The following is a 55,868-nucleotide window of genomic DNA, read 5'->3' as shown; positions in this document are numbered from 1 at the left end:
GCGACCGTTACCAATGTCGAGGACATAATCGGCTTGAACATTTCAATAGTCGCTTCACGGACCAAGGCGCGCCCAGTTAACTTCTCTTCTTTTAGATGCAGGCGTCGATAAATATTTTCCACGACTACTATTGAGTCATCGATCACCCGGCCGATCGCGACAGTTACCGCGCCGAGCGTCATGATATTCAAGGTGATATCCATCCAGTTTAAAATCAACAATGCCATGAGAATCGAAACTGGTATTGAAATGATAGAGATAATCGTCGATTTAAAATCACGCAAGAATAATAGGATGATTAGAACTGCAATCAACCCGCCAAATACGGCCTTTTCTACCATCGTATTCACAGATTCCTGAATTGGTTTTCCTTGGTCAAGGGTTACATCGATAGTAAGCCCATCATATTTGGCCTTTTCATCTTTTATTAGTTTCTTTACCTTATTAACAACTTCAACAGTATTAGCCTGCTGAGCTTTGACAATTTGAATAGCAATCGCGTCTTTACCGTTTGTTCGGGAAATCGATTGCACCTTACCGATTGTTTTAACCTCAGCAATATCGCCAAGTTTCACAACCGGTGATGGATTAGCAGCTGATGGTGTAACAGGAATTAGCATATTATTTAGTTCATCCACAGTCATGAACTTTCCATCAATCGCAACAGCCTGCTCCCCTTCTTTAAACTGGTAAAGTCCTAAGGAAACGGCCATGTTGCTTGCTTGAATCATTTGCTTTACTTTATCTTCTGTTAAACCTAACTCAGCCATTTTAGCCTTATTGTAGGTAAGGTCAACTTCATCAATATGCTGACCGGTAATGGTTGCAGATGCTACACCATCAAGTTTCTCGATTTTAGGAACCAAGCTTTCCTCAACGGTTGATGTAAGCTCAACAATATCCTCTTTTGAACTGCTGACACTTAGCGCAACGACAGGCATCATATTCATGCTGATCGCAGTTGTCGTTGGTTTCTGCGCCCCTTCCGGCAATTTCAAAGAATCCAATGCCGATTTTAATTCGCGCTTTGCCTCATCCATATCGATACCATATTCGTATTCCACCTGGATGCTCGCCATATTTGAATAGGAATTGGAATAAACGGCTTTAACGTGATCAAGGCCCTCCGCCGCTTTTTCAATTGGCATGGAGATGTCCTTCATGACCCGTTCTGGGGTGGCACCAGGATAAACGTCCGTTACCATTAAGTACGGAATGGAAATATCGGGAATCATCTCGGTTTTCATTCGTATACCTGAATAAATACCAGATACCGTAATGATGATAGTCAATAACCAAACTGCTAATTTATTTCTCAAGACAAAATTGACTAACCCTTTCACTATTACACCTGCCCTAAATTGACTTAATGAACTCAATTCCTTATAATAATGACCAATCAGTCATTTGTCAATGAAAGACCATAGGAGCGAGGTCAATAGATGATCAAGAAACAATTAATTATGGAAAAAGCGCTGGAGCTTTTTGCGGAGCAAGGGTTTGAGGCCACTTCGGTACAGCAAGTTACTGAGCATTGCGGTATATCTAAAGGAGCTTTTTATCTGTCTTTTAAGTCAAAGGACGAATTGATTATTGCTTTAATCGACCAGTTTATGATGCAGGTTGTTACCGACATTGACCGCATAGTCAGAGATACTAACGATGAGCAGCTTTTATACGAATTTTATTATTCAATTTATCAGTCTTTTCACAAGCATTCTGACTTTGCCAAGGTACTCATGAAGGAGCAGTCGCAAACACTGAATAAAGAGCTCATTCAAAAAATGAGATCTTATGACAAATTATTAGAGGACACTATCCTTTCGATGATTGAACGTTTATACGGGGGCAGAGTCCAAGAGATAAAATATGACTTAATGTATTCGATAAAAAGCTTTATGAATATGTATTCTCATTTATTTGTTTTCTACAGCATTCCAGTAGATTTGAAGTTACTGGCTGACTCCCTTGTGGAAAAAACAAATTTGCTGGCTAACAACGCCACCGTGCCATTTGTTTCTATGGAGCTTCACCACATGATGGAGCCCATGAATGAAGAAATAACGAAGGAACAAATCCTAGACACTCTTGAACAAAAAATCGCAGAAATAGAAGAGCCAATTGAGAAAGAATCGTTGATTCTGTTAAAGCAGCAGTTAGGAGAACAATCTTTTAGTCATGCAATAGTGAAGGGATTAATTGAAAATATTCGAAATCATCCTCATTGTAAATGGGTTTCTTACTTACTTCGCCGATATTACAAATTATAAACTTAATAAATAAAAGCCGAGAACATCTCTCGGCTTTAGATTTCTGGGATTAAGTCAATTGTACAATCTGACCGGTTTTAATGGATTCATAACAAGCCTGTATTGCCCTTGTGTTATTGATTGAATTTTCTGCGGTGTAGGATGGTTCACCATCCTCTAAAATGACGTTTGAAATATGTTCGACCTCTAATTTATAAATATCGCCGGTAATTTTTTCTTCTCTTTTAACGAATTCCTTCTGAATAATGACTTGGCCTTCCCCGCCTTGATGGTCTGGGCGGAATGCTCGTGGGACTTGAATTTTCCCTTCCGTTCCGATAATTTCATACTCAGCTCTAAATGTCATATCAAAGCTGCAATCAAAATAACCAGTCATTCCATTTTCTAGTTTCATGTAGACAAATGCTGAAGTATCGACCTGATGATCCGGGTCGATGTTGGCATGAACATGGACTTCGACAGGTTCTGTTTGCAATACATTGCGAATCGCATGGACACAGTAGCAGCCCACATCATAAATACTTCCGCCGCCTTTTTGCTTATCCATTTTGATATTCCCTTCCCGCTGGGCAAGTAAAAATGAAAAGCTAGCACGCATGTATTTCACTTCACCGATTTCACCTGAGGCAATAATTTCCCGGACCCGTTCATGCTGCGGATGAAACTGATACATAAAGGCTTCCATAAATTTCACATTTTTCTCCCGGCAAAACTCCGCCATTTCCCTTGTTTCATCAGGAGTTATCGACGCTGGTTTTTCGCAAAGAACATGCTTGCCATGCTTTGCCGCTTCCATCGTCCATTGTTTATGTAAATGATTAGGCAGTGGAATATAAACAGCATCGATCTCGGGGTCTTGAAGAAGTTCCTCGTAGCTGCCGTAGCTTTTTGGAATGTTAAACTTCGCCGCTACTTCCTCCGCTTTTCCACTGCCACTGGCGATAGCCGCCACTTCCGCATTTTGCGCTCGGCCAAATGCAGGGATTAACTCTCTTTGGGCAATTTTTGCAGTACTTAAAATACCCCAACGAACCTTTTTCATTTGATATCATCCCTTTAAAAAAATATTAAACTGCAGTTTATTAGAGAAAGGATGCCAAATAATCAGGCATCCTTGTCTATTCATAGCATTTGTCCAAGATACTTAACCATAGTCACTTGGTATCGTTTACATTTATACTATTATCCTAGCATATCCATTTTCAGTAAATCAATAATTAATTTATTAAACAAACAAATATTTGGAACTTACTATAATAAAAAAACGCCAAGAGCAGAATTACTCTAAGCGTTTTTTCTCCATATTTTCTCCATTGCTATTGTATACTTCTTTTAGCGCAATACTCTAGATGCACTTGAGAATTTAGACGGGTCGTAAGATGCAATCTTCACCACATCACCTGTTTGCGGCGCATGGATATACTGGCCGCCTCCAATATAAATACCGACATGATAAGCAGGGTTACCCCTAAATACTAAATCACCTGGCTGCACTTGGCTTGGTGAGATTCTCGTTCCAACCCCCTGCTGGGAACTGGACACTCGCGGAAGATTGATCCCTACTGCATTTCTGAACACGTACGATGTGAATCCAGAACAATCAAATCCGCTTGGTGTTGAACCGCCCCAAACGTAAGGAACGCCTAAGAATTGTTTTGCATAAGAAATAACCTTATTTGCCGCATCGGGATCAGATGGACTGGCAGCGGCAACCGTTGGCGCTGACGCTGGGTTTGAAGCAGTTTTGACGGAAGACTGCTGCACCTGTGGCTGTTGCTGCTGAGCCAAGCGTGCTTGACGCTCTGCCTCTTCCCTTGCTGCTATTTGAGCCTGACGCTCTGCCTCTTGTTGAGCAGCGAATTGGTCCTGTTGGTCTTGTAATTGGGTTTGGGCTGCCGCCAATGCCTGCCCAACTGCAGCTTTATCTTCTTCAATCTGTTTCTGTTCAGCAGCTAATGCTACCTGGCTCTTTTTTAAGTTAGCTAACTCATTTTGCAGTTTATCTTCTGCATCTGTTAATGCTTGCTGTTTTTCCTTTAACCCGTTCAGTTTGTCCGTGTCATTTTGAATAATTTGCGAAATCGCTGAAAAGCGTGTTAAAAACTCAGATAGATTATTAGATGAAAGCAAGACCTCTGCGTATGCGGCGACGGAGATTTTACCCTCTGCCTGAATGCTTTTTAACCGCTCGGAGTAAGCCTGTTTGTAAGCTTCCAAGTCATTTTTTGCTTTTTCAATTTCAACCTTGGATTTTTCGATTTCCCCTTGTTGAATTTGAATTTGGTCGTTCAATTTTTGACTATTCTCTATCGCTAAGTTAATTCGGTTATCTAACTGTTGAACTTGTGTTTCAAGGTCATCGACATGCCCTTGAGTCGCATTAATTTGGCTTTGTGTGACATTTCCTGGTTCTGCAAAAGCAGGTGTTGCTTGTATCAAAGATGCGAGGACGACAGCCGATACTGTATATGTAAATAGTTTTCTTATCATCACAAATCTCCTCTAGCTTCCTATTATTATTTCAATTTCTTAATCTATTATTAGTTTATATTCCCATTAGACTAAAAACAATGAAACTGTCGGATTTGTAATGTAATTGTAATTTTATGTAGAAAAATATGACAAAAAATTCGACACCATGACATAAAAAAGGACCTGTCCGCTCGCACCTTTAATGCGGGTAGTAGACAGGCCCTTTAAAATTTAATTTTTCGTTATCTGTTTATTACTATCACTATAAATTATTTCAACCAGAGGAAAAGGTGAGGAACGATCCCTCACCTTCTATGTTATACAATAAGTCTGATTAATTCATCTTTCTTTTCGACACTAAAGTCTTTAGTTGGAATTACATCTAAATATTGACCGGAATTGGTAATGACTACAGGAGTTTTAACATCGTAGCCTGCTGCTTTAATTTTTTTAATGTTAAATGAAATCACCAAGTCACCCTTCTTCACAGAATCCCATTGTTTTACATGCGGTGTGAAAAATTGGCCCTTCAGATTAATGGTATCTACCCCAACATAAATTAAGATTTCAGCCCCATCTTCTGATGTAATTCCAATAGCGTGATCAGTTGGAAAAAGAGTGGTAACCATACCATTCACCGGGGAAACCACCTCACCCTTGGATGGTTCAATCGCAATCCCTTTTCCTACCATTTCAGTTGAAAACAACGGATCTTCCAATTTGCTTAAAGGAATAATTTCTCCGCTTAACGGACTTAAAATGATTTCTCTCTTTACATCCGCTAAGCCAAATTCTTTAACAGTTTTAGAAGCTACCGCGTTATTCTTTCCTTCATAGCCAATCACTAATGTAAGAACCAGTGCAAGTATTAACGCCACAATAGTCCCAATTAAATAGAGTCCAATTGGTGTAAAGACAGGAATAGACAAGAAACTTGGGAGAGCAAAGGCAGTCCCTTTTACACCAAATGCCCCATTAATCGCTCCACCAATTGCTCCTGCAATTGCCACAATCACCATCGTTCGTTTGTAACGCACTAGAATGCCGTATGTAATGATTTCAGTTGTACCAGCTAAGGCACTAGGAATAAGCCCTGATCCGGCTAGTGTTTTCAAGTCCCGATCCCTAGTTTTTAAGAGAACCCCAAGACCCATCCCGATTTGCGCAAATGGAGCTGCTGCTACCATTGGGCTAATCGGGTCACCGCCGGTTGCCAAATTCGCAATCATGATTGGAACAACTGCCCAGTGAAGACCTAATATGGTCAAGAATGACCATGCAGCCCCCAGCACTGCTCCTGTCAAAATGCCGCTTTTTGCACTTAAAAATTTGATCACAAATGCTAAGCCCCCTCCCACATATGTACCAAAAGGGCCAAAAACAAGTACGGTTAAGGGAACAATAATTGCTAATGAAATAAGAGGATTCAAAAACATTTGTAAGTCTTTATATATTACTTTTTTCAAAAACTTATCTAATACTGCGTATATGGAAACAGCAATTAATATTGGAAAAACGGTTGAGGAATAGTTTGCTAATATAACCGGAATCCCTAAGAAATCTACGTTTTGAGCTTTTGATGCAACTAAATCCGTATAATGGGGTTCCAAAAGTGCAGCACCGATTGCACCGCCGACATAGCCATTAGCTCCAAGCTTTGTTGCTAATGTAATGCCGAGAAAAACTGGGAAGAAGTAAAAAATAGCATGTCCAGCTGCAGAAAGAATGGCAAAGGTTCCGCTTTTAGGAGATATCCACCCTAATGTCATTAGAATCGATAATAAAGCTGAAATTAGTCCAGATCCAGCAAGAACCCCTAGAATAGGCGCAAAACTTCCACTGATTACTCCTAATATTTTATTCATGACCGTTTCTTGTTTTTCTTCAGCAACATCTCTCGAAGTATTAATCGCGTTCACATTTATGATCTCCTTGACTGATATTTACGTTATCAATTGTTTCTATAGTAAGAACCTTACAGCAGCTACTTCTTATAATTACTCTTTCTAATAAAATCATCCTTAACATTGCCTATAAAAAATGAAACCATTCGTAAAAAACACTTTTACGAATGGTTTCTAAAAAAATTTAGCTTTTGCTAGTTGCGGACAATTGCTGTTGATTTCACCGCAATTTGAGACTGTGCCTTAACTTCGCTTGGTTTGTTGACAAAGAAAGAACAGATTAACGTAACAACTGAAATTCCTGTAACAAAGTAGAAGGCATATTTTACACCAGCCGCTAAAATTTCTGCCTGCGAGGCTTCGGGAACATCACTGGCAAAGACAGTTTGACCAGCAGTAAGCAAAGTAATGGCAATCGCTGTACCTGATGCACCAGCAACTTGGTTCAATGTATTCATGGCAGCTGACCCATCTGCATAAAACTCACGCGGCAATGCATTAAGTCCATTTGTTTGTGATGGAATTGTTACCATCGTTAACCCAAAGAATAAAACCATAAATGCCATGACAATTTGCCATGCAGGTGTTGCGGCCGAAATGGCGACTGCGAAAATAATATTACCAATCAATACAATAATGGATCCCACCAATGCTAATTTGCGTGGTCCAATTTTATCAAACAGCGTTCCAACAATCGGTGACAGAATAACATTGACAGCATTACCTGGCAGTAATAATAAACCAGCCACCGCAGCACTAAATAATAAAGATCCCTTTAAATACATTGGCAATAAAATAGAGGTCGATAAAATGACTAAAATACTTAAGAACATCATCGCTGTTCCTAATGTGAACATCGGATAGTTGAATACCCCTAAATTAATCATCGGCTTATCCATTGTATTTTGACGAATTCCAAATAATACAAGGGCGATAATCCCCACCAGTAAAGGTGCCCATACTATAGGAGCAGTAAACGGTGCGCCTGCCATAGAAGCCAGACCATAAATTAATCCGCCAAAACCGATTGTGGATAAAACTATGGATAACGCATCGATTTTAGGTTTGGTAATTTCCCCTACATTTTCAACTTTCGCTACAGCAGCAAGTGTCAGTAGTACATAAAAAGCAGCGCTAATCCAGAAAATATAATGCCAGCCTAAAGTGCTGATAACGACCCCTGAAAGTGTTGGTCCTAAAGCTGGACCTAATGTAATCACTAGACCCATAATTCCCATGACTTACCGATTTTAGGTAACAATCCAGGAACTAATTTTGCTATCAAAGTCAGCCGATTAATTTCAATCATTCCAATCAGCTTGTATTCCAATCCCGCTGCACACCCCCACATACTAACGGACCAGCTAACTATATCAAAAAATTTTTTCTAACGTCAACCAAGTTGACAAAATTTTTTTTAAATGGTATTATGTTATTATCAACTTAGTTGACATCAATTTGAATTGGAGTGATCAAATGTTTAGTATTGGAGATATGGTCATCTATTCCGTACATGGCATATGCAAAATTGATGATATTTGTGAAAAAACAGTATCTGGTAAAACAAGCCTGTATTATGTATTACATCCTACGGAAGGCAATAATCAATTAACAATAAGTACTCCAGTTCATAATAGTAAAGTAGTTATGCATGAACTTCCTGATAGTGAGGAAGCAAATGAAATAATTGAGTCCTTTAAATATCCTGGGGTAAAATGGAATGACAAACCTAACATCCGTCACCAGTTATATTCGAATATTGTAAATTCAGGTGATCGAAAAGAAATTGCCAAATTGGTAAATACGCTTATGAGGCAAAAAATTGATGTCGAATTACGCGGAAGAAAGCTTTATGAACAAGACCGTAAACTTTTGGACACAATACAAAGTATCCTATTTAAAGAATTAGCTATTTCTCTTGAAACGACTTCTGGAGAAATAAATGAAATGATCATTGATTTAATAACTGAAAATAATTAGTTATTTTCAACGAAAGAGAAACCTCCTTTTGTATTAACAAGAGGAGGTTTCTCTTTCGACTAGCAATGATTATTCTATTCCCCAATCTAACTTTAATAGCTCCTTAAGGATTTGTAGTTGCTCAGCACCTATTTTTTCTGCAATTTTATTCTCAAACTGTTCTTTAAGAGCCGCGTTTTTTTCGTAGCATTCTTCCCCTAAGGCTGTTAACTGGATGCACTTCTCTTTTCTGTTGTTTTCTGCATTGCTGATTTCCACTAATCCCTTTGCAGCAAGGTTTTTCATAAATTTATGGATCGCCTGACGGGAAATGTCTACGTTTTTTGTAACATACGAGATGGTAGGCCTCTTTTTATAAATCCTGGCCATGATATACCACTCAGAATTTGAAATATATATATCACTTTGATCATTCCATGCTTTCTCCGAAATTCTTCTGACCAAAGTATGACGCTCGCTTAATAAATCTATAAGATCTAAATTTTGTAATTCAGAGGCGGAACTCAAACGACTCACTCCAATCATCATCTTCGCCACTTACTATACAAAATTCCGTTATTAAATGTCAACTTGCTTGACATATTTTGATTGCAACCTATTTTTCATTCACATCCGGCTGATGAATCCCAAAAATTCTCTTATAAGTTTTAACCTAATGCCACATCTAGAATCATCATCAACACGAAACCAACCATTAAACTCATGGAAGCCAAATCTTTATTGCCATTTTCTTGCGAACCTGGAATCACTTCTTCCGTCACCACAAAGATCATGGCCCCAGCCGCAAAACTCAATGCATAGGGTAATAACGTTTCAATAAATGCGACAGCAAATGCACCGATGAGAGCAGCTATCGGTTCAACCATACCCGAAAATTGACCGTATAAGAAGCTCTTTCTACGGGACATTCCTTCTCTTCTTAATGGCATAGAAACCGCAACGCCTTCAGGAAAGTTTTGAATACCGATACCAAGGGCCAGCGTCAAAGCTCCGGCTAAAGACGCTTCGGTTCCTCCATTTGCAAGTGCACCGAATGCGATCCCGACTGCCAGCCCCTCTGGGATATTATGTAATGTGATAGCGAGTACCAACAATGTACTTCTTTTTCTCCCTTTCGGATGATATCCTTCCGCTTTACCAATCGGCGCATTCGGATGAAGATGGGGTAAAATCTTATCGATGCCCCATAAAAAAATGCCTCCTATTAAAAATCCAAAGGCTGCCGGAAACCAAGTCCCTATAGGATTATTTCCCGACATTTCGATGGCCGGAGCCAGCAATGACCAATAGCTGGCCGCAATCATGACACCGCCCGCAAATCCTAACATACTATCCATTAACCTCTGGTTGATTGTTTTCGTGGCAAAAACCAGGGCGGCTCCAATTGCAGTCATTCCCCAAGTAAATAGAGTAGCTATGAATGCTTGAGTTATAGGGTTAAATTCTTGAAAAAACTCTACCATAATAATGAACCCCTTTATAAAACGAAATTGTGTTATCGGAATATCCCCAATCATTATTTCTAGATTGTTGTAATTTAGCTAATAATATCCGGAAAAATCAGAGCGTTTTTAAACCGTTGCCATCCTACAAAAAACCATTGAGCATATAAATGTTTTTTACCGAGGTATGGTAAACTTAAAAAAGTGACGAAGTATGAAATATTTAAGAGGTGGCAGCAGTGAAAACAGTCGTAGTGATTGGCGGCGGTATTACGGGACTATCAGCCATGTATGAATTGCAAAAATGGAAGAAGACAAACGGATCAGACCTGAGGCTGGTACTGGCTGAAGCGTCCCAGCAGCTTGGCGGGAAAATCCGAACCGTCAACCAAAATGGATTCGTAATGGAAGCGGGGGCAGACTCTATTGTCTCCCGGAAAATGGAGACAATGCCTTTAATTGAAGAACTAGGTTTAGAAAAGGAAGTTGTTTACAATGCAACAGGTAGTTCCTATATATACATTGATGGAGAATTAAAGCCCATTCCGGATGATGCAGTTTTCGGTATTCCTGCAAGCATTGAATCGCTGGCAAAAAGCACACTCGTTTCTGTCGAAGGAAAAGTGGCGGCACTGAAGGATTTTTATACAAAAAATGAAACGTTCACCAAGAATGACTCCATCGGTTCTTTTCTGGAGCATTTTCTTGGAAGTGAATTGGTTGAAAAACAAATTGCCCCTGTCCTATCAGGTGTCTATTCCGGTAAACTTAGTGACTTAACTATCGCCTCCACCCTTCCCTATTTAATCGATTATAAAGAAAAATACGGAAGTATTATAAAAGGCCTTGAAGCCAATAAGCAGAAATTTAAAGGCGGAGAAAGAAAGTTTCTTTCTTTTCAAAATGGCTTAGGCTCGCTTATCGATGCGTTTGAGGAAAAGCTTAATGAAGCGGAAATTTTACTAAATACAAATGTCACGAAAATAGAACAAGAAGGCAGTTACTACAAAGTGGTTCTAAACAATCAGGAAATCATCGAAGCGGATTACATTATCCTTTGTATTCCGCATACGGCTGCTGAATCCTTAATCACTGACCCGGACCTGTCACAAGATTTCGCTGGGTTGAAAAACAGTTCATTGATTAGTGTGTATGTCGGCTTTGACGTGCCTGACAGTGTCCTACCTGCTGATGGAACAGGGTTTATCGCCGCGAATACAGATGAGTTGTCCTGCAACGCCTGCACTTGGACAAGTCGGAAATGGGAGCATACATCAAAATCAGGGAACCTGCTTGTCAGATTGTTTTATAAAAGCAGCCACCCTTCCTTCGCTACATTAAAGGAAATGGACCAAGAAGAACTACTCAATGTTGCGCTTGGCGATATTAACAAAGCTCTTGGCATTACCGCCAAGCCTGCTGACAGTGAAATCACCAAATGGACCGAGCAGATGCCAAATTATTTGATTACCCATCCTAAAAGTGTCAAAGCACTCGAGAGAAAAATGGCAGCCGCTTACCCGGGGGTTATCCTTGCCGGTTGTTCTTACTATGGCGTAGGAATCCCTGATTGCATAGAAAACGGTATAGATTCAGCAAGAAAAATTGTTCTGACGTTCTAACATTTAGAGGATAGCTGCTTTTATTCAGCTATCCTCTTTTTAAATTAAACATTATCAAACAGGTAATTCAACTATAAACGTAGTCCCTTCATTTTCTTTACTTCTTACATCAATGTGACCACCATGCAGGTCGATAATTGTCTTAACAATGGATAAACCGAGCCCTGTCCCCTCAATGGTTCGAGTTCGTGCCTTGTCTGCCCGATAAAAGCGGTCAAAGATCCTTTCTAATTCCAAATTATTCATCCCTATTCCTGTATCCTCAAAAGTCACGTAAACGGATTTTCCTCTTTTTTCAATGGAAATATCAATAGTCCCATTTGGTCTATTATATTTCATAGCATTGGACAGAAGGTTACCCCAGACCGTATTCAGCATTGAGGGGTCGCCGACAATCTCGATATCCGGCAGGGAATAGCTTAGCATAATCTCTTTTTCATTTATTGCCCATTGGTGATTTCGCACCAATTCCTTGATTTGCGCGCCAACATTAAATGGATTTTCCCTTAAAATATCCTCATTTCGATCTAGCGAGGCGAGGAGCAATAATTGCTTTGTTAAGGTGGAAAGCCTGCTAATTTCACCATTAATGATGGATAAATATTGTTCTCTTTCTTCTTTACTTAACGATTGATTTTCTAATAGGTTCGTATATCCTTTAATATTGGAAAGCGGCGACTGGATATCATGTGAAATATTCGAGATAAATTCCTTTCTCATGTCTTCCATTTGTGCTAATTTTCTCGCCATCCGCGAAAAACTCTCGGAAAGTTCCCCTAACTCATCATGGCGGGTACTATCCAATTCCACATTAAAATCGCCGTTTGCCAGTGATTTTGTCGCTTTGGTCAGGTTAGAAATTGGCTTCACTAAATATTTTGTATTAATTAGGACCATCACAATGGTCAAAGTAATGGCCAGTACAAGGATCCAACCAAATAAAATGTGCATCTCGTTGAAAAGGAACTTAATATCCGGCCTAATAAAAAGAGCATAGGTTTTTCCTTTATGTTGCAATGGAACACCGATCGTATTCTTTAGTTCATCAGCAAAAAAGCCTGTAACAAATGTTTCCTGTGGAAAATGAAGCATCCCGTGAAAAATATCTCCCTTTAATACATCCCGTTGAATGGAAAGGGGAAGACTTTTATCCCGAAACGGATCACCAAAAAAGGTTCGGTTTCCATCCTTATCTACAAGGTAAATTTGATAACCGACTTTAGTGATGCTTTTTAGATACTCTGTCAGGCTAATTTCAGGATGCCCCTCAGCAAAGGCAGCAATATCTAATGCCACCTTTGTGTTTTTATCGTCATTATAAGGCTTCAATTTTTGTTGGTAATAGATATTGGAGACGACAAAAGCTAAGATAAAGCTTATCAACATCATTCCAATCGTAATTACGATAAATTTCACATAAAGTGTTTTCATTAATGTTGGACCTCCAATAGATATCCGATACCACGGATTGTTTTTATTTGGAAGTCATTCGTCAGCTTAGAAAACCGTTCTCGCAATCTTTTTATATGAACATCTACGGTTCGCGCATCCCCTTCATAATCCAAGCCCCAGATTTGTTCAATTAGGTTTTCTCTGGAAAAAACTTGCTTAGGATTAGATGCGAGATAATATAAAAGTTCAAATTCCTTTAAAGGCAAGAGTAATGTTCGGTTGCCACTCTGAACTTCATAGCTCTTTTTGTTGATTGTTGTACTGCCAACTCTGAGGATCGAATCATCTATTTGATGATCATATCGCCTTAACAACGCTTTAATACGGTATGTTAACTCCCTGGGTTCAAAGGGCTTAACGAGATAATCATCTGTTCCGGCTTTAAATCCCAGCTCTTTATCTTCGATTTGATTTTTTGCCGTCAAAAGAATAACTGGAATGTCGTAATCTCTACGAATCTCTTTTGTTAATTCATAGCCATCCATAAATGGCATCATTACATCCACTACTGCTAAATCACAAGCATCCTTTTTCAGCATCTCCAATGCTTCCATTCCGTTCTTCGCCTGGAATACCGTATAGCCTTGTTCCGTTAAGTGTATATTTAATAGCTTTAATATATTGATATCATCGTCAACAATTAAAATATTTGGCATTCATGGTTCTCCTATTTTTCTCTATCTATGAAATTTAAACTGCACTTGGTAAAATCTGTCCATCACTCATTTTAATAATACGGTCAGCAAATGACAGCATTTCCTCATCATGAGTCACCATTAAGGTTGTTATGTTAAGCGTTTTTGTTAAATTGCTGATTAACGTCATCACATCTTTAGACCTTTTTGAATCTAAACTGGCAGTGGGTTCATCTGCAAAAAGGACTTTTGGTTTATGGATTATGGCTCGGGCAATGGCAACCCGCTGTCTTTCCCCACCGGATAAAGAAGCTGGGTAGGCATTTTTCCGATGATCCATTTCAACTAATTTTAAGATCTTAGCAATTTCCTTTTTTTGCTCACGTTTCTTTAGTTTAGATTCCGATACATTCAGCATTAGAAACAACTGTTCTTCTACGGTCAGAAAGGGTACCAGATGGGCAAATTGAAACACGAACCCGAAATGATTAGCTCGGATTTTTCGCACCTGCTCTGAACTCATCGTAGTTATATTTTGCCCTTCAAATATTACTTGCCCGTCTGATGCCGGCTGGAGTCCTGCCGCTATCGTAAGGAGTGTGCTTTTACCGGAGCCTGACGCACCCACTAAGGCGGTTACCTCACCTTCTTTTAAAGAAAGGTTAATTCCCTTCAGGATTTCCTCATTAATTTCACCGCTTGAAAAAGTTTTCCGTACTTCATCAATTGTAAATATAGTCATATTATATCTCTCCTTGTTGAATCGCCTGCAATGGCTCGACTTTTTTTATTTGTATACCAGATAGTGTAGCCCCAATAAAGCCAATCAATAGGAAAATGATGGACAATTGTACGGTTGTTTCAAGGGTTAGATGAAAAGGCAATCCTTTAGGTGCCGCCATATTAAATATTTGGCTTAGAGCAGCAGATAAACTAAGCGAAATGGCTGTTATAAAAATCATTTGAGTCCACATCATTTTAAACAACGCACTCGTTTTGACACCAATGGCTTTAAGAATACCGTACAATCCGATTTTTTGAACGTTCATCATGTAGAAAAAGATGGCAAATAACATGCCGCTAATGACTACCAAAAACCAGATGATCATATTAAGTGACATCTGTTCCGCTTTATAACTCGAAATCGTGCTCAGAAACTGATTGTTAGAAAAAGCTTGTAAGCCTGCGAATTGTGCTCCATCCCCTCCAGGTATAAAGATCAATTGCATATCGTTAACCCGGTACATTTCCTTGTAGTCCTCCATATTAATAAAGGCAACTGGTGCATGGCTGAATTTTTGGTTGTCCACAAAGCCTTTAACAACAAACTTGCCATTATACTGATTGTTTGTAAAAGTTTCACCTATTTTAAAACCATCTTCTTTCATCGACTTGTCCAGGATGATTTCTCCCTTTTTCACATTTTTAAACAGCCTTGAATCAGTCGATGTAACAAAGGCAATGCTTCGCTGCTTCCCATCACTGTCATTCAAAAATCCCATTTGAATAGAAATAGCTGCAGCGTTTTTTTGCTTGTTTAAAACTTTTTCTTGGATTCTGTGATTTATTCTTGAAAGGTTGTAGTTCTTATCTGCATCTTTGGTCATATAAAATGTTCCATCGGGCAGATTTTTAATTAATGCTGCATTATCTTGTGATAATCCATTGGCCAAACCAGATATAATAAACGTGAGTAAACTGACGAGAAAAACGATCGAACCTAGTATCAAATACCGTGCTTTATTTTTCTTCATTTCTTTCCATGCAATGTTCATGTTCATACCTCCCAATTCCTTAATGACATCCTTAGTTTATAATCGCTGTGTGAACAGACGATGAACAGGAGGTTACATTAAATAAAAACTCGCCGATTGGCGAGTCCGTTAGGACGGTTCATGAGGCGTAGTTGAATTTATACTTTCCTGGTAAATAAAAAAAGAAACAATTTCTAATCGCTAGTTTAGAAATTGTTTCTTTTCTTTAGATTGCCATTCCTTTATAGTAACCCGACCATTTTCAGGCCGTGGAAAATTCCATTGTCATCAACGGATTTGGTTACATATTTTGCGGCTTTTTTTACCTTTTCTTCTGCATTCCCCATTGCCACACTATTCTCTACGGTTGTGAGCATTTCCATATCATTCAGTGCATCGCCAAAGGCATATTGCCGTTCCGGAGGAATTCCTAGTTTTTCAGCGATCCTTTCAATTCCTTTTGCTTTTGACCCTCCCTTTGGAAGAACATCAACAGCGAGAGGATGCCATCTTATAAAATCAAAGTCATTGAAATCCCGTTCGTATTGCTTTTCTTCACCTTCCGTACAAAACAGGAGCGTTTGAAACAAGTCTCGCCCTTTGTAATAGTGCGGGTCGTGCGTAGGAGTTCGATTAATTTTTAATGTTCCAATGCTTTCATTAATGTAGGCATGGTCCGGCACATTTGCTTTCATATCCTCATGGTCCATGAAGACAACGGGATGATTATTTATAAGCGCCGTTTCAGTTAGTTTTTCCAACGAAGTCGTATTCAATGGATTGGTATATAGCACTTCCCCATTTAACACAACATATTGTCCGTTATAGCTGACAAATGTTTCAATATCCAATTCTTCTCGCAAATCTTCAAACATAAAAGGAGCACGTCCAGTGGCGATTGCAACGACATGTCCCAGTCCCTTTAGTTTGAAAACTGCCTCCTTAGTGCTTGCGGGCAGTTCTTTTTTTGAGTCAAGCAACGTCCCGTCTATATCAAAAAATATCACGCTTTGTTTCACATTCTGTCCCACTTTCAAAGTATAATATTAAAAAGTTCGTTTCTTTGTAACATTCCCAAATATTTGTATTCACAACCGTTTGCTTCAATTCATTTATAAGTCTAAATTATGAAACCCGTTTCATGTCAAATAAAAAGAAAAAGGGCTATAAGCCCATTTGTAGCCTTCATCTTCATCCAGATTTATAATTTCTATTTTGTGTTCGCGATAATTTTCTTAAAGGCTTCTGTTAAGACGATTGCATCCATACTATAGGCAACGGAATCGAATCCCATTTCAAAATCTTTCTGAATATCCGGTTCAGTTCCAGCAAAGATAAAGGCAAATTTACCTGCTTTTTTGCAGGCATCAAGGATTTTTTTAATAGCCTCCTTTACCTCGGCTGCTCCAAATTGTCCTGGCTTACCCAAGGCAGTTGACAGATCAAACGGCCCTACAAAGATCCCGTCTACACCATTAAGGCCTACGATTTCATCAATACTTTCCAAGCAGCCAAGAGTTTCACATTGTGGGATGATTAAGGTTTCGTTGTTGCTGACTTCGAAATAATGGCCCAATCCTTGTGAAGCATAGTCTGTATACCAGAATGAGCTGCCGCTGGTTGGAGCAATGCCGCGTTCACCGATTGGAAAATATTTTCCGTATTTTATGATGTCTTTTACATCTTTAACAGATTGTACGTTAGGAATGATTAAGCCCATTGCACCTACATCCAGCATCTTTAGAATAGAGTTTCGATGTCCGTCTTTAACCCGAACAAGCGGAGTAATACCGGCCAATTTAGCTGCACGTATGTACGTTTGAACACTTTCCACATCGAATGGTCCGTGTTCTGAATCGACGACCACATAATCAAGTCCTGCATATCCTAAACACTCAACAGCAGCAGCACTTCCCATTACATGAAAAGTGCCCAAAGTTTTTTCACCTTTCAGCATCTTTTCTTTTATCTTGTTTTTCATGATATTTCCTCCTATACATATATACATAATTTTCAAAAACTGCTGGGATTCTTCTCCCAGCAGTTTTTTTATTGTGTATAATCTTTCCAATCCAACTATAGTGTCGTCGATTCCAATCGAAATCCTTCCACGACCACCTCTTCATCAACTTCGAGCAATAAACATCGTTTTCCTTCGAAGGTGATATATTTGACATTTTTCAAGTCTTTCGGGTTGATGGTTACCTCAGCAACCTTAGTGCTGATTTTTATAGTTTTTGGAACTAAACTGCTCGCTTTGAATTCATGTTTTTCGTCCGCTACGACACTTTTGAAAGCATGTTCCACTTTGGCCGTATCGATATTTTCGACACCGCTGACTGTTAAGATCCGTTCGATGTCCCGATAGTCTAATGTAGGAATTTCACTTTCCTCGTTTTCTATATTCTCTTGTACTACCCTATCGATTTCCTCGTAAACATTTGAAATAACGGCGGAATCTACTTCGTCTCCTATTACTTCTTTTAAGACCTGATCAAAACTGTCCTTATCTTCCTGAGCCGTAATGATGTCTTCACAATTGAGAACCTCTTCAATAAATGTGAAATCAGGTTGATTTGCTTTCCCAGCACAGTAAAGAATATGGTTCACATCTGCTGCATTGTCATTAAAAGCAGGGAACAGAAAACCCGATAATGGGGAGTCTAAATTAATAATAGGATCCACAAAGTTATAGGATTTGAATTCTTTCTCGATATAATCAAACATTAATGCCTTTTTCGGTTGATCGGTTTTATTGAGGCTGCAAAGGATAATTCCGCTGGAATAAACCTCATCATCCCCGCCTTCTTCGGACTCCTGGTTCCGCTTCTTCGTCTGTTTTCGGTATTCCGCCCGAATAAATGTTACAACTGTATCAAATTCATAAGCCCCACGCGCAAACATTTTTGTGACAATTTCCAGCATGTATTCTTGCCAGTCTTCCGAGTCCGCCTGCAATCCTTCGTAGAGGAATGATTGTGTGCTGTCTTCCACATCACGCGTGAACTTCAGCTCAAACAATTTGGCATCAAGTTGGCCTGTCAAAACTTTTTTAAAGTTTCTCAAAAACAATTCCTGCGTTTCCTGTTCTAACATTTGAAATGGCTGGCTGACTTGGTGATAAATCTCTCCTGATTCTTTTTGAACGTAAACATTGAAGATTTCACGAATGTTCATTCGATAATTGTCCAATTTAAATTCCTTGCGGATATTAGCGATGTCTTTTTTATTCATTTGTCTCATCTCCCATCCCTGATTATACTGTCTAAAAAAATATCCGGAAACCTCTAAGCTAGCTATGCTTGTACAATTTGGTTTGATTCGTATACATGGATTCCTGAAATGCCTTTTTGCGCAATACGAAGCATTGCACCTGCTACTGTTTCCGCATGTACAGGCTTGTACTTTTTCAGTTTTCCTAAGAAGAGCGGTGACAGTATACTAGAAAGGACTGCCGAAATGCGTTCTCCGAATCGAAACTCCTCCCGGTTACCAAGTAAAAGCGATGGCCGGAAAATATGTAATGCGGAAAGACCAAGTTCACGCAATTCCTTCTCAACCTCTCCCTTCACGCGAATGTAAAATGTCCGGGATGAAGGATTTGCTCCCATTGATGTAATAATGAGGAACTGCTTCGCCCCCTGGGCTTTTGCCATTCGGCCAAGTGCCAGCGGATATTCATAGTCTACCAAGCGGAAAGCCTTTTGACTGCCTGCTTTTTTAATCGTCGTTCCAAGAGTGCAAAACACATCCGCTCCCGCCAAATCTACATCGGATTGCTCCAATCGGTCGAAATCGACGATCTTCTCCTGCAGCTTTGGATGGGCAATCTCTGTTGGCCGCCGGACAATAAGCGTAACAGCTGTATATGCCGGATTGTTTAATAAAAGCTTTACGAGCTCCTTTCCTACCAAGCCGGTCGCCCCAGCAACAACTGCTTTTCGATTCATCTTATTATTCCTCCCAATTTCCCGCTAAAAATCCTTTAAACAAGCTTTTTGTCAATATCTGATGTGTCGACGTGTTCGCCAAACCAATCTTTAAGTTTTTCTTTTGCTTTATTTTTTATGTCCTCATCAATGTACATAGCAACTTGCAATAGCGCGACTCCTAACGCTCCTAAGTCATCCGTGTACCCGACACCAACCGCAACATCAGGAATTAAATCTAATGGCAGGATGAAATATCCCAAAGCGCCTATAATGATCGTTTTTGCTTTAGCCGGTACTTCCGGCTTTTGAAGTGTATAGTATAAGAGCAAAACTGCATATACAACGGATGAACCCGCCTTTTTGGCAAATTTCTTTAATTTATCCCAGAACTTATCATCGGAATAATTTTGACCAGAGACTTCCATTTGCTTTTTGACATCTTCTTCGTTATTAGCCACTTTCCACAATCCCTTCATTTGTTCATATCATTATTTTACCTCAATTTATTATCATTAAGTAAAAAAGGAACCTCGTCCAATCGAACGAAAGGTTCCTTTCTAAATGTATTTAACATCTTTTTATTTTAATAAACATCGCGCAGGTAACGTCCTTGCTTTTGCAGCTCCTTCAGATATGCCTCGGCTGCCTCACGGTCAAACGCACCTTCTTTTTCTATCACAGTAATTAGCGCATCATTGACGTCTTTAGCCATATGTTCCTTATCTCCACAAACGAAGAAGTAAGCGCCTTTTTCCAGCCAATCAAATAATTCTTTGCCATGTTCAAGCATTTTATGCTGTACATAAACTTTTTGATCTGAATCACGGGAGAAGGCAGTATCAAGCTTTGTCAGGACCCCATCTTTTTGATAGGTTTCCAACTCTGCTTGGTATAGGAAATCTGATGCTGCATGCTGGTCCCCAAAGAATAACCATGTGCGGCCAGCTGCTTTATTAACGGCACGTTCCTGAATAAAAGAGCGGAATGGTGCAATACCTGTCCCCGGACCAACCATAATAATATCTGTATCACCGGACTCCGGCAAATGGAAGTGTTTATTTGCCTGAACAAAGACCGGCAAGGTATCTCCCTCTTGAACACGTTCTGCACATAAAACAGAGCAAACCCCTTTTCGCTCACGCCCATGTGATGTGTAGCGAACAGCCCCAATAGTTAGATGAACTTCCTCCGGATTAGCAGCAATACTGCTTGCAATAGAATAGAGGCGCGGTGTCATTTTTCTTAATAAAGAAACGATATCCTGTGCAGATGCTTTCCATGGGCCAAAATCACGTAACATATCGAGCAGGTCTCGCCCATAGCAATATTCCTTTAACTGAGCAGCATTTTCAACCAAAATAAGCTTTTGCAGATCTTCGTTTTCAGTGAATGTTGCTGCCTGTTGTAAAATCTTCTTCGATAGCAGTGTAAGTTCAAAGTAGCTTGTCAGCGCTTCCTTAAGTGACAGTGTCTCACCCTGCTTGCCAACCGTTACTTCCGCTTCTTCGTCCCAGGCCATTTCCTCAAGAAGGGCAGCCACAAGTTCCGGGTCATTTGCAGGGACAACGCCAAGTGCATCACCAGGATTGTAAGATAGGCCTGAACCTTTTAATGATAACTCAATATGCCTTGTTTCTTTACTAGAGCCTGACCCATTTAAATTAATATTTTTTAGAACCTTCGCCTGAAAAGGATTAGTCCTTGAAAATGGCTGGTTGTCACTTTTGGTATTTTTAGTATTTTCTAGAATAAGTTGCATTTCCCATTACCTCCAAAAGTAATATATATTTAAGATAACATATCACTATCATATCAGATGTGTGGTTTAACACACACTGGTAAATAATTTTAAAATTATTGAAAAAATTCTTTTGACCTTCCATTTTAGAAGGAGAATTTTCAAAAGATGATCTATATCCTCATTATCAGCAAAACAGCCTATTTTCAGTAGGTTATTTTAAAAAAGAGGAACCTCAAAAGTATTTCTACTTTTAGGTTCCCCCTCTATAAAATGATCCTGCTATTTTAGTTTATAGCACCTTACTTAAGAAAGCCTTTGTTCTCTCATGCTGTGGGTTGCCGAATAACTGATTCGGTTCATTTTCTTCGACAATATACCCGCCATCCATGAAAATGACACGGTCTCCAACTTCTCGGGCAAATCCCATTTCATGCGTCACAACCACCATCGTCATACCTTCTTTGGCAAGCTGTTTCATAACTTCTAATACATCCCCGACCATTTCCGGGTCAAGTGCAGAAGTCGGTTCGTCAAAAAGCATGATTTTTGGATTCATGGCCAGTGCCCTTGCGATGGCAACCCGCTGTTTTTGTCCGCCGGACAGTTCTCCCGGATAGCTGCCTGCTTTCTCTTTAAGTCCTACCTTATCAAGTAACTCAAGAGCCTTTTTTTCAGCTTCCGCTTTATCTTTAGAAAGAATTTTAATCGGCCCTAACGTGATATTTTCTAAAACAGTTTTATGAGGGAACAGATTAAATTGCTGGAAGACCATTCCGACTTCCTGCCTGACTTTATTGATATTAATTTTCGGGTCAGTGATATTATGTCCGTTAATCACTACTTCGCCGCCAGAGATTTCCTCCAGGCGGTTTAAGCAGCGAAGGAATGTACTCTTTCCCGATCCAGAAGGACCGATTACACAGATAACTTCTTTCTCTTGAACCTCAGCATTAATATCTTTTAATACCTCTAGGTTCCCGAATGATTTTCTTAAGTTTTTTACAGTAATAATGCTCATCGCATCTCGATCCTCCTTTCTATAAAGTTAGCAAGTATGGTTAATAGATAAATAATGATAAAATAAATGACACCTACAGTCAGCCAAATTTTAAAGGCTTCAAAGGTTGCAGCAGCCTGTATTTGACCCTGTTGTGTTAAGTCAGCAATACCAATAACCGATAACAGAGAAGTATCCTTTAAACTAATAATGGATTGGTTTGTAATAGTAGGGAGCATCCTTCTAAACGCCTGAGGCAGGATAATGAAACGCATCGTTTGTGTAGACGTAAAACCAATCGACCTAGCTGCCTCTGTTTGCCCCTTATCAATTGATTGAATACCCGCTCTAATTATCTCTGCAAAATATGCCCCAGCATTGATCGCAACAGTAATAATACCCGCTGTCGTATTGTTTAGGGAAACCAAATGCAGTGAATTTACTCCAAAATAAATAAAAAATAACTGCACGATAAATGGAGTTCCACGAATTGCATCGACATATACCTTCGCAATCCAATTCAAGATTTTAAAAGGAGCAAGACGTAACAAGGCCATTAATAAACCAATTAAAAACCCTAGAATAATAGCAATAACAAATATATAAAGTGTGACTTCAAGTCCTTTTAATAATATTGGTAATGCTGCCGTAATAATATCCACTCTTTTTCATCCCCTTTCTAGAAGAAAAAGCGCGCTGTAAGCGCGCCCTATATTTGATATTTATTTTTTGCCAAGGTATGTTTCTACAATTTTATCGTAGGTTCCGTCTTTTTTGAGTTCTTCAAGGCCTTTATTAATCTTCTTTAATACATCCTGGTTTTGTCCTTTTAGAACAGCAATTCCATATTGGTCGCCATTTAAGCGATCGCCAACGATTTTCAAACCAAGGTCTTTTTGGGCAATAGCATAAGAAATTACAGGATAGTCTTCGATAAGCGCATCTGCATTTCCATTAGAAACTTCCTGGAACATTGCCGGGCTATCGTTGAATTGAACGACTTTAATTTCTAGTTTCGATGCATTATCTTCTGCATATTTGGCACCTGTTGTTCCTTTTTTAACGGCAACAGTTTTCCCTTTAAGATCATTAACTGATTTAATAGTTGAATTGTCTTTTTTAACAACAACTGTTAATCCTGCATCAAAATACGGTGTTGAAAAATCTACTACCTTTTTTCTTTCATCTGTAATACTCATTCCGGCAATGGCTACATCAAGCTGATTAGCTTGCATAGCTGGAATAATTCCACCAAAATCCATTGGATTAAGCTCAATTTTAATACCCTGATTTTTCGCGATTGCATTAATCAAATCGATATCGATACCCTTATAATCATTTCCCTCTTTATATTCAAATGGAGGGTAAGTGGTATCTACTCCAACCTTATATACCTTTTCATCTTTCGCTTTCTCTCCGGATGTTGATGTTTCCTTGCTTCCGCATGCTGCGATAAAGATCGTAAGGATTAAAAATAAACTAAATAAACCAATCTTTTTCATTCAATGTACCCCTTTTTAGATTATTTTTAATAGATAAAACATTAATACTTTATTAATATATCATACCTAAAAATCATATAAAACTATTAGTTTTTGGTAAATTGAATATTTTTAAAGTATTCAACTATTTTTTATTTTACCAATTTTCAGACTTTATTATTTACATATAATAAAAATAGTTTTGTTTTTAGATTTTTTGAAAACGTCACAATATATCCAAATCATTCTATAGGAAGCACATAACAAATGTTGAATTTTAAAAGTAAGAGAAAGTGGGGTGAATTTAATGCCGTGGTTGATAAAGAAAATTCGGAATTGGATTTGGTATCGGCACGGAAAAGTTAGATATCGTATTTGGCTTGACGAAGATAGATACATTATCTCTGCAACGAATGGGGAAATAACCGTTCATGATTGTTATGGCGGTACCCATGAAACAGCTAAAAACTTAGCGCTATTTAAGCTTCATCAAGCATTAAGCGATAAAGAAAAAAAACAAAAATGGATTACCAAAGGGAATGGATATGAATTATTTCGGATTAAATAAAAGACAAAGCCGCTCCATTTGGAACGGCTATTTTCATCGAATCAACTAATCATTTAATCCCTTTCCAGCGAGAATTTTCTCCATATATTTTTCAATCCTTGACACCCGGGTTTTGGATTGTTTGGGTGCTGAAAAGTGAAGAATGTATGCTCTTTGCCGCCCCGGCGTCAATGCATCAAAAGCAGTTTTCAAGGCAGGGATATCCTCAAATTTATTTTGAAGCTCTTCAGGAATTGGCTCTGGATTCTTTTTAGTATTCACTTTCAAACCAGCTTTTTCCGCTTCAACGGCTTCATAAATATACTCTTTTAAGACTGGTTCGAGCTCAACTATTTGCTTAACATTGGTGAACTTTACCAGGCGTCCTGCTTGCGTATTTTCCCCTGGCTTTTCTAGAATCCGATGGGCATCTTTTAACAGGGCACCTTTGAAAAAATTAAGCGAACAGTATTCTTTAAAAGCACTTATTATCAGTACATTACTTTTCTGAAATGTGTAGCAAGGAACTCCCCATTTCAATTCTTCTGTCAACCCGCAGTCAAGAACAATCATTCTTAATTCCTCTAATTCCTCCGGCCAATTGTTGACTTTACAGTCGGGAGTAGCCCCCAGCGGACAACGCATACAACCATCAATTAAATATTTATCAACCTTAGGATTCATTTTACTATTTGCCATCAGGAACACCTTCTCTTTCAGCCATTCCATCAAGATTCTTTGGCCCAAAATTATCAAGCAATGCACGCACTTCATCTGTTGATTTCGTGTTCATTAATTGATTTCTTAATTCACCAGCTCCAGGGAATCCTTTGACATAAATTTTGAAAAAGCGATGAAGCCCTGTGATTGAACGCGGCAGTACTTCCGCATATCGATCTTGAAGATCAAGCTGCAGTCTTAAAAGATCAAGGTATTCTTTACTGCTATGCTCTTTTGGCTCTTTTTCAAAAGCAAAAGGATTTTTAAAAATACCCCGCCCAATCATAACGCCATCAATACCATATTGTTCAGCAAGTTGCAGCCCAGTTTGACGGTCAGGAATGTCTCCATTGATTGTTAGTAGCGTATTCGGTGCAATACGGTCACGTAATTTTTTGATTTCCGGAATTAGTTCCCAATGCGCATCTACTTGGCTCATTTCCTTTCGTGTACGTAAATGAATAGAAAGGTTCGCAATATCCTGTTTTAAAATATGCGTTAGCCACTCCTCCCACTCCTGAACCTCCTGATAGCCAAGTCGTGTTTTCACGCTGACAGGCAGTCCGCCCGCTTTTGCTGCTTGAATAAGTTCTGCCGCAACGTCTGGACGCAGAATAAGGCCACTGCCTTTCCCTCTCGATGCCACATTCGGTACAGGGCAGCCCATATTAATATCGATGCCTTTAAATCCTAGCTCTGCCATGCCAATACTCATTTGGCGGAAATATTCGGGATTATCCCCCCAAATATGTGCCACCATTGGCTGTTCATCTTCTGTAAAAGTCAAACGGCCACGCACACTTTTCATGCCCTCTGGATGACAATAGCTATCCGAGTTTGTAAACTCTGTGAAAAATACATCCGGTCGACCCGCTTCACTTACTACGTGACGAAAAACAACATCTGTCACATCTTCCATTGGTGCAAGTATAAAAAATGGTCGTGGTAAATCACGCCAAAAATTATCTATCAATTTAAACTCAAATCCTCTCATTATGGATATAACTTTACGCACTCGGCCAAAAAATATAAAGCCAAATGTTCCACTTCTTTTACACTTATATCATGCTTTATAACTTATTATCAAACACAAAATGTTCCTTTCAGGCGATGGTTGAATTTCCGAAATAAGAAATAAACCCAGTCCTAAGACTGGGCAAGTTTTAAAATTACATTACGTACAAAAAATAACTTCAAGATAGAAAATCCGGTCTAAATCTAGTATGATATCCACATGCATATGTAACATTAGATAAGGGGTAAAAAAATGAGCGTATTAAACGTACAAAATTTAAGTCACGGTTTCGGTGATCGTGCGATTTTTAATAATGTGTCTTTTCGCCTTTTAAAAGGAGAGCACGTTGGGCTAGTTGGGGCAAATGGTGAGGGTAAGTCTACTTTCATGAATATTGTTACGGGGAAGTTGCAGCCCGACGAGGGGAAAGTTGAGTGGTCACGAAAAGTTCGTGTTGGTTATTTAGACCAGCATGCTGTGCTTCAAAAAGGTACTACGATGCGTGAAGCTTTGAGTGCTGCTTTTCAATATCTTTTTGATGCTGAATCAGAGATCAATGAGCTTTATGCAAAAATGGGTGATGAAGGTGCTGATATCGATGCATTACTTGCAGAAGTTGGAGAGCTGCAAGAAACTTTAGATAGTAATGATTTCTATCGAATTAATGCAAAAGTTGAGGAAGTTGCTCGTGGTCTAGGATTAGATGAAGTTGGACTCGATCGAGATGTAGATGATCTTAGCGGCGGGCAACGTACGAAAGTTTTGCTAGCTAAGCTTTTGCTGGAAAAGCCTGAAATCCTATTACTAGACGAGCCTACAAACTATTTGGATGAACAGCATATCGAATGGTTGAAGCGCTACCTGCAGGAATATGAGAATGCGTTTATCTTGATTTCACATGATATTCCATTCTTGAACAATGTTGTTAACTTGATCTATCACATGGAAAACCAAGAGTTGAACCGCTATGTTGGTGACTATGATAACTTCTTAAAAATATATGAAATGAAGAAGCAACAGCTAGAGTCCGCTTACAAGCGTCAACAACAAGAAATTGCTGATTTGAAAGATTTCGTTGCTCGTAACAAGGCAAGTGTTGCGACTCGTAATATGGCGATGTCTCGTCAGAAGAAGCTCGACAAAATGGAAGTTATTGAATTAGGGAAAGAGAAGCCGAAACCAGAGTTTAACTTCAAAGAAGCTCGTGCAGCTAGTCGTTATATTTTTACGGCTGAAGATCTTGTTATTGGTTACAATGAACCACTTTCTCGACCTCTAAATTTAAAAATGGAACGCGGACAAAAAATTGCATTCGTAGGTGCCAACGGTATTGGTAAGTCTACTCTTTTAAAAAGTATTCTTGGGTTGATTAATCCCATTTCGGGTAAAGTGGAACGTGGTGAGTATCAACACATTGGTTACTTCGAGCAGGAAGTTAAACAGTCTAACTACAACACTTGTATTGAAGAGATTTGGAGCGAGTTCCCAAGTATGAATCAGGCTGAAGTCCGAGCTGCTCTTGCAAAATGTGGATTAACGACAAAACATATTGAAAGTAAAGTCGAAGTCCTTTCTGGTGGCGAAAAAGCCAAAGTTCGCTTGTGTAAAATTATTAACACAGAAACGAATTTATTAATCCTAGACGAACCTACCAATCACTTAGATGTGGACGCAAAAGAAGAATTGAAGCGTGCTTTAAAGGCATATCGCGGAAGTATCTTGATGGTATCCCACGAACCTGATTTCTATCGTGAAATTGCGACCGATATTTGGAATTGTGAGGATTGGACTACGAAAGTGTTTTAAAAAAGATGAAGGGGTACCCAATGAATAAAATTCACTCGAGTACCCCTTTTGTTATTAAGTAACCTGCAAAAGTAAAAGAAGCGGAGATTTTCCGGTTAAATGCAAAATGGAGCTCGTTTCGGGGTAAATAAGCGGAGGTTTTCCGTCTAAGCAAAGCAATATCCCTTATTTTCACATTTTTCAAGCCAATAGGCGGAATCTCTCCGCCTATTTATTCTATTTTCATTAGTAATTACAAATTAAGCGGAATTTTTCCGTCTATTTATCAGATTGAAAATTAATGGTGGCTAAAGAATATCATTCAATTCATCAAGAGCTGTTTTCGATTCAAATAATTAAATTTACTTCATATAACGATACTCCATCAACCCCTTCAAAGCAGAGACTTCCTCTAATAATTCCTCCCCTACATTTGTTTCCAGCACCAATTTTCTTTCTACCACTTTGTCCACTATTCTTTTCATTGATAAAACATCCATGCCATTTTGCAAGAGATTTTCTTTGCAATTAAAATGTTTATGAGCAACCAATTTCATACCGAATGAATTATATAATAAAGTATACCCAGCAATCCCTGTAGTCGATTGATAGGCCTTTGAGAAGCCACCGTCAATAACAATCATTTTTCCATTTGCTTTAATTGGGTTTTCCCCTTTAATTTCCTTAACAGGCGTATGCCCATTTATGATATGACCATGATCGGGATTTAGATTAAATTCTGCTAAAATTTTGCGGCAGATTTCTTCCTTTTCCCGTAAATAGTAATATGGATTCTTTTTCTCTTTATGAGTTTCTTTATCTTTAATAAAATACCTTTCAAAGGTTGTCATTTCCCTCTTGCCAAAGAGTGATGAATATTCGCCTGTCCATAAATACCAGACCATATCTGTAGAAAGATCATCGGTTTCTTCAGGGTGTGCAAAAGCGTATCGTAAATGATGTTCAAAGACATCCAATAACTCCCGACCGTCATACGTTGTATTTTCAATCATCATTTTTTCCATATTTCCTTTATCATCTAAAGGGATACAGCCATGTATCAATAAGTTACCATTATATTTCAAATATAGGCTGCCTTTCTTCATAAGGAAGTTCATATGTCTGGCCAACTTTTCCGAATGTTGAAGACAAAATAATAATTTATCTATTACCTTCTGTTCTTCCTCTAACAATTGACTTGGGTTTTCTGGATTAATAGTTGCAAAGCAAGTATATTCCAGTGGATATGTCTTTCCATGAATCACTATTTCGTTTTTATCATAATCAATTTTCTCAAGTAATAGCCTTCCTGACATATTAAAGAATGGTCGTCTCTTAATGATAGGAATTTCAAGTTTGAACTGAATCATGGCAATTGCTTGATGAATTTTTGTGATTTGTAATTCTTCATCCTCTGATAGATCTTTTCCAGAAGTTTTTTTCGGTCTAAAAGCCAGATTATCCTTGTAGTATTTCTCAGCTAAATTTAGAAGTGGTATTAGATTGATTCCATACACATCTTCAATAATATCTAAATTATCATACCGAGCACAGATACGGAGAATATTAGCTAGACAAACCTTGGAACCAGCATACGCACCTAGCCATAATACATCATGATTTCCCCACTGAATATCAACAGAATGATAATTAATGAGTGTTTCCATAATTTGGTCAGGCTCAGGTCCACGATCATATATATCCCCCACTACATGAAGATGGTCCACAACCAACCTCTGCATGCAATATGCAAGACCAATAATAAGCTTATCAGCCTGATTAAGAGTAATAATTTGCTGAACAATTTTGGTGTAATAAGGTTCCTTATTTGTGGATTCTTCTTCCGTTTTGTATAATAACTCTTCTATAATATAAACAAACTGTTCAGGCAATGCTTTACGTAATTTCGAGCGTGTATATTTAGAAGAGGCAAAAGAAATGAGTTTAATCATATGATTAATTGTTTCAGCATACCACCCGTTTAATTCCTGTTTATTGTCGAAGCTATTCTTAATTAACTGTAATTTTTCTTCGGGATAATAAACCAATATCGTCAATTCATTGATACCTTTCTCAGATAATATATCCTTAAAAAGTTCTTCGATTTTCTCTTTTATTCTCCCAGATCCATTTCTCAATACATGCTGAAAAGATTGGAATTCCCCATGTAAGTCACTGACAAAATGTTCTGTTCCCTTTGGTAGATTAAGAATAGCTTCCAAATTAATAATTTCTGTAACCACTTTTTCTTCGGTATCATATTTTTCGTCTAGCAAATCTAAGTATCTTTTATCCAAATGATGTATCCCCCTTATATAAGGTCCTTTTGTTGATATCCCTTTATTTCTGTTTAGTTTGTCCTTAAGAGTACGGCTCTAGAACATCAGCTTGAATTTTTAGGGAAAGGCATTGCCCAATTCCTCAATCCCTTAATCAGTTTTTTATCTACTTTCATTTCCTCTCCCACCTGACCTCCGCCTTTTTCTCACTCTTCCCCACTTTCTCCCAAATAATAATTATTCCAGCTTTTTTCACGCTTTTTCTCAATTTGTGTATAAACTGTGCATGAATTCTGAATAAAAATTACATTCCATAGTAGTGATAAGGTTTAAGGGACAATAGGAGTTAAGTTTGAATGATTCGCATTTCTTCCTACACCCTCAACTCCTACTCTGCTCCTGCTTTTCTCCTCTTTTTCGGGCATAAAAAGAACGAAGGTCTGCTGAAATCTCTCAGAAAACCTTCGTTTTGGGAATAATGCTATTTTGGTAAGCTAAAAGACGTTCTAAACTTAAACGAGTTAACGCCGACAATCCTTCATACATTGGTTGAGAAGATTACTTGTAATCAAGATGGAACTGTCCATATTCAATACATCTTTGTTAATCCTCAACAAGAAATGTAAGAGGCAACACCCAGAAGGGGTTAGTTGCCTTTCTTTAAAATGAGTTGCGAGATACATTCGACGTGCGCCGTCTGCGGGAACATGTCCACTGGCTGTATATATTCCACGTCATATTTGGAACTTAATGTCTGAATGTCTTTTGCCAAGGTCGATGGATTGCATGAGATGTAAATAAGCTTTGTTGGTTCTGCCTGAAGAATGGTTTGAATTAACTGTCCCTCAAGACCTGTTCTAGGTGGATCGACAACAATGACATCGGGCTTCCAACCCTTTTTGACCCATTTTGGCAGGACCTCTTCTGCCTTTCCAGGTACATATTTTGTATTGTTCAATCCGTGACGCTTTGCGTTTTTCTTCGCATCCTCAATCGATTCTGGGATCACGTCCATTCCACGGACTTCTCCTGCCTGATCGGCGAGCCATAACCCGATAGTACCCACTCCACAATAAGCATCTACTACTTTTTCTTGACCAGTCAGCGCGGCTGCTTTTTTCACTTCATTATAAAGCTTTACGGTCTGAACTGGATTTAATTGAAAGAACGTCCTTGCAGAAAGCTCAAATTGAAGATCTCCTAGTGTTTCTTGGATAAACTCTTCACCCGCTAAAGGAAGTGTTTCCTCGCCAAAAATAAGCGACGTCTTTTGCCCATTTATGTTCTGAATAATTGATTTCACATTTGGAAGACGTTTTTGAATTTCCTGAATGATGATGTCCACTTTTGGTAATTCTTTTTGTGTTGTGATTAGGACTATTTGTAGTTCGCCTGTTTGAATGCCAACCCGTGTAACAATGGTTCGAACAATACCTTTTCTGGATTTTTCATTATAAATAGGAATTTTTAATTCCTCTAAAATCCTTTTAACCGCTGATGTTGCTTCATTTGTTTGAGAATGCTGAACAGCACATTCGTCAATATTAATCAATTGATGGGAATTAAGGCCATAAAGCCCAGCAAGCACCTTGCCATCTATTGCCTTCACTTGAAAACTGCTCTTGTTTCGATATCCCCATGGGTCTTCCATTCCAATGGTTTCACGGATATCAAGTTTTTCAATGTTGAGCTTTGTATGGCGCTCAAGCGATTGTATTACGATATCACGCTTTTCCTTAAGCTGCTGTTTATAGTCCAAATGTTGCAGTTGGCAGCCTCCGCATTGGTCGTATACCGTGCAAAGCGGCTTTACTCGATGCGGCGACTTGATGCGGATTTTCTTAATTTTTGCCTCAGCATGCTTCGGATGGATATTTGTTGCCTCTACCACCACTTCCTCGCCTGGAAGCGCACCTGGCACGAAGACGACTTGCTTTTTAAAATAGCCGACACCTTCACCGTTAATGCCAAGCCTTTTGATGGTCAGCGGGAAGGTCTGTTTAGGTTGTATTTTGATATGTTGTTCTGTTTTCATTAAGTTCACTCCAAATTATTCGATACTTCTCCATAAGTATAGGGAAGCGTAGCTTAGATATGGTTCCCAGCCCTGTTTGTATTGTTCCATTTCTTCATAGGTCGGCTTTTTTTCGAGCTGATATAGTTTCTTGATAGCGTTTTGTATGCCTATGTCAGCCAATGGAAAAAGATTTGGACGGCCCAGTCCGAACAATAAGAAATTTTCCACCGACCACCTGCCGACGCCGCGGATTTTCATTAGCCGTTCAAAAACTTCCTCATCCGATTGGTTTTTCGAGGCGTCTAAGTCGAGCCCATTTTCGACGATTTCTTTGGCAATTCCAATCATGTATTCAGCCTTCCTGCCGCTGATTTGCAGTGGTCTTAACTCTTCCACCGTTAACCTAGCAGTTGTTTCCGGCTGTGGGAAAAACCATACTCCATCTATCTCATAACCAAACGTTTTGACAAATCGCTCGGTTAAGGTATAGGCAAATTTCATATTTATTTGCTGGTGGATAATGCATTTTAATAACGACCCAAACAAATCGAAATCCAGAACCAGCGGGGTGCCAACGAAAGAATCGAATATTTCCTTTAAATCTGTTTTTTCAAAATGGTCATGGACATTTGCTAAAGAAACATTCCATTGAAAAATTTCCGCTATGCGATGGATGATTGCTTCTTTGTCAGCATCACTATTTCCTGAAACAATGAACGATGGTTCGTGTATTGTTCCCGCTGCCGTTACCTGTACTGCATGTGAACTGTCGTGTATAACAACCGGTACACGAATTGTACGTTTGGCTAAATCGAGCACCTTCAAAGGATCCGGCGCATGTCTTTCCAATACGCTGTCAAAATTATACGGACCGTCAATACGTATAGTTTCTTGCCACATATGGGCTCCATCCTTTAGTATTTTCCCCGTATTATAGCATGAAATAGAAAAAAACCGAATTTCAATGAAATTCGGTTACTTCTTCTTCGATTTCTTCTTCTTTTCATTCGGTTTCTTCATCAAATGGTCGAGGCTTTTGAATTTGTATCCTTTCTTTTTCATATCTTGAATGGTTTTTTCAAGAGCATCCGCGTTGTCTTTCGAAACGGAATGTAAGAGAATGATTGCACCTGGATGAACTTGCTTCATCATATTGTTGTATGAGTAATGCCAGCCCTTTTGGCTGTTTACATTCCAATCGACGAAAGCCAGGGACCAGAAAATATGTGTGAAGCCCTCTTCTTTTGCAATTTGCATCGTTCTTTCACTAAAAACACCACGCGGCGGGCGCAGATAGTGCATTTCTTTTTGACCAGTAATCTCTTTGGTTTTATCCCTTACTTTGTTCAATTCTGTGCGGACCCTTTCGTCACTAACGCGAGTAAAGTCAGGATGGTGCCAGGAATGATTCCCAATGATGTGCCCTTCATCGACTATTTGTTTAGAGAGTTCCGGCTGTGACAGCAGGAAATGCCCAGTCACAAAAAAAGTCGCCGGCACTTTTTCTTTTTTCAGGACTTTAAGAATCTTAGGGAGGTGTCCGTTCTCATAGCCGCTGTCAAAGGTAAGATAGATGATTTTTTTATTCGGGTCACCTTTGTAAACTGCCCCGTATTTAGCAAGAATTTCATCATATTCCGCCCCTGCCTCCGGTGGCACTTCATCAACTGCTTTTTTAAATCCCCAATGGATCGGCCGATTCGGCAGAGCTGCATATGTAAGAGTCGGTAACAATAGGACCATTATGCTAAGTAAGCACAATAATTTTTTCATCCAAGTTTCCCCCAATATTGTTTTTTATAGTGTTTGTTCTTGGGGGGAAAACATAATTAACACATAAAGGAAAATAGGGTTAATTTGGTTGGTAGTATATTCGGCCCTTATTGGATCCGGTAGATGGGAGTTTTTTTAGGTTTAACAAATAGGTAGCCTGCCTTGAAGAGGGAATATGCAGAAATTCACGTAATTCTCTATTTGTTAACGAATTTTTTACAATTAAAAAATGGTCATTGATTGCTTCGATGTATGCATCCTGCGAAAGCAACTCGCATACTGGGCAATACCATTTCTGCCCTCGATATTGCATCGGTATATGTAAGCATCGTGGACAACAAACACCCGGAATAATTTCCTTTATTCCGATATCGAATTTTCGTAATACATCAATTTTAAGTGGGGTGTGTTTACTTAATAACAGCCTTTTTATTTTCCCAATTGTTTTCTGATCAATTCTTTCTGCGGTGTAGCGGTTCTCCAGTTCCTCAATCTTTCTTAAAAGATTGCCTGCTTTTACTATCTTTTTTTCTGCTTCATGGTATCCCGGTGCAATCTTGATTACACTTGAGGACCTTGTCATTACAGCTAAAACTTCAATTGGTGCTGCAGGCAATTGGTATTTTTCAAGCAGGTATTGTAAAAGAATTTTATGGCGTATTGCCTGTTCTAACGGATTATCATATACCTCTTTTGATTCATTCACCTCCTGTATTAATTGGTCTTTTTCAATTGTAATTGTCCCTGCATAGTTTTTGGATTCAATAATAAGAGTTAGTTTAGGGGAAAGAAGAAGTGCATCTATTTGAAAGTAAGTATTTCCAATCGGGAGACGGAGGCCATGAAAAATATGATATTTTTTGTCAGGAATTAATCCAAGAAAATAGCGAAGTTTTTTTTCACCTTGGTAGCCAGAATATAATTTTTTTATTTCTTTTTCTATATTGGGTCTCTTAGGATGATATTGCGTTATTCTTCTTATGAGTGCTACTGTTTGTTCCAGTGGAATCGGTTTATAAAGCTCTAAATCAAACAAAATGTTCCCTCCTTTAAAGTTATAGCTGATATTTTCGACAGAAAACGTCAATATCCCTGTTGATTTTTTTAAAATTGAGTATTTTATTTTTGTAGTTGAGAAAATATCTACAAATTTTGGAGAGATATCTACAATTTCTTAATTTTATCTACAAATTATTTAGGATATCTACAAATTACCAGCAGATATCTACAAATTGGCCCTTAGGACCCTATCTGAAGGGAAATCCTAGTATTAATTACGAACTGAAAACTTGCCACTTGAAATGATATCTACAAATTTTCGGATGATATCTACAATTTTTCAAATATATCTACAAAATTTCCGAGATATCTACAAATTTCCGAAACATATCTACAATCTCACCCCCTCAGCGCCCACAAAAAAAAGATAGACCCGCTATGCGAGTCTATCCCAATCCCAAAGATCTTATTTAAAAACCGGCTCCTTAAACTGCGCCAATTTCTCCAATGATGATTTGTCGACATCAGCATGTAAGCTGTTGCCGTGCGAATCCATTGTAACTACCGCTTTGAAGCCCTCAACACGCAGATGCCACATTGCTTCAGGTATACCAAATTGCATTAAGTCAACGCCTTCGACACCCTTGATACAGTCAGCATAGTACTGGGCAGCACCGCCGATGGCGTTCAAATAAACACCGCCATGCTCTGCTAAAGCAGCCAAAGTCTTAGGGCCCATTCCGCCTTTACCGATAACAGCGCGGATGCCAAATTTCTTCATGATGTCGCCTTGGTAAGGCTCCTCACGGATACTTGTTGTCGGGCCAGCAGCTTTCACGTGCCATACGCCGGCTTCATCCTTCAGCATAACCGGGCCACAGTGGTAAATCACTTGACCGTTTAAATCAACAGGTGCGTCATGGTCGCTTAAATACTTATGAATCGCATCGCGGCCAGTGTACATCATGCCGTTGATTTGCACAACGTCACCGACTTTCAAAGCACGAATTTGCTCTTCAGTAATTGGGGCTTGCAAAGTGATGACTTCCTGTTCAGAAGCAGCAGCAACTTCTTTTTCTGCCTCATCTTGTGCGAAATCGATGAACTCGCCATCTTGGTAAGCCCATTCAACAATTGCGCCAGTCTCAGGATCTATGGAAACACCCATGCGGCGGTATGCCCAGCAGTTGTAAGCAACAGACACATAGAAGCTGGCAGGAATACGGTGCATGACGCCGATTTTACAACCTAGCAAAGTCGCTTCGCCACCAAAGCCCATTGTGCCGATCCCTAATTTATTTGCATTTTCAAGTACATACTCTTCCAATTTACGAAGGTCTTCATTTGGACTCACATCATCAACCGAGCGGAATAATTGTTCCTTTGCCAAATCATAGCCAGAGGAACGGTCGCCGCCGATGCCGACGCCGATGAAGCCTGCAGAACAGCCTTGTCCCTGTGCCTGGTAAACAGAGTGCATGATACACTTGCGGATCCCATCAAGGTCACGGCCTGCGCGTCCAAGTCCTTCTAATTCACAAGGCAGGCTGTACTGAATGTTTTTGTTTTCGCAGCCGCCGCCTTTTAAAATCAGCTTCACATCAATATAATCTTTTTCCCATTGATCAAATTTAACAACCGGAACGCCAGCCCCTAGGTTGTCGCCGCTGTTGGCACCCGTCAAAGAGTCAACAGCGTTAGGGCGCAGCTTGCCCTCTTTTGTTGCTTGAATAATCGCCTTTTTAATGGCTTCTTTTATTTCTAATTGGTTGACACCAACTGGAGTTTTTATTTTAAAAGTAGGAAGTCCTGTATCCTGGCAGATTGGTGATACCTGGTCGTCCGCCATTTTAATATTGTTGGTAATGGTCGCTAGGCTCATTGCAGCGCGAGTCCCGGCATTTTCTTGTTCCTTCGCTGCTTTGATAGCGCGGCGCACATCTTTTGGCAGCTTAGTGGAGGTTTCCACAATAAGGTCGTACATGCTTTCTTGGAATTTCTCGATATTCACGTGTCTGTTTCCCCTTTCCCTATTTTCCCCTAATTATGCATAAATTTTTACAACTTTTTGACGGTTATAATTATACTCCTATAGGCGAAAGAATTAAAGGATTTGGATGTAATCGATTTCGTGGAAACTTTTTCTCAAAAAAAAGAGCCTGCTAATTAACAGACTCACTTAATTCGCGATTATTGAATTCTCTTATTTTTGATTCCAGCTCGTCAATCATCGTAATCAGACGGTCAATATCGTCTAAATCGGTATCTTCCGGGTCAATGGCTTCGAGAATGTCGAGAAACATATTAAGACGATGCTTTAAAAAGTCTAATTGGGAATTTTTATCATGAGTGGGACTGCCCATCGTAAATTCGCTCCTTTTTTTCAGTTGCCTTTTTCATCCTAACCAAATTTCAGTGGTTTTGCAATCTTCTTTTTTTAAATGAAAACTCGCCGATTGGCGAGTCCGTTAGGAAGAAGACAGAGGCGTAGTTGAATTTCCTATTAGCTAAAAAAGCTCCTGCCGAAACCATTGGCAGGAGCTAGTTCAAAATAAATTTAGCGTGGACGTTCGGAAGCGAGAAATCCAAAGGAAACATAGTCCTGCACAGGAATCCATGCACCGATTCCCTGTGAGGTTACGTTTTTGATGACGATGAATTTGCGGTTTCCTTTTAACATTAAGTAGACTTCACCATACGTTACTTTTCCCTTTTCATTCACGGCAGGCGCATAAGCATAAAGGTAACCAAGCCGGTTTGAAGGGATGTTATAAATGTGATCGTTCTTTGTACCGGCACCGATAATTGTATCAAATGAGAGCGGCAGATTCGTTTTTTGCATTGCCTTTAAAAGAATCATTTTCTTCACGTCTTCGGCATTTGGAATTTTGGCCGTTAAACCGCCTCTGACAATTTTCTGCGCTTCCTGAACATATTTAATTTGATATGGAGCGTTGCCGCCGCGGTTATCAAAGTAATTCGTATTGATTTTTTGATACTCCCAATTCGTCGAGGTTTCCAAAGACTCATAGTTCAACGGCCACTGGCCAAGGTAAACGATGGCGCGGTAGCCGACAGCAAACGGTGTGCCGTTTATGCTTGATTCGTTCAGCATACGAATAAGGTCAGGGTTTTCAATTTTGACCTTTGAAGAATTTATAAGTTTTTTTGTCAAATCACTTGGCTGCAGAAAAGGCAAATCCTGAGTCGAATTAGGATATGTATTTTCCTTTGTGATATTCCTAACCGAGGATGGAATTTGGGTCTTTATCGGTTCCTTTTTTACAGCAGTTTTTTCAGAAAAGACAGACGGTATGAAAGAAACCATTAAAACAAAAATTAAAAGACCCGAGGCAATTTTTTTCAAAAGAAAAACTCCTTTCGCAAATAGCAAAAATAATCTGCTAGTAGTTTCTTCGGAGTTGGGCCATATTATCCATTGGCAAGTACTGCTTTTGCAAATTTTCTCAGTGTCCTAATTCTGTATCTATTTGCGCGGTCGAAAAGTAATAAAAATGTAATAATCCGAACATTTACAAAATTCAAATTACAGGTTATAATAAACTTAACTTTCAAAAAGGAGGGATGCAATCAATCGACATAGCTTACTTAGTTTTTAATTATTATTAAGGAGGTTGGGATACTCTTATATATGCATTCAACAGTCGTGTTTTTCCTAAACTAAACATGAAGGTTGGTGGTTGATGGTCCCAAGTAAAAGCGATTGATGAAATACCCTATATGAAAGAATGTTCGGTCCAAAACATAAGTCTTATCCCGTATGATAAGAAAAGACTCTAAGCCAATCGGCTTGGAGTCTTTTTTAGTAAAAATGATTATATTAGGTAAAATCCAATCCCCATAATGACATAGGCGGCAAGTAAGGTCAGACCTTCGAACCAGTTGGTTTCACCATCGTTTGAAATGACAACCATCAATAATACCGCTGAAACCATCGCGATTAGCTCCTGCCAGCTGAATAGTAACGGCATAGATTTTTCGTATAACAAGGAAATTAACACTAAAACCGGGGCAACAAACATCGCAACCTGCAAAGTGGAGCCAATAGCGATTTCCACAGCTACATCCATTTTATTTTTAAAGGCCATTAACACCGCTGAAGCATGTTCAGCCGCGTTTCCGACGATGGCTACAATGATAATCCCGATAAACAGCTCCGACCAGCCAAAGGATTCCGCCACAAATTCGAAGGTATGAACGAGATTCTCGGAAATGTAGGCAACCGCCAGCGTTGCTAAAAGCAACACCAGGATGGCTCTTCCTTTCCCCCACTCCGGCTCCTCATCATGATGCTGGGCCTCGTTATCACTTTGATAAACCCCACGATGTGTAACAAGCTTAAAAAATAAAGCTGCGAGGTAAAGCAGGATTAAAATAACCGAAATGCCGACACTCAGAGATAATTTCTTAGTATCATTCATATCCATTGAAAAAACCTCTGGAATAACAAATGCAATCATCACCGCAAACATTAGCAATCCGGAATTATGGCGGGCGTCATAGACATTAAACTTCTGCCGTTTGTATTTTAAGCCGCCGACAAAGAAAGACAGACCTGCCACGAGCAGCAAATTCCCGAGCACCGAACCTGTTAAAGATGCAAGGACAACCCCGACAAGCCCCGCTTTTAAGGCAAATACGGAGATAATCAGTTCGACGGCATTTCCAAAAGTGGCGTTCAACAGTCCGCCGATGCGCGGCCCAGCCACAATGGCCAAGCTTTCCGTTGCCCGCCCCATATAGCTTGATAATGCAATGATTGTTAAACAGTAAATAATAAATAGGATAATACTTGGCCAATGCATCAGTGTCCCAATAACTGAAACGGGGACCCCGATAAATGTCAGCAGCATAAAAATTTTATTTGTCACCGATTTCCCTCCATATATGTATATTTTAATCGCTTCTCTTTTTTATCTTTCTTTCCATTATGCCCAAATTTTTCAAACTAAAGATTACCATTTCAAGGAATGAACTTGCAACATTTTTCTTGCAAATAAAGCATAATCTGATTTACCATCATTAGGAAGAACGTCTGAAGTAGAGGAACATTCAATGAAAAATAATTATCGGTTTACAATCCTAGTCAGCATTGTGGCCATCTCGGGTTTCTCGCAGGGAATGCTGCTGCCGCTGATTGCGGTTATTTTTGAAAAAGGCGGGGTGTCTTCCTCATTAAATGGACTTAACGCAACCGCTCTTTACATCGGAATATTGTGTGTGGCTCCTTTTATGGAAATGCCATTACGAAAATATGGCTATAAACCAATCATTATTGTGGGCGGCGGGCTTGTGTTTACCGCGCTTGCTTTATTTCCGTTATGGAAGGCCTTTTGGTTTTGGTTCTTCCTAAGGCTGATGATTGGAATTGGCGATCACGCCCTGCATTTTGCGACCCAGACCTGGATTACCTCCTTTTCGCCGCCAGATAAGCTAGGAAGAAACGTTTCCTTGTACGGCCTTTTCTTTGGCATTGGTTTTGCCGCCGGTCCGCTGATGACACCGCTGGTCAATCTAAATGAAGCCCTGCCATTTATAGTATCTTCCATTCTTTGCTTAATCGGATGGGGATTTGTCTTTGTGCTTAAAAATGAATTTCCTGAACAGGAAGTGAAAATTAATTCCTTTTTTTCAACGGTCAAACAGTTTACAAAAGCCTTAAAATACGGCTGGGTTGCATTTTTGCCTACGTTTGTTTATGGCTTCCTGGAAGCTTCCTTGAACGGAAGCTTTCCGATCTACGCTTTACGAATGGATTTAGCAGTATCGAGCGTATCCCTTGTTTTATCAGGATTTGCCATTGGCAGCATCATTACTCAGTTGCCATTAGGACTGTTAAGTGACCAATATGGGCGAAGGAAAGTTTTAATGACAGTTCTTTTTCTCGGCTTTTGCAGTTTTACAGCCGCCAGTTTTGTCGAGCATTCGTCATTTGGCTTATTCCTGACCTTCCTTGTCTCCGGCATGCTCGTCGGGTCTACTTTCTCATTGGGAATCAGCTTCATGGCCGATTTGGTACCGAGAAATTTGCTGCCGACCGGAAATTTACTATGCGGCATCTTTTACAGCCTTGGAAGCTTAGCCGGCCCTGTTATCGGCGGTCTATTTATTAAGTATTTTCAAAACGTCAGCTTCTTTTACATTATTAGTACGCTGCTGTTGTTTGTCTCCTTCACCATCTTTATGTTTGGAAAAAGAAACGTCTTTATTCCCCACCAAGAAAATTCTTAGCGCAAAACCGTATCCATCTCATAAAATGTATGGTACAATGAAAACAAATAAGAATAATTCTAATTAGTAAGTTCTGCTGTCATCGCTTGATGACAGCTTTCGTGTTTTTTAGGGGTTGTGATTTTGATTATTTTTCTCAATTAGATTTCATTAAAGGAGGGTGAAAAGAATGGTTTCCGAAACAAAAGTTCTCACGAAGGGAATTCCAAAGACCAGTTTTCTAGAAAAAATAAAACCGCATGCAGAATTGATTGCTGCCGGGTTAAGTGGTGTCTTCATCCTTGCAGGCTGGCTTCTCGATAAAAACGGCCAAGAAGCAGAATCAATTGTTGCCTATCTGCTCGCATTCGTCATTGGCGGCTTTGCCAAAGCAAAAGAAGGCATTGAGGCAACCTATGAAAACAAAGAATTAAATGTTGAAATGCTGATGATTTTTGCCGCGATTGGTTCTGCCATTATCGGATATTGGACAGAGGGGGCTATCCTCATCTTTATTTTTGCTGTCAGCGGGGCAATGGAAACCTACACGATGAATAAAAGCCATAAGGAAATTTCCTCACTCATGGAGCTGCAGCCTGAAGAGGCCGTTCTGATCTCCGGCGGTTTAGAAAAGCTGGTTTCGGTATCTGAACTGCGGGTCGGCGACCTGATACTCATTAAACCGGGCGAACGGGTTCCGGCCGATGGAATGATTGTCAAAGGGTATACAAATATCGACGAAGCAGCGATTACCGGTGAGTCAATGCCTGTTTCCAAAGGCGAACAGGAAGAGGTGTTTGCCGGAACTGTGAATCTGTCCGGTGCTATTACTGTCAATGTTTCAAAGGAAAGCAGCGATACTCTTTTTCAAAAAATCATTCAGCTCGTGCAATCGGCCCAAAGTGAAAAGTCGCCGTCACAGCTTTTCATCGAGCGCTTTGAGGGAACATATGTTAAGGTGGTCCTGCTAGTAGTATTGGCGATGTTCTTCGTACCGCACTTTTTGCTTGGCTGGGACTGGCACGAATCCTTTTACCGGGCGATGATTTTATTGGTGGTAGCCTCCCCATGTGCGCTGGTGGCTTCGATTATGCCTGCCACTTTATCTGCTATTTCCAATGGAGCAAGGCACGGAATATTGGTAAAGGGCGGAGTCCATTTGGAAAACCTCAGCCATTTAGGAGCCATTGCTTTCGATAAAACCGGTACTCTTACAAAAGGCAAACCGGTTGTGACTGAAGTGATCGTCAAGGATGGGCTTGATAAAGACAGCCTGATTTGGAAAGCCGCTTCGATTGAAAGTCATTCCAATCACCCGCTTGCGCAGGCGATTGTGAAATATGCGAAGGAAACCGTTTCTAAGGAGTTATTTCACCCTGACAGCCTTGAGGACATCCCAGGCTGGGGAATTAAAGCGGTAGTAAATGGGGAACAGTGGAAGATTGGTAAAGCTGCGTTTGTTGGGAAAGAACTAACAGAGAAATTCGCGGACGGTCTTGCAAAAGATCTTGCGAGCCAGGGCAATACCCTTGTTTATGTGGAAATTGATGGAGAATTAAGTGCCGCAATAGGCTTAAAGGATGTTGTCCGCGAAGAAACAAAGCTTGCTATTGACCACTTAAAAAAACAAGGCATTCATACGATTATGCTAACCGGTGACAGTGAAAAAACGGCGAAGGCGATTGCCGCAGAAAGCCACGTATCGGAATACTTCGCCGAATGCCTGCCGGAAACAAAAGTGGAGTACCTGAAAAAGTTAAAAGACAAATATAAAAATGTCGCCATGGTCGGTGACGGTATCAACGATGCCCCGGCACTCGCCATTGCCAATGTCGGGATTGCCATGGGAGAAGGATCGGATGTGGCCCTGGAAACGGCAGATATTGTTCTTATGAAAAACGACCTGCCAAGGATTTCAGAAGCCATTCGGTTGTCACAGCGAATGAACCGGATCATTAAGCAAAATGTTGTTTTCTCGATTGCGGTCATCATGGTGTTGATTTCGTCCAACTTCTTTCAGATTATCGACCTGCCGTTTGGCGTCATCGGCCATGAAGGCAGTACAATTCTGGTCATTTTAAATAGTTTACGGCTTTTAAAATAAGGATGCGGGCGCACTTCGCAAGTTGGGGCGCGTTATCCGCAAGTGGACTGTGCTTTCGCAAGTTGGGAGCCGCTATCCGCAATTGACAAGCGCCTATCCGCAAATTAGGCAAACATTAAGGACCGGGTACAAAAGTACCCGGTCCTTTTCTATAACTATAACCATTAATGGTATCCGTTTGACCCATTAGCGGATCCTGATGTCTTATTTCCTTTGCTGCCCTTGCCTTTTTGTTTCGTGCCGCCGTCTTTTTTTGTTTGTTTTGTCATCGTCCAAACCTCCCTAGTAATGAAGTAGTCCCCAATCCTAGTTTGGACAGTTAAACGGTTTTCATAAAGGTAAGTATTAGCAGTTAGAACGGTTTTCTTCACTGAAAAATGCATTAATTTCGCCGCCTAAAATGATGATAAAGGCAGAAATGTATAGCCAAAGCATCAACACAATAATTGCTCCAATACTACCGTAGGTAACCGAATAATTGCCGAAATTCCCCACATAGTAAGATAAACCAAGCGAGGAAATGATCCAGCCGACAGTCGCAAAGGCGGCACCCGGAAAGGCACTCCGGCAGCGAAGTTTAACATTTGGAGCCACCCAGTATAGTCCTGTAAAAATTAGAAATAAAATAATCGCGCTAACAGCCAGACTTAATGTATTCCAAAGTTTTAGAAATTCACTTGAATAGCCAAATTGCGAAAATAAAAACAGGCCTATTTCCCTGCCAAACACCGGCAATACGATGGCGACAATAAAAACGATTACCATTCCGAACGTCAGCAAAATGGCCATGCCGCGGGAAACGATAAAGGAACGACTTTCTTCGACATTATATGCCTTGTTAAAAGCCCTCATAATCGCATGAATTCCATTAGAGGACGACCAAATCGTCCCAATTACCCCGAAAGAAAGCAATCCGCCATTCCGGTGACTCATGATTTCACTTATATTTTTTTCAATCAATTTCATAGCATCTTCCGGCGCAAAGCCGCTTATGATCCCTAAAACATCATGTTCGTGAAAAGGGAGATAGGGCATTAGGGTAAAAATTACAATTAAAAGCGGAAACAGTGAAAGAAGAAAATAATAGGCTAACTGCGCACTCATTCCCGGAAGATCATCCTCGTCAATCCGGTGCCAAAGCAAGCGGATTAACGAAGATCGAACATTTCCTTTGTCCTTCATTATCACTTCTCCTTTATTTATTTAAATTCTTTTTCATCAAAGATTTCCTCAACAAAGTCGGTATCCACATCATCTCTGAAAGTTTTCTTTGTCTCCCTGATTGTCTCGGTCACTTTAGGTGTCAAGTCTCGAAGCTCATCCACCTTATCCATGATATAGGAAATATCTTCACCCGCCTGCTCGACGGTATCCATAATTTTCTCTGCCGTTTCCTTTACCTTCCCGACCATTTCACCCGGATGTCGGACAACATAAGACACCTTTCCGGAAACTTTGCAAGCGTGCTCCTTCATGATTTGACGGGTTTGTTTGTCGAAGAGACTAATCGCTCCGCCCGCAATGGCTCCAATCAGCATTCCCTGCCAAAATTTATTCTTTGTCATCTTAACCTCTCCTTGCTTAATCATAAAAATGAATGAAAATTATTCCAATGAATTTTCCTATCATTTATTTTGCTTTATCTAGAAAGGGTATGCAAGTCTGGCCCTAATTTTTCTGTGTTGACATCATTCAGTGAACATGAAAAGATGGACATATGAATTTCCGAAAGGGTGACCGAAAATGGATTTATCGTTGAAGTCGGTAGAAAATGTTGAATATATGATTGAGCAAATTAAAGAGAAGTTAAAGGTTTTGAATCTAGGCGCAATTAAACCTTCCCATTTTGATGAGGAAATGTATGAAGAGTTGAAAGAGATTTATGAAATGGTAATGAAAAAGAATTCCTTCAGCCCTAATGAAATGCAGGCTTTAGTTGAAGAATTGGGAAACTTGCGTAAAAAATAAAAACAGACCTCGAATGAGATCTGTTTTTATTTTTTAATCTTGATCAGTTAAAATGATCGGGCCATCTTTGGTGATGGCGATTGTGTGCTCATATTGGGCGGAATAGGTGCTATCGACGGTCCTTGCTGTCCATCCATTTGAATCCATTTTGGTGAATAATAATCCGATATTCACCATTGGCTCAATCGTAAATACCATTCCCTCTTTAATTCTTGGGCCTTTACCTGGCAAACCGTAATGCGGTACATCCGGCTTTTCGTGAATCACTGCTCCAATCCCATGTCCGATAAAGTCGCGGACAACCGCGAGTCCTTCACTTTCCACACAAGTCTGAATGGCATGACCGATATCGCCAATCCGGTTGCCTGGAACCGCTTGTTCAATTCCCTTGTACAAGGCTTCCTTTGTGACTTTTAATAAATGCTCAGTCTCTTCGGAAACCTCGCCAACTGCGTAAGACCATGCTGAATCAGCCAAGGCCCCGTTGTAATTAACAACCATATCAATCGTGACGATGTCCCCTTCCTGCAATGGTTCTTTGCGCGGGAAGCCATGGCAGATTTCATCGTTAATACTTGCGCATGTTGCGTATTCGTAGCCCTTATAACCTTTTTGTTCCGGAGTGGCATTATGCTTTTTTAAAAATCCCTCTACAAACTGATCAATTTCCCAAGTGGTAATCCCTGGCTTAATCATTTTGGCAATTTCTTTGTGACAGGCAGCGAGGATTTCTCCTGCCTTTTTCATTGCTTCGATTTCTCGTTGTGACTTTAAGACAATCATGTAATGTTCCCCTGCCTTTTTGAATAAATTCTTTTGTCTGGAGACCTATTTGTGCGAATGCTGGTATATAAAAACGATTACTATATGACATTTTTGGCAACACTTTAATATTAACGCTAACGGACTTATTTTTCAAAACTACTTTCTCAATTTAAAAACTAATTATGCAAATTTCGATAATTTGCCATATTCCTTTGTTCTTAATATGGTACTCTCAAATTCTTTTTGATAGAATGATGTTATAAATTATTTTTAGGTGTGTGAGAATCCATGATAGGTGACCGCGTAAAGAAATTCCGCCAAGAGAAGAAGATGTCACTTTCTGAACTAGCAGAGCAGGCAGGAGTTGCAAAATCCTATTTAAGCTCGCTTGAGAGAAACCTTCAAAAAAATCCGTCCATACAGTTTCTTGAAAAGATTGCCGGTGTATTAAACATTCCGGTTGAGCATTTAATACATGAGCAGATTGACAAGACGGCATTGGACAATGATTGGATGAATTTAGTAAAGGAAGCCATGACCTCCGGTGTTTCAAAAGATCAATTCCGCGAGTTCTTGGAATTTAATAAATGGCGGAACAATCAAAACAATAGTTAAAATGTACAAAAAAAAACATCCTACAAAAATTTTTAATTTTTGTAGGATGTTTTTTCATTTTGGTATGTAACAAGTTGTTCTGATTGGTGATTACCGCTTAGGAAATTTCGAATATCTTCTACCGATAATCCAATCCTCTTAGCTTCCATAATTAGTACTAGCCAATCCTTGTCAAGCTTCTCCATCTGCTCAATCTCCAAATTCATACTAACAACCCCCTAAAATACTTACCCGTATTTCAGGCAGCCCGGCCATCATAGCTTCTCTCTATTTCCACCTTAGACCCTCGGCTTTGCGTCCTTGATTTTCACCAAGTTTGCCTTTTTCTGAAAAATAACTGTCTATTTATTATTTCATTAGTTCATCTTTTCTAGGACTAAATTCACACTAACTATTTAGTAAGTTCATTATAACTAGTCCTTTTATAACAAAGTGTTAGTTTTTGTCAGCATTTTTAATATTCTAAACCCCTTTTTTAGACATTTTTTGACAAACTCCCGCATTTTTTCCTCTAATTCCCATTGCCTGAAAATGGAATATATAAATAATAGAGCATTTGAAGTCGAATATCCTCCTAATTTGTGGGAAGAAAATTTTCCTTCTTTATTTTTGGCTCTGATTTTATGACGAAAACATTTGTCTAATTTGTGACGATTAGCATATAATATTAACAACATAATAATATACGGAATATTGTTAATATTCAAATAAAAATAGAGGTGATAGGCATTGACCATTGTTCATGTGTTAAACTTTTCAATCCCCATTGCTTTTATGGTATTTGCAGGTTATTTCTTAGACCGCATGTGCAAGCCTGCCAAATTAGAAGAAAAAGCTGGTGAAGAGGAATTGTAAAAATTCTCTCCTCGCCAGCTTTTTTTTGCTAATCAGAATTTATTTAAACCGTTTTTCTACCTTTTGTTCGTAATTTTTGAAAATGGACGAATTTGTTTTCGCCCCTCGTTTTGACATCAATTGATTAAAGCGAAGGAGCTTTTCATTTAACTTTTTTTGCAAATCTTCCTTCTTACCGCTGTCGTCACATTTTTTGATGAGATCCTCGATGGTCATCATCTCTTTGCGTAAATGGTTTTCCTCTTCTGAAAAGCCAGCATTTTTCATGATTTTATAAGCCATGCGCAGTTCTTCTGGAATACCTGATAAATCTTCAAGCTTCAGCGGTTTTCCATATCCAGGAAGATTATCAAATTCTCCATCTTTGTATGCTTTTTTAATCCGATCTTCTGAGACAATATGAAACATATCCATGTTATTGCCCTCCTTTTTTAGCATACTCACTAGATTTATTATAACAAAGGTCCATTTTGGTTGAAAAATAAATCGGTAATGATTTCAGCTTTATTGGGGCATGCTACAAGCGATAACGAAAGGAGTGTTAGACTTGGCACGTGGAGAACATTTTAATCATAAAAACAAAAACCATCCGGGTGAATTCCCCAAGAACACCATGACCGAGAGTCATGCTGAGCAGGCAATTGGGGATGAAGAATTTATTGTCACCCAGGAGGCCTTTAAAAATAGAATTGAGGAAGAGGACACGCGGCAGGATACCGCCCGCCTGCTTCCTGAGCAGACAGAGTAAAAGGCGTGAAGAGTTTTCACGCCTTTTTACTCTGTTTATTTTTCGAAGCTTAATTTCTTCATAAACTGAGAAAATTCCACGGTTTTCAGCCATTCTGCGAGTCTTTCGATATCCTTCGAGAAGATGCGGTCCTGCTTAATGGATGCCACCTGCTCACGACCTTTTTCATAGAAGTTCTTCGTATGGGTCGCCATTTTCTCTACACCGCGATATTCGACGGCCTGCATGGCGCAAATCATCTCAATCGCAAGGACCCTGCGAGTGTTTTGGATGATTTGATGTGCATGCCTTGATGCTATCGTCCCCATGCTGACATGATCCTCTTGGTTTGCCGAAGATGGAATGGAATCCACACTAGCTGGATGTGCCAAAGTTTTATTTTCTGAAACAAGTGCAGCCGCTGCATACTGCATAATCATTGCCCCTGATTGCAGGCCTGGCTGCGGGCTTAAAAACGGCGGCAGATCGCTTAATTGCGGATTAACTAACCGTTCCACACGACGTTCCGAAATATTAGCAAGCTCTGCTACTGCGATTTTCATAAAGTCCATTGCAAAAGCAATTGGCTGCCCGTGGAAGTTTCCACCGGAGATGACCTTTTCCCCATCATCAAAAATTAGTGGATTGTCAGTCGCCGCGTTCATTTCGATTTCTAGCTTTTCTTTTACATAATCAAGCGCCTGCCAGGAAGCACCTTGAACCTGCGGGATGCAGCGAAGAGAGTAAGCATCCTGAACCCTCAGTTCTCCCTGCATCGTTGTTAATAAGCTGTCACTCAAATAGCGGCGGATTCTTGCTGCTGTATCAATCTGCTGCTGGTAGCCTCTGGCCACTTGAACCTCTTCTGCAAAAGCATCGAGAATTCCATTTAACCCTTCAATCGTCATGGAAGCAATCAGTTCGCTCTCAAAAGCAAGCTGCTCTGCTTCTAGGTATCCGACGACCCCCATAGCTGTCATGGCTTGCGTTCCGTTAATGAGAGCAAGACCTTCTTTAGCCTCAAGTGTTAGCGGGAAAAGACCTTCCTGCTGAAGTGCAATGCCTGCTTCCACACGCTCGCCTTTATAGAATACTTCGCCTTCACCTACAACAACTAATGCCAAATGGGATAATGGCGCCAAATCCCCGCTAGCACCTAATGAACCCTGCTGCGGAATAACCGGAATAATGTCTTTGTTAGCCAGCTCAATCAGTCTTTCAATGACTACCGGACGAATGCCTGAGTAACCTTTTAACAGGGCATTGGCACGAAGAACGACCATTGCTTTTGACACCACTTCTGGGAATGGCTCCCCTACACCACAGGCATGCGAGCGGATTAAATTCAACTGCAGATCCTGCACATGTTCTTTATCGATAAGTACATCGCTGAACTTTCCAAACCCGGTATTGATTCCATAAACAACTCTACGCTCAGAAACAATTCGTTCCACCGCTTCCCGGCTCTTCGCTGCTGCCTCCATGCTTTGTTCCGAAGCGCCAACCTTTTGGCCACGGTACAATACTTCCTTCATTTGCTCCAATGTTAGACTGTTACCTGTTAATATGATCATTTCTCTCCACTCCTCTATTACTTTAGTAAGATAAAGAAAGAGGCTGGATTCCATTTCTGATTAGATTTGGAATCCAGCCTCTTTAATAAACGTTATAAAATTTTGAACGGTTCTTCGGCGCTGCCTCATGATTTTCCACCCATTCTAAAAATTATTATTAGTTTGATAATATTTTATGTGACAGATACCTTGCCTGTCAACTAAATTTTCTGAATTTTAGCGCATTATCACTTTAGCAGGATAATGAATGAAAGAGGCTATTCATAAAGAAATCACTCTTCTTGAATAGCCCCTTAAGTATGGTGTTAATCAAACTTCAACCCTTTTAACGCGTCAGCCAACGCACTATTCAAAGGTTCTTCCTCTTTGTGCTGGTTCTTTAAGTATTTTTGTACTGTCCGTTTATCCACTTTCCCGACGGATTCTTTTTTCCGGCGTTCTTGGAAAACAGAAAGTTTTTCACGATATCCACATTTACATGCGAAGATTTGGCCCTCACCCTCGCCACGCAGCTCAAGTTTTTTATGGCATTGTGGACAGCGTGCGTTTGTAACACGTGAGACATTTTTACGATGCCCGCATTCCCGATCTTGGCAAACGAGCATTTTTCCCTTTTTGCCATTCACTTCAAGCATTGGTTTTCCACAGTCAGGACAATTTTTTGTAGAAATATTATCGTGCTTATATTTTTTATTACTTGCTTTAATTTCAGCCACGATTTCTTTCGTGTAGTTTTTCATTTGGCTGATAAACACTTCTTTTTTCAACTTGCCATGCGCAATTTGATCAAGCTTTTGTTCCCACTCCGCTGTTAAAGCAGGGGATTTTAGCTCTTCCGGCACTAAATCCAGCAATTGCCGGCCTTTGGAAGTAATATGAATGTCTTTACCTCGTTTTTCGATTAAGAACGAGTTGAATAGCTTTTCAATAATGTCAGCTCGTGTTGCAACAGTTCCCAGTCCACCCGTAGATTTTAATGTTTCTGCGAGCTGTTTATTGTTTGTTTCCATGTACTTTACAGGGTTTTCCATTGCCGAAAGTAATGTCGCCTCATTAAATCGAGCTGGCGGATTTGTTTGTCCAGCCGTTTGTGCGATAAGTTTCACAATTAATGTATCGCCTTTTTCGATGCGAGGTAAAATCTGTTCTTTCAAATCATCTGACGCATCGTCATCTTCAAAGCGATTATTGTAAACTTCTTTCCAGCCACTTGAAATAATCGTTTTTCCACGAGCCACGAAGTTCTCATCACCGATTTTGGCTCGCAGCGTTAACTGCTCGTACTCGAATGCCGGGAATAATACCGCTAAGAAACGTTTTACGACTAAATCATAAATTTTACGCTCTTTATCTGTGAAGGCTGAGAAGTTTACATAGCTTTCTGTTGGTATTATCGCATGATGATCTGATACTTTGCTGTCATCAACAAAAGCCTTAGAAGCTTTAATAGGCTTACTTAAGACCTTATTAGCTAATGGACGATATTCACCTATTGCACATGCTTTCAACCGTTCAGGGAGTGTTCCGACAATGTCAGAAGAAATGTAGCGCGAATCAGTACGAGGATACGTTAAAACTTTATGCTGCTCGTACAGCTTTTGCATAATGTTTAACGTTTCCTTAGCAGAGTAGCCAAAGATTTTATTCGCATCACGCTGCAATTCTGTTAAGTCATAAAGACCCGGAGAAAAAGATTTCTTAGGCTTTTTCTCAATTTCCGTTACAATAGCGTTTTGTTTGCCAAGCTTTTTGACAATGGCCTCAATTTTTTCTTTATCGAAGCTTCGGCTGTTTCCTTTTGCATCCTGCCAAGTCAGCTTTAGTTGGTTGGATGTTTGGGCTTCAATGCCGTAATAAGATTGCGCTCTGAAATTTTTGATTTCGTCCTCACGTGCTGCAATTATCGCAACAGTAGGTGTTTGTACACGTCCGCAGTTTAGTTGGGCATTGAACCTGGTCGTTAAAGCACGTGTTGCATTCAGCCCAATATACCAGTCAGCTTCTGAACGTGCGACAGCTGAAGCATATAAATTGTCATAAGACTTACCAGGCTTCAGGTTTGCAAAACCATTTTTAATCGCCTTATCAGTAACAGATGAGATCCATAAACGTTTAATAGGTTTATTGACTTTTACTTTATCAATAATCCAACGTGCAACTAATTCTCCCTCTCTCCCTGCATCCGTGGCCACGACTATTTCGTTGACATCATTTCTAGTCAGTTGACTCTTAACGGCATTAAATTGTTTCCCGGTCTGCCTAATGACTGTTAACTTCATACGTTCAGGCAGCATTGGCAGGTCTTCTAATTTCCATGTTTTATATTTCACATCATAATCTTCTGGGTCAGCAAGCGTGACAAGGTGTCCTAGTGCCCACGTAACGATATATTTCTCGCCTTCTAGATACCCATTTCCTTTTTTATTACAATTAAGCACACGTGCAATATCACGCGCGACAGAAGGTTTTTCAGCAATTACAACACTTTTTGCCATATTTAAAACATCCTTTCGAATTACAGTAAGTTAAATATAGCATACGTCTCTAATGGATTCAGTAATTCCGAAACTTCAATTACATTAATGGTAAGCAATGATGGGAAAGCAGTCTCTTTTTTTCTTGTATTCCCTTCCACTTGAATAGTATGATAAATTGGCACGATTTTTGGAAATGGAGATTTTTGAATGCGGATTAGAGATTGGGATATGAATTTGAAGGTTCGCCTGTTCGGTGAGGCGGCCATGAATATTACTTATTGGATGTTCTTTCCGTTTCTGTCGATTTATTTTGCAGAGGAATTCGGCAAGAGCAAAGCTGGTTTGTTATTGGTTTTTTCACAAATATTTGCGGTGGCAGCTAACCTGTTGGGCGGCTACTGTGCTGACCGATTTGGGCGGAAACGAATGATGGTTCTCTCTGCCATTGGGCAAGGATTTTCCTTTTTAGCTTTTTCAGCAGCCAGTTCTCCCTGGTTTCAGTCTCCAATACTTGGATTCGCAGCATTTGCTGCGGCCGGTGTTTTCGGTTCCTTTTATTGGCCGGCAAGCCAGGCAATGGTTGCTGATTTGGTGGAGGAAAAACACCGCAGCCAGGTATTCGCCATATTTTATACATCTATCAATATCGCAGTAGTCATCGGCCCTATTTTAGGCGGGATTTTTTATGCTCATTACCGCTTTCAGTTATTGCTTGCTGCTGCGATTGTTTGTATGATGCTTGGCATTATTTTAGCAAAATTAACAAAAGAAACAGTGCCCGTTCAAAAAACTTCAGCTTTATCCGTCGACGGAAAATGGTACTATTTTTTAATCAATCAATTTCGGGACTATGCAATAATTGTACGGGATAAAACATTTCTCCTGTTTATCGTAGCGGGGGTTTTAGCCGGCCAAACGTTTATGCAGTTGGATCTATTGTTTCCAGTGTATATGAAGGATGTTGTTCACAATCAAAATCTACTTTCTTTTGGGGATTGGTCATTTAAGGTCGGCGGTGAGCAAGCCTTTGGAATGGTACTTGCCGAGAATGGCCTGCTGGTTGCGTTATTAACTGTCATCGTGACCAAATGGACAGCTAATTTTAATGAAAGAAATATTTTCGTATTATCATCGGTTGTATACGGAGTTTCATTGATTCTGTTTAGCCAAACGCAGTGGATTTGGGGATTGATGTTCGCAATGGCGGTATTTACCTTTGCAGAATTGATGGGTGCAGGTCTCCAGCAAAGCTTTGTGTCCAAACTTGCCCCCGAACATATGCGGGGCCAGTACTTTGCGGCAGCGAGTCTGCGGTATACCATCAGCCGAACCATCGCGCCGTTGTCCATCCCGATGACCGTTTGGATTGGATACAACTGGACATTTTTTGTATTATTTTTGCTTACACTCCTCAGCGCCTTCTTTTATTGGCTGATGTTTTATTCATTTGAAAAAGAATCTATTAAACTGGGATCCTAGCTTAGCAGGGTCCCTTTAATTATTGTTCAAAATTCAGACAAAAAATTGTACTAAATTATTCACAATTACCCCTTTTAGTATTATACTTAGAGTGTAAACATTACATATTTCAAAGGCGGTGGACAAAGTGGAACTGTCAACATTTATGGCTCCCACTTCATTGTCAGGCATTATTACATTTATCGTTTTATTTTCCGCAGGGGTATATTTTAATATAAAAGTTTATGGCAGCAAACTGCAGTAGGAACACTATTCCTGCTGTTTTTTTTGCTTAAAACACTGCCCCTCTATCATTTTCTTTTTCATAATAAAAACGCTACAATAAAGGAAGATTCTGATAAAGGAGATTATACATATATGAGTCATTTTCAAATTAACCTTGAAAAATACGCGGAGCTTGCAGTTAAGGTCGGCGTAAATATTCAAAAAAATCAAAGCCTATTGGTCAACGCTTCCTTAGACGCAGTCGAGTTTGTCCGCTTAATCGTTAAAAAGGCTTATGAAGCGGGCGCCCGCAATGTCATTATCAACTGGGCCGATGATGTGGTTACAAGAACCAAATATGAACTGGCACCAGATGAGGTATTCAACGAATACCCGCAGTGGCGGGCTAAGGAAATGGAAGAATTGGTTGAGCAGGGTGCTGCCTTTATGTCAGTGGTGTCTTCAAGTCCAGACTTGCTAAAAGGCGTTGACCCGCAGAGGATTGCCAACTTCCAAAAGGCTGCCGGAAAAGCAATGACTAAGCATCGTCAAGCGATTCAATCAGACAAGGTCAGCTGGACTGTCGTTGCCGCAGCGTCCCCTGCCTGGGCTGCCAAGGTGTTTCCGAGCGAGCCTGCCGAAAAGCAGATTGAAAAGCTTTGGGATGCTATTTTTAAAGCAGTCCGTGTGGATGCTGAAAACCCGGTCGAAGCCTGGAAAAAGCATGATGAAACCCTTCATGAAAAAGTGTCATACCTCAACGAAAAACGGTATGCAAAGCTTCATTACAAAGCACCTGGCACAGACTTAACAATTGAGCTGCCGAAAAATCATCTGTGGGTTGGCGCAGGCAGTGTCAATGAAAACGGTGTTGAGTTTATGGCCAACATGCCAACAGAAGAGGTCTTTACGGTTCCATTAAAAACTGGCGTAAACGGCACCGTCACAAGCACGAAGCCGCTCAGCTACAGCGGAAATATCATTGACCGTTTTTCAATTACCTTTGAAAACGGCAGAATTGTCGGGGTAAAAGCTGAGGAAGGCGAAGAAGTTCTGAAGCATCTTGTGGAAACCGATGAAGGCTCCCACTATCTTGGTGAAGTGGCACTAGTTCCGTATAACTCGCCAATCTCCCAATCTAACATTCTTTTCTTCAACACATTGTTTGATGAAAATGCCTCAAACCATCTTGCTATCGGAATGGCATATTCTTTCTGTATCGAAGGCGGCAAGAAAATGTCTGGCGATGAATTAAAGGAAAACGGGCTAAACGAGAGCATCACTCACGTTGATTTCATGATTGGATCGGCTGAAATGGACATCGATGGCATCACCGCAGATGGACAGACAGAACCTATTTTTAAAGCAGGAAATTGGGCGTTTTAATCCTATCAAAAATCAAAAATGAAAGAGCAGGCACTCTTGAGGCCTGCTCTTTCTCTATTGACTATAAATAACCGTACCATCCGGCTTTTTCATAATCTCATCACGCATTTTGGTTAGCTTCGAAACAGGATCATTCGGAATCAGTATTCCCAGCAACTTTGAAATTCCTAGTGTGTTCAATAAGCTTTCTTCTATTTTTACCAATTGGTTAGTCAGAGTCGTGTCTGCCGGACATACCTGATTTAGGTCGACCTTTTTCGTTAATGCCTCATCGATTAATTGCAAGCCCAGTTCCTTCGTGATTACACCGTTTGCAGACTGAAGCTTTGAACAAACTGTCTGCACCGTCTGATTTGCCGTATTAACCGTACCGTTTACCACCGGTTCTAGCGGTTTGATGACAGGTTCCAACTGCTGCACGACCGGTTCTAGCGGTTTTAGTGCAGGCTTAAGTGGATTTAAAGCTGGTTCCAGCGGCTGCAATACTGGATCCAAGACGGTCTCTACAGGTCTCAACACCGGGTCTAGTACACTAACAATCGGGTCTAACGGTTTTAAAACAGGCTCTAATGGCTTTGTCACTGGACTTAGCGGGTCCGTGATTCTACCAATTACGTCCTGAAGCGGGTCAGTAATTTTTCCAACCAGATCCTCCGAAGCCCCAGC

The 55,868-nt window shown here is 39.9% G+C and carries 52 protein-coding genes and 1 riboswitch; of the genes, 13 read left to right on the top strand and 39 right to left on the bottom strand.

Annotated features, from left to right (window positions below):
• Nucleotides 1-1,343 (bottom strand): efflux RND transporter permease subunit (locus tag KHB02_RS17970; RefSeq protein ID WP_241113936.1); only part of this gene is annotated, 1,343 nt, incomplete at its 3' end.
• A 99-nt stretch (nt 1,344-1,442) separates the two neighbouring features.
• On the opposite strand from KHB02_RS17970, the gene KHB02_RS17965 reads away from it, so the two are divergent.
• The gene (locus KHB02_RS17965; protein ID WP_213146600.1) at nt 1,443-2,270 is read left to right on the top strand and encodes a TetR/AcrR family transcriptional regulator; all 828 of its coding nucleotides are present in this window, start codon (nt 1,443-1,445) and stop codon (nt 2,268-2,270) included.
• 49 nt (nt 2,271-2,319) lie between these two features.
• Here KHB02_RS17965 and KHB02_RS17960 read toward each other — a convergent pair whose 3' ends face one another.
• The 4 genes from KHB02_RS17960 to KHB02_RS17945 form a co-directional block, all read right to left on the bottom strand.
• Nucleotides 2,320-3,312 (bottom strand): Gfo/Idh/MocA family protein, encoded by a 993-nt coding sequence (locus KHB02_RS17960; RefSeq protein WP_213146599.1) that lies wholly within the window; start codon nt 3,310-3,312, stop codon nt 2,320-2,322.
• 290 nt (nt 3,313-3,602) lie between these two features.
• Entirely contained in the window at nt 3,603-4,760 is a 1,158-nt protein-coding gene (locus tag KHB02_RS17955; protein ID WP_213146598.1) for a C40 family peptidase, read from the bottom strand.
• 299 nt (nt 4,761-5,059) lie between these two features.
• Nucleotides 5,060-6,661: a glucose PTS transporter subunit IIA gene (locus tag KHB02_RS17950; RefSeq protein WP_241113935.1), complete on the bottom strand. Its 1,602-nt coding sequence runs from the start codon at nt 6,659-6,661 to the stop codon at nt 5,060-5,062.
• A 179-nt stretch (nt 6,662-6,840) separates the two neighbouring features.
• Nucleotides 6,841-7,875: an MFS transporter gene (locus tag KHB02_RS17945; RefSeq protein ID WP_277398294.1), complete on the bottom strand. Its 1,035-nt coding sequence runs from the start codon at nt 7,873-7,875 to the stop codon at nt 6,841-6,843.
• Between the two features lie 247 nt (nt 7,876-8,122).
• Here KHB02_RS17945 and KHB02_RS17940 point away from each other — a divergent pair, with 247 nt between their 5' ends.
• The gene (locus tag KHB02_RS17940) at nt 8,123-8,626 is read left to right on the top strand and encodes a CarD family transcriptional regulator (RefSeq protein WP_213146596.1); all 504 of its coding nucleotides are present in this window, start codon (nt 8,123-8,125) and stop codon (nt 8,624-8,626) included.
• A 69-nt stretch (nt 8,627-8,695) separates the two neighbouring features.
• Here the strand turns inward: KHB02_RS17940 and KHB02_RS17935 are convergent, their stop codons facing one another.
• Together KHB02_RS17935 and KHB02_RS17930 are read right to left on the bottom strand one after the other, a co-directional pair.
• Nucleotides 8,696-9,151: a MarR family winged helix-turn-helix transcriptional regulator gene (locus KHB02_RS17935; protein ID WP_213146768.1), complete on the bottom strand. Its 456-nt coding sequence runs from the start codon at nt 9,149-9,151 to the stop codon at nt 8,696-8,698.
• 122 nt (nt 9,152-9,273) lie between these two features.
• Entirely contained in the window at nt 9,274-10,089 is an 816-nt protein-coding gene (locus KHB02_RS17930; protein WP_213146595.1) for a ZIP family metal transporter, read from the bottom strand.
• Nucleotides 10,090-10,307: 218 nt separating this feature from the next.
• On the opposite strand from KHB02_RS17930, the gene hemG reads away from it, so the two are divergent.
• The gene (hemG, locus tag KHB02_RS17925; protein ID WP_213146594.1) at nt 10,308-11,690 is read left to right on the top strand and encodes a protoporphyrinogen oxidase; all 1,383 of its coding nucleotides are present in this window, start codon (nt 10,308-10,310) and stop codon (nt 11,688-11,690) included.
• A 54-nt stretch (nt 11,691-11,744) separates the two neighbouring features.
• On the opposite strand, the gene KHB02_RS17920 is transcribed toward hemG, so the two are convergent.
• The 13 genes from KHB02_RS17920 to KHB02_RS17860 form a co-directional block, all read right to left on the bottom strand.
• A complete protein-coding gene (locus KHB02_RS17920) occupies nt 11,745-13,121 on the bottom strand; it encodes a sensor histidine kinase (protein WP_213146593.1) in 1,377 nt (458 codons plus the stop codon).
• The gene (locus KHB02_RS17915; RefSeq protein WP_213146592.1) at nt 13,121-13,798 is read right to left on the bottom strand and encodes a response regulator transcription factor; all 678 of its coding nucleotides are present in this window, start codon (nt 13,796-13,798) and stop codon (nt 13,121-13,123) included. Before KHB02_RS17915 ends, KHB02_RS17920 begins: the two co-directional genes overlap by 1 nt.
• 34 nt (nt 13,799-13,832) lie before the next feature.
• Nucleotides 13,833-14,519, bottom strand: coding sequence for an ABC transporter ATP-binding protein (locus tag KHB02_RS17910; RefSeq protein ID WP_213146591.1), 687 nt, complete (start codon nt 14,517-14,519; stop codon nt 13,833-13,835).
• Nucleotide 14,520: 1 nt separating this feature from the next.
• Nucleotides 14,521-15,552 (bottom strand): ABC transporter permease, encoded by a 1,032-nt coding sequence (locus KHB02_RS17905; protein WP_213146590.1) that lies wholly within the window; start codon nt 15,550-15,552, stop codon nt 14,521-14,523.
• Between the two features lie 221 nt (nt 15,553-15,773).
• Nucleotides 15,774-16,550, bottom strand: coding sequence for a Cof-type HAD-IIB family hydrolase (locus KHB02_RS17900; protein ID WP_213146589.1), 777 nt, complete (start codon nt 16,548-16,550; stop codon nt 15,774-15,776).
• A gap of 191 nt (nt 16,551-16,741) precedes the next feature.
• On the bottom strand, nt 16,742-17,512 hold the full coding sequence (locus KHB02_RS17895; RefSeq protein ID WP_213146588.1) for an HpcH/HpaI aldolase family protein: 771 nt from the start codon (nt 17,510-17,512) through the stop codon (nt 16,742-16,744).
• A 95-nt stretch (nt 17,513-17,607) separates the two neighbouring features.
• Nucleotides 17,608-18,765 carry a DUF4317 domain-containing protein gene (locus KHB02_RS17890; protein WP_213146587.1) on the bottom strand — a complete coding sequence of 386 codons (1,158 nt, stop codon included), beginning with the start codon at nt 18,763-18,765 and terminating at the stop codon, nt 17,608-17,610.
• A 62-nt stretch (nt 18,766-18,827) separates the two neighbouring features.
• The gene (locus KHB02_RS17885; RefSeq protein WP_213146586.1) at nt 18,828-19,481 is read right to left on the bottom strand and encodes an oxidoreductase; all 654 of its coding nucleotides are present in this window, start codon (nt 19,479-19,481) and stop codon (nt 18,828-18,830) included.
• A gap of 35 nt (nt 19,482-19,516) precedes the next feature.
• Nucleotides 19,517-19,888, bottom strand: coding sequence for a YkvA family protein (locus KHB02_RS17880; RefSeq protein WP_213146767.1), 372 nt, complete (start codon nt 19,886-19,888; stop codon nt 19,517-19,519).
• A gap of 158 nt (nt 19,889-20,046) precedes the next feature.
• Nucleotides 20,047-21,222, bottom strand: a complete 1,176-nt coding sequence (locus tag KHB02_RS17875) for a sulfite reductase subunit alpha (RefSeq protein ID WP_213146585.1) — start codon at nt 21,220-21,222, stop codon at nt 20,047-20,049.
• A 271-nt stretch (nt 21,223-21,493) separates the two neighbouring features.
• Nucleotides 21,494-22,222, bottom strand: a complete 729-nt coding sequence (locus KHB02_RS17870) for an amino acid ABC transporter ATP-binding protein (RefSeq protein ID WP_277398292.1) — start codon at nt 22,220-22,222, stop codon at nt 21,494-21,496.
• Nucleotides 22,219-22,863: an amino acid ABC transporter permease gene (locus KHB02_RS17865; RefSeq protein ID WP_213146584.1), complete on the bottom strand. Its 645-nt coding sequence runs from the start codon at nt 22,861-22,863 to the stop codon at nt 22,219-22,221. The genes KHB02_RS17870 and KHB02_RS17865 overlap by 4 nt, the downstream gene beginning before the upstream one ends.
• Nucleotides 22,864-22,923: 60 nt before the next feature.
• A complete protein-coding gene (locus KHB02_RS17860; RefSeq protein WP_213146583.1) occupies nt 22,924-23,703 on the bottom strand; it encodes a transporter substrate-binding domain-containing protein in 780 nt (259 codons plus the stop codon).
• 286 nt (nt 23,704-23,989) lie between these two features.
• On the opposite strand from KHB02_RS17860, the gene KHB02_RS17855 reads away from it, so the two are divergent.
• Nucleotides 23,990-24,250, top strand: coding sequence for a hypothetical protein (locus KHB02_RS17855; RefSeq protein WP_213146765.1), 261 nt, complete (start codon nt 23,990-23,992; stop codon nt 24,248-24,250).
• Nucleotides 24,251-24,295: 45 nt separating this feature from the next.
• Here the strand turns inward: KHB02_RS17855 and KHB02_RS17850 are convergent, their stop codons facing one another.
• Nucleotides 24,296-24,928 (bottom strand): YdeI/OmpD-associated family protein, encoded by a 633-nt coding sequence (locus tag KHB02_RS17850; RefSeq protein ID WP_213146582.1) that lies wholly within the window; start codon nt 24,926-24,928, stop codon nt 24,296-24,298.
• Nucleotides 24,918-25,943 (bottom strand): tRNA dihydrouridine synthase, encoded by a 1,026-nt coding sequence (locus KHB02_RS17845; RefSeq protein WP_277398291.1) that lies wholly within the window; start codon nt 25,941-25,943, stop codon nt 24,918-24,920. The genes KHB02_RS17850 and KHB02_RS17845 overlap by 11 nt, the downstream gene beginning before the upstream one ends.
• Before the next feature lie 273 nt (nt 25,944-26,216).
• Between KHB02_RS17845 and KHB02_RS17840 the strand changes: the two genes are divergently transcribed.
• Nucleotides 26,217-27,770 carry an ABC-F family ATP-binding cassette domain-containing protein gene (locus tag KHB02_RS17840; protein WP_213146581.1) on the top strand — a complete coding sequence of 518 codons (1,554 nt, stop codon included), beginning with the start codon at nt 26,217-26,219 and terminating at the stop codon, nt 27,768-27,770.
• A 341-nt stretch (nt 27,771-28,111) separates the two neighbouring features.
• Here KHB02_RS17840 and KHB02_RS17835 read toward each other — a convergent pair whose 3' ends face one another.
• The 9 genes from KHB02_RS17835 to cax all read right to left on the bottom strand — a co-directional run bounded on the left by KHB02_RS17835 (nt 28,112) and on the right by cax (nt 39,709).
• Nucleotides 28,112-30,046, bottom strand: coding sequence for a fructose-1,6-bisphosphatase (locus KHB02_RS17835; protein ID WP_213146580.1), 1,935 nt, complete (start codon nt 30,044-30,046; stop codon nt 28,112-28,114).
• Between the two features lie 628 nt (nt 30,047-30,674).
• Nucleotides 30,675-32,063, bottom strand: a complete 1,389-nt coding sequence (rlmD, locus tag KHB02_RS17830) for a 23S rRNA (uracil(1939)-C(5))-methyltransferase RlmD (protein WP_213146579.1) — start codon at nt 32,061-32,063, stop codon at nt 30,675-30,677.
• A gap of 15 nt (nt 32,064-32,078) precedes the next feature.
• A complete protein-coding gene (locus KHB02_RS17825; protein WP_213146578.1) occupies nt 32,079-32,945 on the bottom strand; it encodes a DNA-3-methyladenine glycosylase family protein in 867 nt (288 codons plus the stop codon).
• Between the two features lie 75 nt (nt 32,946-33,020).
• Nucleotides 33,021-33,818 carry a delta-lactam-biosynthetic de-N-acetylase gene (gene pdaA, locus KHB02_RS17820; RefSeq protein WP_213146577.1) on the bottom strand — a complete coding sequence of 266 codons (798 nt, stop codon included), beginning with the start codon at nt 33,816-33,818 and terminating at the stop codon, nt 33,021-33,023.
• Nucleotides 33,819-33,897: 79 nt separating this feature from the next.
• Entirely contained in the window at nt 33,898-34,854 is a 957-nt protein-coding gene (locus tag KHB02_RS17815; protein WP_213146576.1) for a nuclease-related domain-containing protein, read from the bottom strand.
• Between the two features lie 429 nt (nt 34,855-35,283).
• On the bottom strand, nt 35,284-36,828 hold the full coding sequence (locus tag KHB02_RS17810) for a fumarate hydratase (protein ID WP_338088304.1): 1,545 nt from the start codon (nt 36,826-36,828) through the stop codon (nt 35,284-35,286).
• 151 nt (nt 36,829-36,979) lie between these two features.
• Nucleotides 36,980-37,180 (bottom strand): SE1561 family protein, encoded by a 201-nt coding sequence (locus tag KHB02_RS17805; protein WP_213146575.1) that lies wholly within the window; start codon nt 37,178-37,180, stop codon nt 36,980-36,982.
• 194 nt (nt 37,181-37,374) lie between these two features.
• Nucleotides 37,375-38,184, bottom strand: a complete 810-nt coding sequence (locus tag KHB02_RS17800; RefSeq protein ID WP_241113933.1) for a YfkD famly protein — start codon at nt 38,182-38,184, stop codon at nt 37,375-37,377.
• A 469-nt stretch (nt 38,185-38,653) separates the two neighbouring features.
• Nucleotides 38,654-39,709 carry a calcium/proton exchanger gene (cax, locus tag KHB02_RS17795; RefSeq protein WP_338088303.1) on the bottom strand — a complete coding sequence of 352 codons (1,056 nt, stop codon included), beginning with the start codon at nt 39,707-39,709 and terminating at the stop codon, nt 38,654-38,656.
• Between the two features lie 184 nt (nt 39,710-39,893).
• On the opposite strand from cax, the gene KHB02_RS17790 reads away from it, so the two are divergent.
• Nucleotides 39,894-41,069, top strand: a complete 1,176-nt coding sequence (locus KHB02_RS17790) for an MFS transporter (protein WP_213146574.1) — start codon at nt 39,894-39,896, stop codon at nt 41,067-41,069.
• A gap of 169 nt (nt 41,070-41,238) precedes the next feature.
• Complete coding sequence (locus KHB02_RS17785) at nt 41,239-43,152, top strand: heavy metal translocating P-type ATPase (protein WP_213146573.1); 1,914 nt, start codon at nt 41,239-41,241, stop codon at nt 43,150-43,152.
• A 345-nt stretch (nt 43,153-43,497) separates the two neighbouring features.
• Here the strand turns inward: KHB02_RS17785 and KHB02_RS17780 are convergent, their stop codons facing one another.
• Both KHB02_RS17780 and KHB02_RS17775 read right to left on the bottom strand, forming a co-directional pair.
• A complete protein-coding gene (locus KHB02_RS17780) occupies nt 43,498-44,334 on the bottom strand; it encodes a YihY/virulence factor BrkB family protein (RefSeq protein ID WP_213146572.1) in 837 nt (278 codons plus the stop codon).
• Between the two features lie 17 nt (nt 44,335-44,351).
• Complete coding sequence (locus tag KHB02_RS17775) at nt 44,352-44,717, bottom strand: YtxH domain-containing protein (RefSeq protein ID WP_213146571.1); 366 nt, start codon at nt 44,715-44,717, stop codon at nt 44,352-44,354.
• A 178-nt stretch (nt 44,718-44,895) separates the two neighbouring features.
• Between KHB02_RS17775 and KHB02_RS17770 the strand changes: the two genes are divergently transcribed.
• Complete coding sequence (locus KHB02_RS17770; protein WP_213146570.1) at nt 44,896-45,120, top strand: DUF1128 domain-containing protein; 225 nt, start codon at nt 44,896-44,898, stop codon at nt 45,118-45,120.
• Between the two features lie 33 nt (nt 45,121-45,153).
• Here the strand turns inward: KHB02_RS17770 and map are convergent, their stop codons facing one another.
• Nucleotides 45,154-45,903, bottom strand: a complete 750-nt coding sequence (map, locus tag KHB02_RS17765) for a type I methionyl aminopeptidase (protein ID WP_213146569.1) — start codon at nt 45,901-45,903, stop codon at nt 45,154-45,156.
• A 270-nt stretch (nt 45,904-46,173) separates the two neighbouring features.
• On the opposite strand from map, the gene KHB02_RS17760 reads away from it, so the two are divergent.
• Nucleotides 46,174-46,500, top strand: a complete 327-nt coding sequence (locus KHB02_RS17760; protein ID WP_213146568.1) for a helix-turn-helix domain-containing protein — start codon at nt 46,174-46,176, stop codon at nt 46,498-46,500.
• Between the two features lie 32 nt (nt 46,501-46,532).
• Here KHB02_RS17760 and KHB02_RS17755 read toward each other — a convergent pair whose 3' ends face one another.
• The gene (locus KHB02_RS17755; RefSeq protein WP_213146567.1) at nt 46,533-46,706 is read right to left on the bottom strand and encodes an anti-repressor SinI family protein; all 174 of its coding nucleotides are present in this window, start codon (nt 46,704-46,706) and stop codon (nt 46,533-46,535) included.
• Nucleotides 46,707-46,738: 32 nt separating this feature from the next.
• A riboswitch (cyclic di-GMP riboswitch) is annotated at nt 46,739-46,831 on the bottom strand.
• A gap of 398 nt (nt 46,832-47,229) precedes the next feature.
• Here KHB02_RS17755 and KHB02_RS29810 point away from each other — a divergent pair.
• Nucleotides 47,230-47,355, top strand: a complete 126-nt coding sequence (locus tag KHB02_RS29810; RefSeq protein ID WP_277398290.1) for a hypothetical protein — start codon at nt 47,230-47,232, stop codon at nt 47,353-47,355.
• Between the two features lie 39 nt (nt 47,356-47,394).
• Here KHB02_RS29810 and KHB02_RS17750 read toward each other — a convergent pair whose 3' ends face one another.
• On the bottom strand, nt 47,395-47,769 hold the full coding sequence (locus KHB02_RS17750; protein WP_213146566.1) for a DnaJ family domain-containing protein: 375 nt from the start codon (nt 47,767-47,769) through the stop codon (nt 47,395-47,397).
• A 133-nt stretch (nt 47,770-47,902) separates the two neighbouring features.
• Here KHB02_RS17750 and KHB02_RS17745 point away from each other — a divergent pair, with 133 nt between their 5' ends.
• Complete coding sequence (locus KHB02_RS17745; RefSeq protein WP_213118150.1) at nt 47,903-48,103, top strand: hypothetical protein; 201 nt, start codon at nt 47,903-47,905, stop codon at nt 48,101-48,103.
• A gap of 35 nt (nt 48,104-48,138) precedes the next feature.
• Here KHB02_RS17745 and hutH read toward each other — a convergent pair whose 3' ends face one another.
• Both hutH and KHB02_RS17735 read right to left on the bottom strand, forming a co-directional pair.
• Nucleotides 48,139-49,656, bottom strand: coding sequence for a histidine ammonia-lyase (gene hutH / locus KHB02_RS17740; protein WP_213146565.1), 1,518 nt, complete (start codon nt 49,654-49,656; stop codon nt 48,139-48,141).
• Between the two features lie 305 nt (nt 49,657-49,961).
• Nucleotides 49,962-52,151, bottom strand: coding sequence for a DNA topoisomerase III (locus KHB02_RS17735; protein WP_213146564.1), 2,190 nt, complete (start codon nt 52,149-52,151; stop codon nt 49,962-49,964).
• A gap of 189 nt (nt 52,152-52,340) precedes the next feature.
• Between KHB02_RS17735 and KHB02_RS17730 the strand changes: the two genes are divergently transcribed.
• Both KHB02_RS17730 and KHB02_RS17725 read left to right on the top strand, forming a co-directional pair.
• Complete coding sequence (locus KHB02_RS17730; protein WP_213146563.1) at nt 52,341-53,612, top strand: MDR family MFS transporter; 1,272 nt, start codon at nt 52,341-52,343, stop codon at nt 53,610-53,612.
• Nucleotides 53,613-53,969: 357 nt separating this feature from the next.
• Nucleotides 53,970-55,202, top strand: a complete 1,233-nt coding sequence (locus KHB02_RS17725) for an aminopeptidase (RefSeq protein ID WP_213146562.1) — start codon at nt 53,970-53,972, stop codon at nt 55,200-55,202.
• 54 nt (nt 55,203-55,256) lie between these two features.
• On the opposite strand, the gene KHB02_RS17720 is transcribed toward KHB02_RS17725, so the two are convergent.
• On the bottom strand, nt 55,257-55,868 hold a 612-nt coding region (locus tag KHB02_RS17720; protein WP_241113932.1), incomplete at its 5' end, for a hypothetical protein.

The sequence above is a fragment of the Neobacillus citreus genome (assembly GCF_018343545.2).
Lineage (GTDB): Bacteria > Bacillota > Bacilli > Bacillales > Cytobacillaceae > Neobacillus > Neobacillus citreus.
Note: the sequence above shows the minus strand (reverse complement) of the source record. Positions and strands in the feature narration are given on the sequence as shown.

Coding starts and splice junctions, on each gene's coding strand:
- KHB02_RS17885 (WP_213146586.1), bottom strand. CDS start 19,481: ATGAATCGAAAAGCAGTTGTTGCTGGGGCGACCGGCTTGGTAGGAAAG.
- hutH (WP_213146565.1), bottom strand. CDS start 49,656: ATGATCATATTAACAGGTAACAGTCTAACATTGGAGCAAATGAAGGAA.
- KHB02_RS17850 (WP_213146582.1), bottom strand. CDS start 24,928: ATGGCAAATAGTAAAATGAATCCTAAGGTTGATAAATATTTAATTGAT.
- KHB02_RS17960 (WP_213146599.1), bottom strand. CDS start 3,312: ATGAAAAAGGTTCGTTGGGGTATTTTAAGTACTGCAAAAATTGCCCAA.
- KHB02_RS17735 (WP_213146564.1), bottom strand. CDS start 52,151: ATGGCAAAAAGTGTTGTAATTGCTGAAAAACCTTCTGTCGCGCGTGAT.
- KHB02_RS17890 (WP_213146587.1), bottom strand. CDS start 18,765: ATGAATAAAAAAGACATCGCTAATATCCGCAAGGAATTTAAATTGGAC.
- KHB02_RS17755 (WP_213146567.1), bottom strand. CDS start 46,706: ATGAATTTGGAGATTGAGCAGATGGAGAAGCTTGACAAGGATTGGCTA.
- KHB02_RS17895 (WP_213146588.1), bottom strand. CDS start 17,512: ATGAAAAACAAGATAAAAGAAAAGATGCTGAAAGGTGAAAAAACTTTG.
- KHB02_RS17945 (WP_277398294.1), bottom strand. CDS start 7,875: ATGGGTCTAGTGATTACATTAGGTCCAGCTTTAGGACCAACACTTTCA.
- KHB02_RS17775 (WP_213146571.1), bottom strand. CDS start 44,717: ATGACAAAGAATAAATTTTGGCAGGGAATGCTGATTGGAGCCATTGCG.
- KHB02_RS17730 (WP_213146563.1), top strand. CDS start 52,341: ATGCGGATTAGAGATTGGGATATGAATTTGAAGGTTCGCCTGTTCGGT.
- KHB02_RS17915 (WP_213146592.1), bottom strand. CDS start 13,798: ATGCCAAATATTTTAATTGTTGACGATGATATCAATATATTAAAGCTA.
- KHB02_RS17870 (WP_277398292.1), bottom strand. CDS start 22,222: ATGAGCATTATTACTGTAAAAAACTTAAGAAAATCATTCGGGAACCTA.
- KHB02_RS17880 (WP_213146767.1), bottom strand. CDS start 19,888: ATGGAAGTCTCTGGTCAAAATTATTCCGATGATAAGTTCTGGGATAAA.
- KHB02_RS17905 (WP_213146590.1), bottom strand. CDS start 15,552: ATGAACATTGCATGGAAAGAAATGAAGAAAAATAAAGCACGGTATTTG.
- KHB02_RS17825 (WP_213146578.1), bottom strand. CDS start 32,945: ATGTGGCAAGAAACTATACGTATTGACGGTCCGTATAATTTTGACAGC.
- KHB02_RS17805 (WP_213146575.1), bottom strand. CDS start 37,180: ATGGGCAGTCCCACTCATGATAAAAATTCCCAATTAGACTTTTTAAAG.
- KHB02_RS17955 (WP_213146598.1), bottom strand. CDS start 4,760: ATGATAAGAAAACTATTTACATATACAGTATCGGCTGTCGTCCTCGCA.
- KHB02_RS17760 (WP_213146568.1), top strand. CDS start 46,174: ATGATAGGTGACCGCGTAAAGAAATTCCGCCAAGAGAAGAAGATGTCA.
- KHB02_RS17840 (WP_213146581.1), top strand. CDS start 26,217: ATGAGCGTATTAAACGTACAAAATTTAAGTCACGGTTTCGGTGATCGT.
- KHB02_RS17785 (WP_213146573.1), top strand. CDS start 41,239: ATGGTTTCCGAAACAAAAGTTCTCACGAAGGGAATTCCAAAGACCAGT.
- KHB02_RS17920 (WP_213146593.1), bottom strand. CDS start 13,121: ATGAAAACACTTTATGTGAAATTTATCGTAATTACGATTGGAATGATG.
- KHB02_RS17845 (WP_277398291.1), bottom strand. CDS start 25,943: ATGAGAGGATTTGAGTTTAAATTGATAGATAATTTTTGGCGTGATTTA.
- KHB02_RS17910 (WP_213146591.1), bottom strand. CDS start 14,519: ATGACTATATTTACAATTGATGAAGTACGGAAAACTTTTTCAAGCGGT.
- KHB02_RS17965 (WP_213146600.1), top strand. CDS start 1,443: ATGATCAAGAAACAATTAATTATGGAAAAAGCGCTGGAGCTTTTTGCG.
- KHB02_RS17935 (WP_213146768.1), bottom strand. CDS start 9,151: ATGATTGGAGTGAGTCGTTTGAGTTCCGCCTCTGAATTACAAAATTTA.
- KHB02_RS17780 (WP_213146572.1), bottom strand. CDS start 44,334: ATGAAGGACAAAGGAAATGTTCGATCTTCGTTAATCCGCTTGCTTTGG.
- KHB02_RS17860 (WP_213146583.1), bottom strand. CDS start 23,703: ATGAAAAAGATTGGTTTATTTAGTTTATTTTTAATCCTTACGATCTTT.
- rlmD (WP_213146579.1), bottom strand. CDS start 32,063: ATGAAAACAGAACAACATATCAAAATACAACCTAAACAGACCTTCCCG.
- KHB02_RS17855 (WP_213146765.1), top strand. CDS start 23,990: ATGCCGTGGTTGATAAAGAAAATTCGGAATTGGATTTGGTATCGGCAC.
- KHB02_RS17725 (WP_213146562.1), top strand. CDS start 53,970: ATGAGTCATTTTCAAATTAACCTTGAAAAATACGCGGAGCTTGCAGTT.
- KHB02_RS17790 (WP_213146574.1), top strand. CDS start 39,894: ATGAAAAATAATTATCGGTTTACAATCCTAGTCAGCATTGTGGCCATC.
- KHB02_RS17940 (WP_213146596.1), top strand. CDS start 8,123: ATGTTTAGTATTGGAGATATGGTCATCTATTCCGTACATGGCATATGC.
- map (WP_213146569.1), bottom strand. CDS start 45,903: ATGATTGTCTTAAAGTCACAACGAGAAATCGAAGCAATGAAAAAGGCA.
- KHB02_RS17930 (WP_213146595.1), bottom strand. CDS start 10,089: ATGGTAGAGTTTTTTCAAGAATTTAACCCTATAACTCAAGCATTCATA.
- KHB02_RS17770 (WP_213146570.1), top strand. CDS start 44,896: ATGGATTTATCGTTGAAGTCGGTAGAAAATGTTGAATATATGATTGAG.
- pdaA (WP_213146577.1), bottom strand. CDS start 33,818: ATGAAAAAATTATTGTGCTTACTTAGCATAATGGTCCTATTGTTACCG.
- KHB02_RS17750 (WP_213146566.1), bottom strand. CDS start 47,769: ATGGATATGTTTCATATTGTCTCAGAAGATCGGATTAAAAAAGCATAC.
- KHB02_RS17875 (WP_213146585.1), bottom strand. CDS start 21,222: ATGCAACTTATTCTAGAAAATACTAAAAATACCAAAAGTGACAACCAG.